Origin of the sequence: Rhizobium sp. AN68 (assembly GCF_030758035.1) — a bacterium.
Taxonomy (GTDB): Bacteria; Pseudomonadota; Alphaproteobacteria; order Rhizobiales; family Rhizobiaceae; genus Agrobacterium; species Agrobacterium tumefaciens.
The window spans coordinates 746,843-800,755 of record NZ_JARWMI010000003.1 but is presented as its reverse complement, the minus strand read 5'-3'; the positions used below and the strand labels follow the sequence as shown (position 1 = coordinate 800,755).

63 protein-coding genes, 1 pseudogene and 1 riboswitch (2 of these 65 only partly in view) are annotated in these 53,913 nt (G+C 59.7%); of the genes and pseudogenes, 24 read left to right on the top strand and 40 right to left on the bottom strand.

The window, feature by feature from the left end; genetic code table 11:
- The 4 genes in view from RBH71_RS16935 to RBH71_RS16920 are tightly spaced (at most 19 nt apart) and all read right to left on the bottom strand, a layout consistent with a single transcriptional unit that may run on beyond the window.
- Positions 1–1,363, bottom strand: partial view of a Na+/H+ antiporter subunit D gene (locus RBH71_RS16935; RefSeq protein ID WP_003512023.1) — the 5' portion only. It extends 215 nt beyond the left edge of the window; 1,363 of the gene's 1,578 nt are visible here — the first part of the coding sequence; it begins with the start codon at positions 1,361–1,363; the stop codon falls past the left edge of the window.
- A 19-nt stretch (positions 1,364–1,382) separates the two neighbouring features.
- Positions 1,383–1,760, bottom strand: a complete 378-nt coding sequence (locus tag RBH71_RS16930) for a Na+/H+ antiporter subunit C (protein WP_003512021.1) — start codon at positions 1,758–1,760, stop codon at positions 1,383–1,385.
- Positions 1,760–2,179: a Na(+)/H(+) antiporter subunit B gene (locus RBH71_RS16925; protein ID WP_003512013.1), complete on the bottom strand. Its 420-nt coding sequence runs from the start codon at positions 2,177–2,179 to the stop codon at positions 1,760–1,762. The genes RBH71_RS16930 and RBH71_RS16925 overlap by 1 nt, the downstream gene beginning before the upstream one ends.
- Complete coding sequence (locus RBH71_RS16920; protein WP_003512011.1) at positions 2,176–4,545, bottom strand: putative monovalent cation/H+ antiporter subunit A; 2,370 nt, start codon at positions 4,543–4,545, stop codon at positions 2,176–2,178. Before RBH71_RS16920 ends, RBH71_RS16925 begins: the two co-directional genes overlap by 4 nt.
- 205 nt (positions 4,546–4,750) lie before the next feature.
- On the opposite strand from RBH71_RS16920, the gene msrB reads away from it, so the two are divergent.
- Positions 4,751–5,158, top strand: a complete 408-nt coding sequence (gene msrB / locus RBH71_RS16915) for a peptide-methionine (R)-S-oxide reductase MsrB (RefSeq protein WP_003512009.1) — start codon at positions 4,751–4,753, stop codon at positions 5,156–5,158.
- A gap of 116 nt (positions 5,159–5,274) precedes the next feature.
- Positions 5,275–5,901 (top strand): LysE family translocator, encoded by a 627-nt coding sequence (locus RBH71_RS16910; RefSeq protein WP_003512008.1) that lies wholly within the window; start codon positions 5,275–5,277, stop codon positions 5,899–5,901.
- Between the two features lie 19 nt (positions 5,902–5,920).
- On the opposite strand, the gene RBH71_RS16905 is transcribed toward RBH71_RS16910, so the two are convergent.
- The 5 genes from RBH71_RS16905 to RBH71_RS16885 all read right to left on the bottom strand — a co-directional run bounded on the left by RBH71_RS16905 (position 5,921) and on the right by RBH71_RS16885 (position 8,465).
- Positions 5,921–6,418: a GNAT family N-acetyltransferase gene (locus RBH71_RS16905; protein WP_003512007.1), complete on the bottom strand. Its 498-nt coding sequence runs from the start codon at positions 6,416–6,418 to the stop codon at positions 5,921–5,923.
- Between the two features lie 107 nt (positions 6,419–6,525).
- Positions 6,526–7,194 carry a PAQR family membrane homeostasis protein TrhA gene (gene trhA / locus RBH71_RS16900; protein WP_003512005.1) on the bottom strand — a complete coding sequence of 223 codons (669 nt, stop codon included), beginning with the start codon at positions 7,192–7,194 and terminating at the stop codon, positions 6,526–6,528.
- A 188-nt stretch (positions 7,195–7,382) separates the two neighbouring features.
- Positions 7,383–7,703: a TraR/DksA family transcriptional regulator gene (locus RBH71_RS16895; RefSeq protein WP_003512004.1), complete on the bottom strand. Its 321-nt coding sequence runs from the start codon at positions 7,701–7,703 to the stop codon at positions 7,383–7,385.
- Between the two features lie 61 nt (positions 7,704–7,764).
- Positions 7,765–8,175, bottom strand: coding sequence for a universal stress protein (locus tag RBH71_RS16890; RefSeq protein ID WP_003512003.1), 411 nt, complete (start codon positions 8,173–8,175; stop codon positions 7,765–7,767).
- 41 nt (positions 8,176–8,216) lie between these two features.
- Positions 8,217–8,465 carry a hypothetical protein gene (locus RBH71_RS16885; protein ID WP_141566650.1) on the bottom strand — a complete coding sequence of 83 codons (249 nt, stop codon included), beginning with the start codon at positions 8,463–8,465 and terminating at the stop codon, positions 8,217–8,219.
- On the opposite strand from RBH71_RS16885, the gene RBH71_RS16880 reads away from it, so the two are divergent.
- Together RBH71_RS16880 and RBH71_RS16875 are read left to right on the top strand one after the other, a co-directional pair.
- The gene (locus RBH71_RS16880) at positions 8,448–9,308 is read left to right on the top strand and encodes a VOC family protein (protein ID WP_003512002.1); all 861 of its coding nucleotides are present in this window, start codon (positions 8,448–8,450) and stop codon (positions 9,306–9,308) included. The two genes, RBH71_RS16885 and RBH71_RS16880, sit on opposite strands and share 18 nt — an antisense overlap.
- Before the next feature lie 83 nt (positions 9,309–9,391).
- Complete coding sequence (locus tag RBH71_RS16875) at positions 9,392–10,576, top strand: AI-2E family transporter (RefSeq protein ID WP_323687423.1); 1,185 nt, start codon at positions 9,392–9,394, stop codon at positions 10,574–10,576.
- Between the two features lie 7 nt (positions 10,577–10,583).
- On the opposite strand, the gene RBH71_RS16870 is transcribed toward RBH71_RS16875, so the two are convergent.
- The 4 genes from RBH71_RS16870 to RBH71_RS16855 all read right to left on the bottom strand — a co-directional run bounded on the left by RBH71_RS16870 (position 10,584) and on the right by RBH71_RS16855 (position 13,970).
- Positions 10,584–11,660: a bifunctional transcriptional activator/DNA repair enzyme AdaA gene (locus RBH71_RS16870; RefSeq protein WP_003512000.1), complete on the bottom strand. Its 1,077-nt coding sequence runs from the start codon at positions 11,658–11,660 to the stop codon at positions 10,584–10,586.
- A 116-nt stretch (positions 11,661–11,776) separates the two neighbouring features.
- On the bottom strand, positions 11,777–12,502 hold the full coding sequence (locus RBH71_RS16865) for a polysaccharide deacetylase family protein (protein ID WP_019564112.1): 726 nt from the start codon (positions 12,500–12,502) through the stop codon (positions 11,777–11,779).
- A 52-nt stretch (positions 12,503–12,554) separates the two neighbouring features.
- Positions 12,555–13,463, bottom strand: a complete 909-nt coding sequence (locus RBH71_RS16860) for a dihydrodipicolinate synthase family protein (RefSeq protein WP_003511998.1) — start codon at positions 13,461–13,463, stop codon at positions 12,555–12,557.
- 105 nt (positions 13,464–13,568) lie between these two features.
- A complete protein-coding gene (locus RBH71_RS16855) occupies positions 13,569–13,970 on the bottom strand; it encodes a DUF930 domain-containing protein (RefSeq protein ID WP_003511997.1) in 402 nt (133 codons plus the stop codon).
- Between the two features lie 223 nt (positions 13,971–14,193).
- Here RBH71_RS16855 and RBH71_RS16850 point away from each other — a divergent pair, with 223 nt between their 5' ends.
- From RBH71_RS16850 to RBH71_RS16830, 5 genes are all read left to right on the top strand, one after another.
- Positions 14,194–16,293: a S9 family peptidase gene (locus RBH71_RS16850; RefSeq protein WP_003511995.1), complete on the top strand. Its 2,100-nt coding sequence runs from the start codon at positions 14,194–14,196 to the stop codon at positions 16,291–16,293.
- 495 nt (positions 16,294–16,788) lie between these two features.
- Positions 16,789–17,799 (top strand): ABC transporter substrate-binding protein, encoded by a 1,011-nt coding sequence (locus RBH71_RS16845; protein WP_003511993.1) that lies wholly within the window; start codon positions 16,789–16,791, stop codon positions 17,797–17,799.
- Positions 17,800–18,050: 251 nt separating this feature from the next.
- On the top strand, positions 18,051–18,959 hold the full coding sequence (locus RBH71_RS16840) for an ABC transporter permease (RefSeq protein ID WP_003511991.1): 909 nt from the start codon (positions 18,051–18,053) through the stop codon (positions 18,957–18,959).
- Complete coding sequence (locus tag RBH71_RS16835; protein WP_003511989.1) at positions 18,952–20,058, top strand: quaternary amine ABC transporter ATP-binding protein; 1,107 nt, start codon at positions 18,952–18,954, stop codon at positions 20,056–20,058. Before RBH71_RS16840 ends, RBH71_RS16835 begins: the two co-directional genes overlap by 8 nt.
- A 365-nt stretch (positions 20,059–20,423) precedes the next feature.
- Positions 20,424–20,705: a hypothetical protein gene (locus RBH71_RS16830; RefSeq protein ID WP_003511987.1), complete on the top strand. Its 282-nt coding sequence runs from the start codon at positions 20,424–20,426 to the stop codon at positions 20,703–20,705.
- A 10-nt stretch (positions 20,706–20,715) separates the two neighbouring features.
- Here the strand turns inward: RBH71_RS16830 and dmeF are convergent, their stop codons facing one another.
- Both dmeF and dmeR read right to left on the bottom strand, forming a co-directional pair.
- Positions 20,716–21,726, bottom strand: coding sequence for a CDF family Co(II)/Ni(II) efflux transporter DmeF (gene dmeF, locus RBH71_RS16825; RefSeq protein WP_003511985.1), 1,011 nt, complete (start codon positions 21,724–21,726; stop codon positions 20,716–20,718).
- 81 nt (positions 21,727–21,807) lie between these two features.
- A complete protein-coding gene (dmeR, locus tag RBH71_RS16820; protein WP_003511982.1) occupies positions 21,808–22,080 on the bottom strand; it encodes a Ni(II)/Co(II)-sensing transcriptional repressor DmeR in 273 nt (90 codons plus the stop codon).
- A 127-nt stretch (positions 22,081–22,207) separates the two neighbouring features.
- Here dmeR and RBH71_RS16815 point away from each other — a divergent pair, with 127 nt between their 5' ends.
- From RBH71_RS16815 to RBH71_RS16800, 4 genes are all read left to right on the top strand, one after another.
- Complete coding sequence (locus tag RBH71_RS16815) at positions 22,208–22,561, top strand: hypothetical protein (protein ID WP_003511979.1); 354 nt, start codon at positions 22,208–22,210, stop codon at positions 22,559–22,561.
- Positions 22,562–22,657: 96 nt separating this feature from the next.
- Positions 22,658–23,071: a MerR family transcriptional regulator gene (locus RBH71_RS16810; protein ID WP_003511977.1), complete on the top strand. Its 414-nt coding sequence runs from the start codon at positions 22,658–22,660 to the stop codon at positions 23,069–23,071.
- 205 nt (positions 23,072–23,276) lie between these two features.
- Positions 23,277–23,765, top strand: a complete 489-nt coding sequence (locus tag RBH71_RS16805; protein WP_003511975.1) for a GNAT family N-acetyltransferase — start codon at positions 23,277–23,279, stop codon at positions 23,763–23,765.
- Between the two features lie 21 nt (positions 23,766–23,786).
- Positions 23,787–24,353: a type 1 glutamine amidotransferase family protein gene (locus tag RBH71_RS16800; RefSeq protein WP_003511972.1), complete on the top strand. Its 567-nt coding sequence runs from the start codon at positions 23,787–23,789 to the stop codon at positions 24,351–24,353.
- Positions 24,354–24,456: 103 nt separating this feature from the next.
- On the opposite strand, the gene RBH71_RS16795 is transcribed toward RBH71_RS16800, so the two are convergent.
- From RBH71_RS16795 to RBH71_RS16770, 6 genes are all read right to left on the bottom strand, one after another.
- A complete protein-coding gene (locus RBH71_RS16795) occupies positions 24,457–24,771 on the bottom strand; it encodes a hypothetical protein (protein WP_003511970.1) in 315 nt (104 codons plus the stop codon).
- Between the two features lie 4 nt (positions 24,772–24,775).
- Positions 24,776–25,492, bottom strand: coding sequence for a CbtA family protein (locus tag RBH71_RS16790; protein ID WP_003511968.1), 717 nt, complete (start codon positions 25,490–25,492; stop codon positions 24,776–24,778).
- Between the two features lie 11 nt (positions 25,493–25,503).
- Entirely contained in the window at positions 25,504–25,686 is a 183-nt protein-coding gene (locus RBH71_RS16785; RefSeq protein WP_003494386.1) for a CbtB domain-containing protein, read from the bottom strand.
- Positions 25,687–25,851: 165 nt separating this feature from the next.
- Positions 25,852–26,077: riboswitch (cobalamin riboswitch) on the bottom strand.
- Positions 26,078–26,168: 91 nt separating this feature from the next.
- Positions 26,169–27,089, bottom strand: a complete 921-nt coding sequence (locus tag RBH71_RS16780; RefSeq protein ID WP_003511962.1) for a c-type cytochrome — start codon at positions 27,087–27,089, stop codon at positions 26,169–26,171.
- 86 nt (positions 27,090–27,175) lie between these two features.
- Positions 27,176–27,610 carry a c-type cytochrome gene (locus RBH71_RS16775; RefSeq protein WP_003511961.1) on the bottom strand — a complete coding sequence of 145 codons (435 nt, stop codon included), beginning with the start codon at positions 27,608–27,610 and terminating at the stop codon, positions 27,176–27,178.
- A 115-nt stretch (positions 27,611–27,725) separates the two neighbouring features.
- Positions 27,726–28,355 (bottom strand): LysE family translocator, encoded by a 630-nt coding sequence (locus tag RBH71_RS16770; protein WP_003511960.1) that lies wholly within the window; start codon positions 28,353–28,355, stop codon positions 27,726–27,728.
- 133 nt (positions 28,356–28,488) lie between these two features.
- Here RBH71_RS16770 and RBH71_RS16765 point away from each other — a divergent pair, with 133 nt between their 5' ends.
- The gene (locus tag RBH71_RS16765) at positions 28,489–29,214 is read left to right on the top strand and encodes a helix-turn-helix transcriptional regulator (protein ID WP_003511959.1); all 726 of its coding nucleotides are present in this window, start codon (positions 28,489–28,491) and stop codon (positions 29,212–29,214) included.
- Between the two features lie 104 nt (positions 29,215–29,318).
- Here RBH71_RS16765 and RBH71_RS16760 read toward each other — a convergent pair whose 3' ends face one another.
- Together RBH71_RS16760 and RBH71_RS16755 are read right to left on the bottom strand one after the other, a co-directional pair.
- Positions 29,319–30,188 (bottom strand): metallophosphoesterase, encoded by an 870-nt coding sequence (locus tag RBH71_RS16760; protein ID WP_003511957.1) that lies wholly within the window; start codon positions 30,186–30,188, stop codon positions 29,319–29,321.
- Between the two features lie 132 nt (positions 30,189–30,320).
- Positions 30,321–30,923, bottom strand: coding sequence for a superoxide dismutase (locus tag RBH71_RS16755; protein ID WP_003511955.1), 603 nt, complete (start codon positions 30,921–30,923; stop codon positions 30,321–30,323).
- Between the two features lie 220 nt (positions 30,924–31,143).
- Between RBH71_RS16755 and RBH71_RS16750 the strand changes: the two genes are divergently transcribed.
- The gene (locus tag RBH71_RS16750; RefSeq protein ID WP_112357392.1) at positions 31,144–31,488 is read left to right on the top strand and encodes a hypothetical protein; all 345 of its coding nucleotides are present in this window, start codon (positions 31,144–31,146) and stop codon (positions 31,486–31,488) included.
- Positions 31,489–31,492: 4 nt separating this feature from the next.
- Here RBH71_RS16750 and RBH71_RS16745 read toward each other — a convergent pair whose 3' ends face one another.
- The gene (locus RBH71_RS16745) at positions 31,493–32,035 is read right to left on the bottom strand and encodes a GNAT family N-acetyltransferase (RefSeq protein WP_003511952.1); all 543 of its coding nucleotides are present in this window, start codon (positions 32,033–32,035) and stop codon (positions 31,493–31,495) included.
- Between the two features lie 95 nt (positions 32,036–32,130).
- On the opposite strand from RBH71_RS16745, the gene RBH71_RS16740 reads away from it, so the two are divergent.
- Positions 32,131–33,018 (top strand): LysR family transcriptional regulator, encoded by an 888-nt coding sequence (locus tag RBH71_RS16740; protein ID WP_003511950.1) that lies wholly within the window; start codon positions 32,131–32,133, stop codon positions 33,016–33,018.
- A gap of 173 nt (positions 33,019–33,191) precedes the next feature.
- Here RBH71_RS16740 and RBH71_RS16735 read toward each other — a convergent pair whose 3' ends face one another.
- Both RBH71_RS16735 and RBH71_RS16730 read right to left on the bottom strand, forming a co-directional pair.
- A complete protein-coding gene (locus RBH71_RS16735) occupies positions 33,192–35,540 on the bottom strand; it encodes a methyl-accepting chemotaxis protein (RefSeq protein ID WP_003511949.1) in 2,349 nt (782 codons plus the stop codon).
- 260 nt (positions 35,541–35,800) lie between these two features.
- A complete protein-coding gene (locus RBH71_RS16730) occupies positions 35,801–36,682 on the bottom strand; it encodes a branched-chain amino acid aminotransferase (protein ID WP_003511946.1) in 882 nt (293 codons plus the stop codon).
- Between the two features lie 394 nt (positions 36,683–37,076).
- Here RBH71_RS16730 and tam point away from each other — a divergent pair, with 394 nt between their 5' ends.
- Entirely contained in the window at positions 37,077–37,847 is a 771-nt protein-coding gene (tam, locus tag RBH71_RS16725; RefSeq protein WP_003511945.1) for a trans-aconitate 2-methyltransferase, read from the top strand.
- A 108-nt stretch (positions 37,848–37,955) separates the two neighbouring features.
- On the opposite strand, the gene RBH71_RS16720 is transcribed toward tam, so the two are convergent.
- A complete protein-coding gene (locus RBH71_RS16720) occupies positions 37,956–38,324 on the bottom strand; it encodes a VOC family protein (protein WP_003511943.1) in 369 nt (122 codons plus the stop codon).
- A 33-nt stretch (positions 38,325–38,357) separates the two neighbouring features.
- Positions 38,358–39,083 (bottom strand): YafY family protein, encoded by a 726-nt coding sequence (locus RBH71_RS16715; RefSeq protein WP_323687422.1) that lies wholly within the window; start codon positions 39,081–39,083, stop codon positions 38,358–38,360.
- Between the two features lie 186 nt (positions 39,084–39,269).
- Between RBH71_RS16715 and RBH71_RS16710 the strand changes: the two genes are divergently transcribed.
- Positions 39,270–40,097 (top strand): aldo/keto reductase, encoded by an 828-nt coding sequence (locus tag RBH71_RS16710; protein ID WP_003511935.1) that lies wholly within the window; start codon positions 39,270–39,272, stop codon positions 40,095–40,097.
- A gap of 22 nt (positions 40,098–40,119) precedes the next feature.
- Here the strand turns inward: RBH71_RS16710 and RBH71_RS16705 are convergent, their stop codons facing one another.
- The 3 genes from RBH71_RS16705 to RBH71_RS16695 form a co-directional block, all read right to left on the bottom strand.
- Positions 40,120–40,731 (bottom strand): LysE family translocator, encoded by a 612-nt coding sequence (locus tag RBH71_RS16705; RefSeq protein WP_003511933.1) that lies wholly within the window; start codon positions 40,729–40,731, stop codon positions 40,120–40,122.
- Between the two features lie 125 nt (positions 40,732–40,856).
- The gene (locus RBH71_RS16700; protein WP_003511932.1) at positions 40,857–41,663 is read right to left on the bottom strand and encodes an AraC family transcriptional regulator; all 807 of its coding nucleotides are present in this window, start codon (positions 41,661–41,663) and stop codon (positions 40,857–40,859) included.
- Between the two features lie 70 nt (positions 41,664–41,733).
- On the bottom strand, positions 41,734–42,492 hold the full coding sequence (locus RBH71_RS16695) for an SDR family oxidoreductase (RefSeq protein WP_003511930.1): 759 nt from the start codon (positions 42,490–42,492) through the stop codon (positions 41,734–41,736).
- A gap of 103 nt (positions 42,493–42,595) precedes the next feature.
- Between RBH71_RS16695 and RBH71_RS16690 the strand changes: the two genes are divergently transcribed.
- Positions 42,596–43,027 carry a winged helix-turn-helix transcriptional regulator gene (locus tag RBH71_RS16690; RefSeq protein WP_003511927.1) on the top strand — a complete coding sequence of 144 codons (432 nt, stop codon included), beginning with the start codon at positions 42,596–42,598 and terminating at the stop codon, positions 43,025–43,027.
- A gap of 9 nt (positions 43,028–43,036) precedes the next feature.
- On the opposite strand, the gene RBH71_RS16685 is transcribed toward RBH71_RS16690, so the two are convergent.
- Positions 43,037–43,429 (bottom strand): hypothetical protein, encoded by a 393-nt coding sequence (locus tag RBH71_RS16685; protein WP_003511926.1) that lies wholly within the window; start codon positions 43,427–43,429, stop codon positions 43,037–43,039.
- Positions 43,430–43,740: 311 nt separating this feature from the next.
- Here RBH71_RS16685 and RBH71_RS16680 point away from each other — a divergent pair, with 311 nt between their 5' ends.
- Positions 43,741–45,303, top strand: coding sequence for a helicase HerA-like C-terminal domain-containing protein (locus RBH71_RS16680; protein WP_003511925.1), 1,563 nt, complete (start codon positions 43,741–43,743; stop codon positions 45,301–45,303).
- Between the two features lie 59 nt (positions 45,304–45,362).
- On the opposite strand, the gene RBH71_RS16675 is transcribed toward RBH71_RS16680, so the two are convergent.
- Together RBH71_RS16675 and RBH71_RS16670 are read right to left on the bottom strand one after the other, a co-directional pair.
- On the bottom strand, positions 45,363–45,713 hold the full coding sequence (locus RBH71_RS16675) for an Atu4866 domain-containing protein (protein ID WP_003511924.1): 351 nt from the start codon (positions 45,711–45,713) through the stop codon (positions 45,363–45,365).
- Between the two features lie 14 nt (positions 45,714–45,727).
- Entirely contained in the window at positions 45,728–46,450 is a 723-nt protein-coding gene (locus RBH71_RS16670; protein WP_003511923.1) for an SDR family oxidoreductase, read from the bottom strand.
- A 122-nt stretch (positions 46,451–46,572) separates the two neighbouring features.
- Between RBH71_RS16670 and RBH71_RS16665 the strand changes: the two genes are divergently transcribed.
- Positions 46,573–47,469 (top strand): LysR family transcriptional regulator, encoded by an 897-nt coding sequence (locus tag RBH71_RS16665; protein WP_003511921.1) that lies wholly within the window; start codon positions 46,573–46,575, stop codon positions 47,467–47,469.
- A gap of 46 nt (positions 47,470–47,515) precedes the next feature.
- On the opposite strand, the gene RBH71_RS16660 is transcribed toward RBH71_RS16665, so the two are convergent.
- The 3 genes and pseudogenes from RBH71_RS16660 to RBH71_RS16650 form a co-directional block, all read right to left on the bottom strand.
- Complete coding sequence (locus tag RBH71_RS16660) at positions 47,516–48,298, bottom strand: VOC family protein (protein ID WP_003511920.1); 783 nt, start codon at positions 48,296–48,298, stop codon at positions 47,516–47,518.
- A 100-nt stretch (positions 48,299–48,398) separates the two neighbouring features.
- Positions 48,399–48,887 (bottom strand): DUF1579 domain-containing protein, encoded by a 489-nt coding sequence (locus RBH71_RS16655; protein ID WP_003511919.1) that lies wholly within the window; start codon positions 48,885–48,887, stop codon positions 48,399–48,401.
- 26 nt (positions 48,888–48,913) lie between these two features.
- Positions 48,914–49,643: pseudogene (locus RBH71_RS16650) on the bottom strand (DUF899 domain-containing protein).
- A 150-nt stretch (positions 49,644–49,793) separates the two neighbouring features.
- On the opposite strand from RBH71_RS16650, the gene RBH71_RS16645 reads away from it, so the two are divergent.
- The 3 genes from RBH71_RS16645 to RBH71_RS16635 all read left to right on the top strand — a co-directional run bounded on the left by RBH71_RS16645 (position 49,794) and on the right by RBH71_RS16635 (position 52,651).
- Positions 49,794–50,240 carry a MarR family winged helix-turn-helix transcriptional regulator gene (locus tag RBH71_RS16645; protein WP_019564141.1) on the top strand — a complete coding sequence of 149 codons (447 nt, stop codon included), beginning with the start codon at positions 49,794–49,796 and terminating at the stop codon, positions 50,238–50,240.
- Between the two features lie 100 nt (positions 50,241–50,340).
- The gene (locus RBH71_RS16640; protein ID WP_003511914.1) at positions 50,341–50,763 is read left to right on the top strand and encodes a YciI family protein; all 423 of its coding nucleotides are present in this window, start codon (positions 50,341–50,343) and stop codon (positions 50,761–50,763) included.
- Between the two features lie 373 nt (positions 50,764–51,136).
- Positions 51,137–52,651 carry an ABC-F family ATP-binding cassette domain-containing protein gene (locus tag RBH71_RS16635; RefSeq protein WP_003511912.1) on the top strand — a complete coding sequence of 505 codons (1,515 nt, stop codon included), beginning with the start codon at positions 51,137–51,139 and terminating at the stop codon, positions 52,649–52,651.
- A 42-nt stretch (positions 52,652–52,693) separates the two neighbouring features.
- Here the strand turns inward: RBH71_RS16635 and RBH71_RS16630 are convergent, their stop codons facing one another.
- From RBH71_RS16630 to RBH71_RS16620, 3 genes are all read right to left on the bottom strand, one after another.
- A complete protein-coding gene (locus RBH71_RS16630; protein ID WP_013635658.1) occupies positions 52,694–53,455 on the bottom strand; it encodes an RES family NAD+ phosphorylase in 762 nt (253 codons plus the stop codon).
- A complete protein-coding gene (locus RBH71_RS16625) occupies positions 53,415–53,798 on the bottom strand; it encodes an MbcA/ParS/Xre antitoxin family protein (RefSeq protein ID WP_003511907.1) in 384 nt (127 codons plus the stop codon). Before RBH71_RS16625 ends, RBH71_RS16630 begins: the two co-directional genes overlap by 41 nt.
- Before the next feature lie 96 nt (positions 53,799–53,894).
- Positions 53,895–53,913 carry the 3' end of an organic hydroperoxide resistance protein gene (locus RBH71_RS16620; protein WP_003511906.1) on the bottom strand. The gene runs 404 nt beyond the window's last position, so only the last 19 of its 423 coding nucleotides appear in the window; the start codon falls outside the window, past its right edge; it ends in the stop codon at positions 53,895–53,897.

The window sequence follows — 53,913 nt, the reverse complement described above, 5'->3', positions numbered from 1 at the left end:
GCCAGAAACATAAGAGGAAGACACGCCCGAAGGCGATGGTGGCGATGAAGCCGGACAGGAGAAGGGCGGCGGCAAGCCACCAGGCGCCGATATCGATCGCCGATTTGACGAGAACCACCTTCGGCCAGAAGCCGGAAAACGGCGGCAGGCCGGAACCGGCGAAAAACAAGGCGAGCGCGAGGCCCGAAAACCACGGCGCCTGCCGATAAAGGCCACCGAGCGAAGTCAGGGTAAAACTGCCGCCAAGGCGGGCGGCGTGGCCGGCGGCGAGATAAAGCGCCGTCATCAGCACCATGGAGTGCAGCGCGTAAAAGATCGCGCCGGCAACGCCGGAGGGCGTGCCGATGGCGATGCCCGCCATCATGTAACCGATGCCCGATATGACGATGTAACCGAGCATGCGGCGGATATCGTTCTGTGCCAACGCACCCATGGCGCCGAGCACCATTGTCAGCGCCGCAGAGATGGCGATGACGATACTCAGCTCCTCCCGCTCGACCGGAAACAGCATGACCATGACGCGCAGCAGCGCGTAGATGCCGACTTTGGTAAGCAGGCCGCCGAACAGGGCGGAAACGACGATGCGCGGCGTGTGATAGGAGGCGGGCAGCCAGAAATTCACGGGAAAGGCCGCCGCCTTCATGGCGAAGGCGAGAGCAAACAGGCTGGCAAGCGTCATCAGCGGAGCCGTGCCGCGCAGCTGCGTCGCCTTCAGCGCGATATCGGCCATATTGAGCGTGCCGAAGATGGCATAGAGATAACCGACCGTGATCAGGAACAGCGTCGTGCCGATGAGGTTGAGGATGGCGTATTTCAGCGCGCCATCGATCTGCTCGCGCGTGGAGCCCAGCACGATGAGGCCGAAGGACGAGATCAGCAGCACCTCGAACCAGACATAGAGGTTGAAGAGGTCGCCGGTCAGGAACGCACCGGTGACACCCGCCATCAACAGCATCAGGAACGGATAAAAACCGTATCGCCTGCCGCTGGCATCGATATCGGCGCTGGCATGGATGGCACCGGCCAGCGCTACGATGGCGGCGGCGAGCGACAGCAGCGTGCCGGTCAGATCAGCCGTAAAGGCAATGCCGAAGGGTGGCAGCCAGCGGCCCATGACCATGGTGAACGGCCCTTGGGTCACGACCTTCCACAGAAGCGCAGCATCGAGCAATACCAGCAGAACAAGTGCCGTGATTGCAATGGGCGCATGCAGACGCATGGTGTGGCGCAGCATCATCAGCACCGCACCTGCGCCTATTGAGAGCGCGACGGGAAGGATGATCAGCCAGTCGGATAGCGGCACGGGTGCCGTGACAAGCGCTGCGGAAAGATCTGATATTGCGGAAGTGGTGGATGAAGCCATGTGTCTGTGCCCCGCCCGCTCAATAACCGAGCGGCGGCAAAGGCTCGCCTGCCGGTTCTGCGGTGCGCATTTCGTCGGTGTCGTCGGTCTGCAATTCCTGGAACGCGCGCCAGGTCAGCACCAGCAGGAAACAGAAGAAGGAAAAGGAAATGACGATTGCCGTGAGGATAAGCGCCTGCGGCAGCGGATTGGCGGCGCCCGCCGGCAGGGCGTCCATGCCGGGCGGAATGATCGGCGGCACTTCGCGCGTCAGCCTTCCCGCCGTGAACAGCAGGAGGTTGACTGCGTTGCCGAGAATGGCGATGCCGAGCAGCATGCGGATGCTGTGACGCGAGAGCATGAGATAGATCGCCACCGAAAAGAAGATGCCGACGAGAATGGAGAAAACAGCTTCCATCAGTCGCTATCCCTTTCTTCCAGAGCCAGCGCAATGGAGGTGATGGCACCGACCACGACGAGATAAACGCCGATATCGAAGGACATGACGGTGGAGAGTGGCACTTCCACACCGAGCAGGCTCGGATAGACCCACAGCCCGGTCATGAAGGGCACGCCGGCTGCAATCGAGACGAGACCAGACAACATCGCCAACAGCAGCCCCGCGCCGGCAATGGACAGCGGATGGTACACGATGGCGCGCCGGACTGCGGCCACACCATAAGCGATGCCGTAGATCGCCAGCGCCGAGACCGCGATCAACCCGCCGATGAAACCGCCGCCCGGCTCGTTATGGCCGCGCAGCAATACAAAGATGGAAAACAACACCATGAGGCTGGTGACTACGGGGGCGACGGTGCGCAGGATAAGCGTGTTCAAGCCCGCGCTCCCTTCTTCTTCGCTATTTTTGCTGGTCCCTTGATGGCAGCAGCCGGGCGGATGCGGATGAGCGCGAGAATGGCCAGGCCTGTTATCATCACCACCGCAATCTCGCCCAGCGTATCCGTGCCGCGGAAATCGACGATGATGACATTCACCACATTCGCCCCGTGGGCGATGACCTTGGAATAGGTGTTGTAGAAATCGGTGAGGCGATTATCGAACGACGCTTCCGTCGCCCGCATCAGGAACAGGGCAAAGCCGGTTCCGCAGGCAATGGCGATGGTGCTGTCCAGAAGCTTCTGGCCAGGGCCGCGGTGGTCTGACGGCGACAGACGAAGCCTTGTCATGACCAGCGTCAGAATGACCACGGAGAGGGTTTCGACCATGAATTGCGTAAACGACAGATCGGGCGCGCCGAACAGCAGGAAGATGACCGCCACCGCAAACCCCTGAATGCCGAGCGCGATGATGGCCGTAAGCCGGCTGGACGCCGTGAGCACCGCGACAAGGCCCGCAACCGCAATGGCAATGAAGGTCAGCTCATGGATTTTCATGTCGTGCGGCCACGCCGGCATGGACGGCATTTCGCCATAGAGAAACAGCGGCGCAAGCAGCACGACGGCGATGACGGCGAAAGTGGCGGTGACGTAAAATTCCAGCCTGCCGGGCTGGATAAGCCTGACAACGTGGAACGAGATTTTGACCAGCGTTTCGATGAAAACATCGAAGCCCCTGTCCGGCCCTGCACCCAGCGCCTTGAAGGTGCGCACCATCAGGCCGCGAACGGCGGAAAGTTGCATGTAGAGGACGATGCCGAGCGCGATCGTCAGCAGCGACAGGCCGAGCGGCACGCCGATATGGGGAATGAGCGAGATTTCCACCGGGCGCGCCTCACCCGCGATCGCGCTTGCCATCGGCGTCGAAATGTAAAAATGCGAAAGGCCAGCGAAGAGAGCGATGGTCAGCCCCTTTATCGCCAGCAGCGCCGGGCCGAGCCACAGCAGCAGTGGTCCCTCATGAGCGTGTTTCGGGGTTTTCACGGGCTTGCCGAGGAAAGGTTTCAGCGCCACGGCAAAAGCGACGGCAAACATCAGCGCATTGCCGAGAATGGCGATGCCGGTGAACAGCACGGCACGCGGATTGCCATGCGCCAGCGCATAATAAATCTCCTCCTTGGCGAGAAAGCCGAAAAAGGGCGGCAGGCCGGCCATGGAGATGGCTGCGGCAAGTGCTGCCGCAAAGGTGATCGGCATGGCTTTTCGCAAGCCGCCGAGCTTCGTCACATCGCGGGTTCCGGTCTCGTGGTCGATGATGCCGGCAACCATGAACAGTGCGCCCTTGAAAAGCGAATGCGCCACCAGATAAAGCACAGCCGCCTCGATCGCGTGGTCCGAGCCGAAGCCGGTCAGCATCACCAGCAGACCGAGCGAGGACATGGTGGTATAGGCCAGCATAAGCTTCAGGTCGGTCTGGCGCACGGCCAGCAGTGCGCCGGTCAGCATGGTCAACCCGCCGAAGAACGGCAGCAGGATCTGCCAGGCAGCGGTATCGCCGAGAACGGGGTTGAGGCGCATCAGAAGATAGACGCCGGCCTTCACCATGGTTGCCGAGTGCAGATAGGCCGAAACCGGTGTCGGTGCCTCCATCGCGTTGGGAAGCCAGAAATGGAACGGGAACTGCGCCGATTTGGTGAACGCGCCGCCGAGAACCAGCAGCAGCGCAGCCAGATAGAACGGGCTGTCGCGCAATATATCGCCGCCACGCACCAGCATGGACAATTGCGTCATGCCGCTCATGTCCCAGATGAAGATCAACCCGGCGAGCAGCAGCAGACCGCCGCCGCCCGTTACCACCAGCGCCTGTAAGGCGGCACGGCGTGCGGCCGGGCGCGCATGGTCGAATCCGATCAGCAGGAACGAGGTTATCGAGGTCAGTTCCCAGTAAACGAACAGCATCAACAGGCTGTCCGAAACCACGACGCCCAGCATCGCGCCCATGAACAGAAGCAGGAAAGACAGGAAGCGGCCCTGCTGCGGATGCCCCTTCATGTAACCGCCGGCATAAAGCACGATCAGCAGACCAATACCGGTGATCAGAAGTGCAAAGGTCAGCGACAGGCCGTCAATGAACCACGAAAAGCTGAGGTTGAAACTTGGAACCCAGACGTAACCGCCCGTGACCACGCCGCCAGCCGCCACCTGCGGCAGCATCAGTGCGAAGTGTACAAAAGCCAGCGCGGGCGCGATCGCCAATATCCAGACGGCATTGTGACCTAATCTTTTCACCAGCATCGGTGCGGCAAGCGCTGCCAGAAACGGCAAAAACAGCGACAGGAATGTCAGCTGCGTGACATCTGATGTCATTCACATCTCCCAGGGCTTCCCCTACCCCTGTACGCCCATGAATGGCGTTCTTTTCAAATCGTATTTTTCAGTTAAGGCATAGACACCGCCATCTCAACCCAAATCGACTCTCATACCTGCCCATAACGTACTCGTTATGACAGCTGCCCTCTTTCAATCTGCAGCGCCGATGCCTATTTCTGGCAGGAACAGAAAGGATCATTCCATGAGCGATCTGACATCCCCGAAAGTGAACAAGAGCGATGCCGACTGGCGCGAGCAGCTGACGCCGGAGCAATATCGCATCCTGCGTGAACACGGCACCGAGCGCCCATTTACCGGTCCCTACTGGGACACGTTCCAGAAAGGCCTCTATCGCTGCGCCGCCTGCGACGAACCGCTGTTCCTGTCCGATACCAAATTCGATGCAGGTTGCGGCTGGCCGAGCTATTTCGAACCGGTGAAACCGGGTGCGGTGACGGAACATCGCGATGCGACGCTTGGCATGGTGCGCACCGAAATCCGCTGCGCCAATTGCGGCGGCCACCTCGGCCACGTCTTCCCGGACGGCCCACCGCCCACCGGCCTGCGTTATTGCATCAACGGCCATTCGATGGTGTTCGAACCGATCTGATGAGAGACATCTAACGGCCGGTTGCCTGCCGGCCGTTTTTGCGAACAAAATGACCGTCTCGACAGCCGGACCGGAGAGTGAGATTATCGCGATCTCACTCCTTCCGGATCACCGTCATGGCGCTCGAAACCATCCTCATATTCATTCCCGCCTGCTTTGCCCTGAACATGGCGTTCGGGCCCAACAATCTCCTGTCGATGACGGTTGGTGCGCGATACGGCATGGCAACGGCAGTGATGGCCGCGAGCGGCCGGCTGGTTGCGTTTGCGGGCATGATCGCGATCGCCGCTTTGGGCCTCGGCGCACTTTTGATGGCTTCCGAAATGATGTTTTCGCTGATCAAATGGATCGGCGTTCTCTACCTGATGTGGATCGGCTTCAAGCTCATCCGCTCAAGGGCGGATGTCGCCGCTCACGATATCTCCTCGGGCAACGGAAATATTCTCAAGACCTATCTGCGGCAGGAGTTTTTTGTCGCCTCCGGCAATCCGAAGGCCATCCTGATCTTCACGGCCTTTTTCCCGCAGTTCATCCAGCAGGACGCCTATTGGCAGAGCTTCGCCACGCTCGGCACAATTTTCCTGCTGCTCGAGGTGATGGCGATCACCGTTTATGCCTTTGTCGGTTCGCGACTGTCCGGTCTTATGCGCAATGCGCGCGCCCTGAAGCGCGTCAACCGGATCAGCGGCTCGATGATGATGGCTTTCGGTGTCATGCTGGCCTTCGCCCGGCGCCCTGCCTGAGAGAAATCCCGGCCGCATACTAGTTCAGTTTAAGCTCCATGCAGGTCAGGTCCAGCCAGCGGCCAAACTTGGTGCCCACTTCCGAAAACCGGCCGGCAACGGTGAAACCGAGGCTTTCGTGCAGGCGGATGGAGGCGGCGTTTTCCGATTCGATCGCGGCGATCAGCACATGCACATCGTTGCCGGAGGCGTGGTCGATGAGCGCCTGCATCAGCCGCTTGCCGATGCCGTGGCCGCGCGCGTCCTTGTGGACATAAACCGAATGTTCGCGGGTGTGGCGATAGCCGTCGAAGGCGCGCCAGTCGCCATAGGAAGCATAGCCGGCAACCTTGCCGTCAAGAATCGCGACGATCACAGGAAAGCCGCGTGACTTGCGGGCGGAAAACCATTCCTTGCGGTTTTCCAGATCGACCAGCACTTCGTTCCAGATCGCCGTCGTGTTCAGGACCGCGTCGTTGTAAATCTCCATGATGCCGGAAAGATCGTCCACGGTGGCATCGCGCAGTTCCAAACTCATTATCGTTCGCCCTCATTCTTGTCTGCATCGCGCGCCCAACGTTCCGGGGCACGACCTTCAGCCGAGCATTAGGCGATGACGCGGATGGCTGTCCAGTGCTCTCTAGCTCAGGAAGACATGGGAACGAGGCTGAAGGAAGTGACCACGGCAAAATAGTGGACAACGGCGGCGGCAACGACGAAACCGTGCCAGATGGCGTTCTGGAATCGCAGCTTTTCCCAGACATGGAAGACCACGCCGAGCGAATAGATGACACCGCCAGCGACAATCAGCCAGAGCGTGACGGGGGCCAGATGCGTTGAGAGCGGCTGCACAACCATGATGCCGCTCCAGCCCATGGCGAGATAAAGGCCTATGGCGACCCGGTCGTAACGGCCGGGAAACAGGCATTTGAGCAAGATGCCGCAGATGGCGGCAAGCCAGATCAGCCCCAGCATGGTGGCAATCAGCGGCTCGTGGATACCGCGCATCAAGAACGGCGTGTAGGTGGCGGCGATCAGTATGAAGATCGCCGAGTGGTCCAGCCGGCGCAGGAACCATTTTACGTTGGAATGCGGCCAGATATTATAGGTGAAGGACACGGAAAGGCAGGCGACAAGGCCGAGTCCGTAAATCCAGGCGGCCGCGATGGCGCTGAGGCTGCCCCAGACGGTCGCGTAAAAAATCAGCGCCGTGGCGCCCACCAGCGCAAAAACGATACCCACGCCGTGGACGATACCATCGGCGACAATCTCGTGAAAATCATACTGGCGACCAAACCGCCACACGTTACTCATAGTCCATTCCCGTTTGCCTGCTTGTGGCCAAGCATGACGGCAATATTAGACAGGAACAAGACAGCAGCCGGTTAACGGCGATCAAATTGCGTTCCGGGCTGTTGCGAAAGGAGAGGTTGAGCGGTGGCCTCGCCGTTTCCCTCATTCCTGCGCTTGTCACAGGAATGAGGAGGGAAAAAGGAGCGCCCTCACAAGGCCGCAGCGCATTCCTGGCAGAACGGCGTATAGGGCACGGCTTTCAGGCGGTCTTCCGAAATTTTCTTGCCGCATTTGACGCAGGTGCCGTAGGTACCGTTCGCGATGCGGTCGAGTGCGGCGTCGATGGCGCGCAACTCGTCCTGGCCCACCTGCCCTATTTCATCCAGCACCTCGTCATTGCTGCGTTCAGCGGCGCGGTCGTCATCATCGGGGTTGCGCGGTTCTTCGAAATCCGCCTCGATTTTGTGCAGGCGGCTGTAAAGCTCGCGCTGGCGGTCGCGCAGGATTTTCTCGTAACTTTCGACATTCATGGTCTTCTCCTCCAGCCGGTGCGGGCGAAAATCGCCCGCTACCCCAAGATTTCAACTCACTTTACCTGTCAATCAGCACCGAGCACTTGGCATGGCGCACCACGCGGTCGGCGGTGGCGCCGATGAAATAATTGGTAAAATCAGGCATATGCGATGCGATGATGATGAGATCGGCCTTGTGCTCTTCGGCAGCGGCAATGATTTCACGCGCCGGCGCGCCGCTTCTGATTTCGTGCTTGCCCTTGAAGCCGGCCTTCGCCTGAATATCCGCAAGTTTCGTCTTGGCATCCTTGATGGCATTTTCGATGAGGTCTACCGGCAGGTCGATCGCCATATAGCCGGGCAGTTCCTCAACCACATTGATGAGGACGATCTCGCCATCGGCATCCAGCAGCGCCCTGGCCTTGGCGAGAATCTTCTCTCCCTTGTCGATGGCGCTGAGGTCTACCGGTACGATGATTTTCTTGTACATGGCTATCTCCTTTGGCGTAATCTGCCGTTCACGTGTCGGGCTCATATTTCCCTGCCGATGCGCCCTTCGCCTTGATTGAAGTCAAAGCCGCGTCGGAGCAGCAACAGGGGCATTGTCAACGAATAGTGGACGGTCAATCGCCAGATGGCGATCTTTGCTGAACGACAAAACCCGCCCATATTCACCACAAATGAACGCCGCAAAGCGGCGTCGGCTGATGCAGATGCGCAAATCCGCGTCGTCAGCACGCCGGATTCAATATGGAGATTATGATGAGTGAAATCAAACAATTCGCCCTGACGCGGCCGGCTTATGTCGGTCAGGCTCATCTTGTCGTTCACGATCTGCCGCGCATTTCGGAATTCTACCAGAAAATCATCGGCCTCTCCGTCATCGAGAAAAGCCCGAGCGGCGAGGTTCTTGGTGTCAACGGCCAGCCGCTGCTGACACTTTCCACCTCCGGCACGGTTGAACGCGCGCCGCGCAATGCCGCAGGCTTGTTCCACACCGCCTTCCTGATGCCGCGCCGCGAGGATCTGGCCCATTGGCTAGCCCATGCCGCGCACAACAATATCCAGCTTCAGGGCGCATCCGACCATCTGGTGAGTGAAGCGATCTATCTGGCCGACCCCGAAGGCAACGGCATCGAGGTCTATCGCGACCGGTCGCCGTCGGAATGGACCTACCAGCAGGACGGCACGGTGGAGATGGCCACGCTCCGCCTCGACCTACAGGCGCTGTATGACAGTGCGCCGAAAACGGCGTTCGAGGCCGCTGCCGATGGAACGGCCATCGGCCACATGCATCTGCAGGTCGGCAATATTCCGCAGGCAGATGAGTTTTATCAGGATGTACTGGGGTTGAAGATCATGGCGCGTTATCCGGGTGCCAGCTTCTTCGGCTCGGGCGCTTATCATCACCATGTGGCCGCCAATATCTGGAACAGCCGCGGCGCCACGGCCCGCAAGGACAACATGACCGGCCTTTCGGGCTACTCGCTGAAGTTCAACGACAGTGCGGCGCTCGCTACTGCAATGGCCGCTCTCGACCGGCTGGAAATAGCTACGGAACGGCAGAGCGACGGTATTGTTCTCAAAGATCCGTGGGGCATAGGCCTGAAGCTTTCCGCGTAAAGACCACGGGGCGGCAGAAATTTTTGCCGCTCCGGAACCGCCTCATTTTTCGAACGTTTGATGTCTTATTGGGGGACAGTTCGATGAATGAGAATGCCAGGCCGGAAAAAACCGGCATCTTGGGCAAAATCGGGCGGCGCGCCGCAAACGCTCCGTCGACGAAGGCCGACCCTTTCGAGGGTCTGGCGTCTGGGTCGCACCGTGACGACGCGCGCAGCCAGCAACCGCTTGGCCGAGAAGCGCTCGATGTGGCCGTTGCATGGTCGGTTATCGGCATTTTTCTCGTCGTCATGATGGCGGTCATTCATGAATTGTCTCTGATCCTCATACCGGTGGTGCTGGCGATTGTCGTGGGCATGATCCTCGGCATCGCGGCGGAAAAGCTCAGTTCCTATGGCATTCCCGGTGCCGGTGTGGCGGTCATTCTCTCCGGCCTTGTCGCGGCCGTGATGTTTTTCGTGATCAATTCGCTGATCGACCCGTTGTCGCAGCTCGCCTCCGAAGGACCAGCGCTGATCGAACGCAGTATGGACCGCTTCCTGCCCTATCTTCAAAGCATCCGATGGCTGAACATTTCGGCAGCGACCTTCAGCATGGGGTCGATTTCAATGGAGTCGCTGATTTCGCGCAGCGGCGAGATAATTTCCCTGCTCGGTTCCAACGTCACCCCCGCAGTCGTTCAGGGCATGATCTTCCTCGCCGCGCTTCTGATGTTCCTCTACAGCCGCCTGCGGCTGCGCAAGGCGATCATCATGGCCTTTCCGGCCCGGCACCAGCGGCTGAGGGCCATTCGGATCATCGCTTCGGTGGAAGAAGTGCTCGGCACCTATTTTGCCACGGCAGCGCTGATCTATGCGGCGCTGGGCGTGACGATGGTGGCGATCGCCTATTTCGGCGGGCTGGCCATGCCGCTTCTGTGGGGGCTCTTCGCCTTCCTCTCCAGCTTCGTGCCGTTTCTCGGCATCACCGCCATGACGGTGTCGCTGGCGGTGGCAGGCATCATCACGCATGACAACATGGTGCTGGCATTGCTGCCATCCGCGATCTTCTTCACCATTCACCTGTTGATGGAAAACCTGGCCTTTCCGGCAGTGGTGGGCCGCAACATGGAGATCAACCCCTTCCTCGTCTTCGTGATGATCATCTTCTGGACGTGGATGTGGGGTGCTGCGGGCGCCATGCTGGCACTGCCGCTGTCGCTGATCGCCATGACAGTAACGCGCGAGCTGTTTCCTTCACGCCGCATCGTTCCAAACCTGCCGGCCTGAAGGCCGGTCAGGAGGCGAGAGGAATGCGGAGCTTATCGGCCATGCGCCGCTCGTGCTCGATCAACCATTTCTTCCGCCACAGACCACCGCCATACCCGGTCAGGCTGCCATCTGCGCCCAGCACCCGGTGGCAGGGAACGACGATGGCAATCTGGTTAGCGCCATTGGCGCGGGCGACGGCACGCACGGCGGATGGCCGTTGCATCGACGTCGCAAGCGAAGAATAGCTGACGATCTCTCCCGCCGGTATCTCCCGCAATGCGTGCCAGACATCGCGCTCGAAGGGTGTGCCGTGTCCGGCAAGCCGGGTTTCGAAGTCAGCCGAGTGCCCGGCGAAATAGGCCGCGAGTTCTGCTGCGATCTGGCCGGTGACCGGCGTCCTGCCCAGCACCATATCCGCGCCGGTGCGGGCCTTCAGCCGCTTCAATTCGGCCGGAAGCGCTGGACGGTCGGCAAATTCTAGAAGATGCAGGGCGTGATCATCGGCAACGACCAGCATCGGGCCGATCGGCGTGTCGATCCAGTCGCCCTTCAGGAACCCCTTGCCCTTCATGGCGGCGGGAGAGGTGCCGAAGAACTGGTTGATGGCCGAGCGGAAACCGCTGCCGGATTCATATCCGGCATCGATCTGCGCGCCGATCACGGCTTCTCCTGATGCAAGGCTTGTCGCCGCATCTCCCAGCCGCCGCAGCCTTGCGATTTCCAGAAAACTCATGCCGAAACGGCGTTTGAAGGTGCGGCGCACGGTGGAAGGGTCATGGCCCATCGCCACCACATCCTCCTCACGCCAGCGCCGCGCCGGTTCGCTTTCCAGCGCCGTCAGAAGGGTGGTGACGGTTTCATCCGCCGTGCCATAGGAAAGCATCGGCTTGCAGCGCTTGCAGGGGCGGAAGCCAGCTTCCAGACATTCGGCGATGGTTTCGCGAAACCGGCAGTTTTCGATCTTCGGCTTTCGCGCCGTACAGGTAAAGCGACAGAAAATCTTCGTCGAGGTCACGCACACATAGGCCACGCCCTCATAGGCGGGGTCCTTGTTCACAAGGGCGGAATATAGGGTTTCGGTGTCGGGGCGTTTGAACAGCATGGGAGGATGCTAGCGTAAATTTGAGCGGTATGCCGCCGAAAAACGGGCTTGGATGTGGGATGCTCATTTCCCTCGTTCCCGTGCTTGTTACAGGAATGAGGAGAGAGTCGCCCCGCTCAATTACCCGGCGGCGTAAACGACGGATCGTCCAGCCTTGTGAACACCACGCCGCGCGCCTTCAGCGCCAGAAGTCCCCTCACCACGCCCTCACCCGCTTCGTGGGTAGGCTGATTGATGTGGGAGATGATGACGTCGCCGTCCCTGGCCGAAGCGATGTGCTTTGCCGTGGCGGCCGCGCCCAGAAGCGAGCCGCCATCGCCATTGACGGAATAACCCGCCACCCGCATGCCGAGCCTGTTGATGGTGGCCATGGACGAGGTGGTATATTTCGCCGTCGCACCGCGAAACCATTGCGGTTGAAGACCGGTCATGGCGACAATTGCCTGCCTGCCGCCCTCGACCTCCTGCTCGACTGCCGCTTCCGAACCGGCAGCGGCAATGCCGTAGATGGCAACGGGCTTATCCACCGCTGGCACATGGTTTTCGCCGTGGTTTTCGATCTCGAACAGATCCGGATGCGCCATCATTACGGCAAGCGCTTCGCTGTTGTGCTTCAGCCAGCGGGCAGTGACGAAGATCGTCGCCGGTATCTTTTCCTGCACCAGCGTATCGAGAATGCGATGGTCGGTCTTGCCCATGCAGGCGTCCAGAGTCATCGCCACCCGCACCCTGCCGTCATGCCTCGGCGTCATTTTCAGCGTCGGCTCGACGAGACCCGTCCCCGCGAAGGCGGCAGTGGAGAGCGACAGGAAGAGAGCGGCAAAGGGCAGGCTACGCAGCATTTTTCAGTTTCCGAAGGGTAAGATGTGGCAATCCGCCTGCAAAACGCCCGAATTATGGCGCGGCTTCCAGCGTGGACAGAGCGTTCAGCACCTCTTCCACCCGCTGGCGCTCTGCGCTGGTGAGCGACAGGATTGGCCGGGGCGGCTCGCATGCCGTTACCGACAAAGCATTGGCGGCGGCGTAGATCACGCGGATACTGCCGAATTCCTTGAAGAGCGCCCAGAGCGGCTGGAAGGCCAGATCGAGCCTGCGCGTCTCCTCCGCATCCCCGGCCTGAGCGGCGCGCATCAACCGCAATGCCGGAACCGGCAGCAGGCCCGCAACGACGCTGTACCAGGCATCGCCGCCGGCAAGCGTTGCTTCCGCACATCCCCAGTCGCCGCTGTAACCGATGGCGAAATCATCCGTCAGTTTCGGCCGCAGCCGCGCAAGCTCTCCCGCATAGTCGGAATCGGCCGGCAGCGGCATCTTTATGGCACGGATATTCGGGATATAGGCGAGCCTGACCAGAAGCTCATCGCTGAAGGAGAATCGCGTCGTCGTCGGGTTGTTGTAGATGGCGAGCGGCAAATCGGTTGCGCCGGCGACGGCGGCGAAATGGTGATAGGCCTCTTCCTGAGTCAGCGGCGTATAGGAAACGGGCGCCAGAAGCAGCGCATCGGCACCGGCAGCTTCGGCATCCTTCGCCAGCGCCACGGCCTCATCGGTACGCAATGCGCCGACGCCTGCCATCAGCGTGCGCCTGCCCTTGAGGACGGCATGGGCTGCCTCGACCGCGCGCCGCCTCTCGGCACGCGACAGATACATATAGGTTCCGGTGCTGCCGAGAATGCCGATGGAATCGACCTCCGCCGCATCCAGCCGCTCGACGAGGGCGGAAAAGGCTTGGCTATCCACCTGCCCGGCCTCGTCAGCGGGCGTGATCGGAAAAGCCGAAAGTCCCTTGAATTGCTTCGCCATGTTCTCGCCCCTCAATTCGATCGAAGGACAGCGTTACAGACCCATTGGCAGGGCGGCAAGAAAAGCGGGGGTTAAACCGGCGACCGCGGACGAAGAATTCCCCGATCAGTCATAAAGATACAACTTCTTCCACTGCTCTTCGGGAATCTTGTCGCCGACACGGTAATCGAAGGACTGGATGGAGAGGCTGTCGCTTTTCAGCTGGCACTTGTATTTGAGCTTGTACCATTCACCGGCGCTTCTGAAGACTGCACCCGACGCCTTGATCGAATTCTTGCCAACCTCGGGATCACCGAAGGTATAGGCAATGACCTTATCCGGCTTCATGCCCTTCTGCTCCGTCGCGATCCGCTCCATCGCCTCTATGTCGCAACGCTGCTCCAGACGCTCCTCGGGGGCGAGCACGTTCAGCTGCCGCATGACGTTGGCGTCTATTGCGAAAGCGGGTGTAGATGCCTGCAAGGCAAGGAAAAACGCAGAAAGAGCAGCGGGAAGAAACTTTCGCATGGGATCCTGTCAGTTTTCGTTTGTTCTTATCGATGCACGGCAGGCCGGTGGCAGGCGCGTATCATCGCTGATTTGCCGGATATTGCCAAAATGTGATCGAAAACTGACGAAATTGTGCCCAAGCCTCATTTCACCTGTGGAGATCTGAAACTTGATCGGTGGTGAGGGGCACTCTACATCTTGGGTGCCGCCCACGCATTTTTCATACGAAAGCGAGTTTCCCTTGCCGATTTTCAAGAACCTGCCCGCCGCCCCGACCGCCGAAAAACGGCCTGTCCAGGATACGCATCACGGCATCACCCGCACCGATGACTACGCATGGTTCCGGGCCGATAACTGGCAGGCCATGTTCAAGGACCCTACCCTGCTCGACCCCGCCATCCGCGCCCATCTGGAGGCCGAGAACGCCTATATGGAAGCCGCAATGGGCGACACCAAGGCGCTTCAGGAAAAGCTGTTCGAGGAGATGAAAGGCCGTATCAAGCAGGATGATTCCTCTGTTCCGGTCAATGATGGACCTTATGCCTATGGCACGCTGTTCGTGACCGGCGGCGAGCAGCCGCATTATTTCCGCACCCCGCGTGATGGCGGCGAAAAGCACGTGCTGCTCGATGGCGACAGGGAAGCTGAAGGCAAGGATTATTTCCGTCTTGCCGGCCTCGACCAGTCTTCCGATCACAGTCACGGCATCTGGGGTTATGACGACAAGGGTTCGGAATATTTCACGCTGCGCATCCGTAATCTCGAAACCGGTGAAGACCTTGCCGATGTCGTGGAAAATACCGGCGGCGGCGGGGCATGGGCGCCTGACGGCAAGAGCTTCTTCTATACGCTACAGGACGAAAACCACCGCCCCTCGAAGGTCTTCCACCACATCATCGGCGAGCCGCAGTCGGCCGACCGGCTGGTCTATGAGGAAAGGGACCCCGGCTTCTTCATGGGCGTTGGCGCGTCCGTGCTCGACGACTTCATCTTCATCGACATTCACGACCATGAGACCAGCGAATACCGCATTCTTTCCACCAAGGACCTGATGGCCGAGCCTGTCGTGGTTGCGGAGCGCGAGGAAGGTATCGAATATTCGATGTGCGAAGGCGGCGATGTCTTCTACATCCTCACCAATGACGGCGATGCCAAGGATTTCCGCATCATGGAAGCGCCGGTGACCGCGCCGGGCAAGGAAAACTGGAAGGAGGTCGTGCCGCACGAGCCGGGTCGCCTCATTCTCTCCGTCGATGCCTATGCCCGCCATCTGATCTGGCTGGAGCGCCGCGACGGCCTGCCGCGCATCGTTATCCGCGATCGCCGCACGGGCGAGGAACATTCCATCGCCTTTGCCGAGGAAGCCTATTCGCTTGGCCTGCATGGCGCTGCAGAATACGACACCGATGTCATCCGCTTCTCCTACTCCTCGATGACGACGCCAAGCCAGTTGTTCGACTACAATATGGTGACGCGCGACCGCACGCTGCTGAAAACGCAGGAAGTGCCTTCCGGCCATAATCCCGACGATTACATTACCCGCCGCATCATGGCGCCTGCCCATGACGGCGAGTTGGTGCCGGTCTCGCTGCTTTACCGCAAGGATGTAGCGCTCGACGGTTCGGCCCCCTGCCTGCTTTATGGCTACGGCGCCTATGGCATCACCATCCCCGCTTCCTTCTCCACCACAACGCTGTCTTTGGCAGACCGTGGCTTCATCTATGCCATCGCCCACATTCGCGGCGGCAAGGACAAGGGTTTCGAGTGGTATGAAACCGGCAAGATGAAAGACAAACAGAACACGTTTAAGGATTTCATCGCGGCTGCCGATCATCTGGTCAAGGAAGGCTTTACCTCCTACGACCGCATCATCGCGGAAGGCGGTTCGGCAGGGGGAATGCTGATGGGCGCCGTCGCCAACATGGCCCCGGAAAAATTTGCCGGCATCATCGCTGCGGTTCCCTTCGTGGACGTGCTGACGACCATGCTTGATGACACGCTGCCGCTAACCCCGCCGGAATGGCCGGAATGGGGCAATCCGCTGGAATCGGAAGAGGAATATCAGTGGATCGCCGCCTACAGCCCCTATGACAATGTCGGGGAAAAGCCCTATCCGCCGCTGCTTGCGCTTTCCGGCCTCACCGACCCGCGCGTGACCTATTGGGAACCGACCAAATGGGTGGCGAAACTGCGCGAAAAGACGACGGGGGAAGCCCCGATCCTGCTCAAGACCAACATGGCGGCTGGCCATGGAGGCAAGTCGGGCCGTTTCCAGCGGCTGGAAGAAATTGCCTTCGAATATGCCTTCGCACTGAAGGTCGCGGGCAAGGACGCCGTCTGACACGCTGCATGCAGAAACGGGCGGCGATCCAATCGTCGCCCGATCTTATTTTGGACGAAAATACCTGCAAAAATCTCGTTATTGAATATTTTTTCCACAAATTATCATACTCATCTTTTATTTAAATAACATCTTTATCGACATTGAATTTTTATTTTCAGTTGCTGCAACTCATAATATATCTTCCGCCAACGCAAATAATTCCCATGTATTACGTCACTTGAAAAAATGTTCCGGAAATCGAACGCATGGCTGCGTTGCGCCATTTCGCATTGCAATATCACTTTTCGGCCGTATTATCCGGGCCGTTGACATATTCATGCGCCTTTTCGCCGCCTTTCTCGCGGCAATCCTGCAGCACGTCTTGCGGATAATCTTATCGCCGGATTTTTTCGGCTTTTTCATGCGCCATGTCAGTTCGCCCTTGGCAATCCGGGCTTTGCAGTGCTCCCGCTTTGCCAACTGAAAACACTGCATCAGACTTGGAGGTCTCCCATGAAGAAACTCCTGGCCTCGACCATTCTCGTAACGGGCTTTACCATCGCTGCCGGTGCAGCAAATTCCGCCAACGCCGCAGAAACATGCGGCAGCGTCACCATCGCCGAAATGAACTGGGCATCCGCCGGTGTTGCGGCTTACGTCGACAAGTTCATCATGGAAAACGGCTATGATTGCACGGTCAACGTCATCAGCGGCGACACCACTCCCACATTCACCTCCATGAATGAAAAGGGCCAGCCGGATATGGCGCCCGAAATGTGGGTGAATACCCTTGGCGCCCCCTATGAGGACGCCGTCAAGAAGGGCAACCTGATCCAGGAAAGCAAAATCCTGAGTGAAGGTGGCGTTGAAGGCTGGTGGATTCCCAAATATCTCGCCAACGAACACCCCGATATCAAGACAGTTGAAGACGCACTCAAGCATCCCGAGCTTTTCCCGGCGCCGGAAGACGCCAGCAAGGGTGCCGTGTTTGGCTGCCCGCCGGGCTGGGGCTGCCAGCCAACGACCGCCAACCTGTTCAAGGCACGCAAGGCCGACGAGAAGGGCTTCGCCCTGATCGATACCGGCTCCGCAGCAGGCCTCGATGGCTCGATCTCCAATGCCTATGAGAAAAAGCAGGGCTGGCTCGGCTATTACTGGTCCCCGACGGCCATTCTTGGCAAGTACGACATGGTGAAACTGGACGATGGCGTGGCACTCGACCGCGAGGCCTACGACAATTGCATCGCCAAGCCTGATTGCGCCGATCCCAAGCCAAACGCCTATCCGGTTGCAGAGGTATTCACTGTTGTCACCAAGGACTTCGCCGAGAAGGCCGGTCCTTCCATCGACTATATCCGCAAGCGGCAGTGGGACAACGAGACCGTCGCCAAGGTTCTGGCCTGGATGGATGAAAACCAGGGCACCAACGAAGACGGCGCGGAATATTTCCTCGAGAACAACGAGGATATCTGGACGAAGTGGGTTTCGCCGGAGGTGGCGGAGAAGATCAAGGCTTCGATGTGATTGGTTGATGAGAGTGGGAAGCTTCGGTTGTCATCCGTGGCTTACCCCCTCTGCCCTGCAAGGCATCTCCCCCCAAGGAGGGAGATCGGCTGGGCTCACCCTTCTCACAAATCCGCAACCTGTTTGATGGGCGAGACTTTGCCTCGGATCGATCTCCCCCCTTGTGGGGAGATGTCCGGCAGGACGGAGGGGTGCCCCGCGCTCCAGCCTCGACCACCCATCCCCCAAAACCCAAAGGGAAAACAACAATAATGGCCCTCTGTAACTATCTGCCGGATATGCTGTGCAAGTTTCCGGCCATCGATAACGGCACGATGCGTGTGGCACGCAAGACCATCGATGACGGTTTTCGCGATATCGTGCGCAATTACGGCGATGCGATCGATGTGATCGTGCATCCGCTGCAGCTCTTTCTCAACTCCTCGGAGCGGCTGTTCATCCAGACCCCGTGGATCGTCACCATGCTGGTCATTCTGGCGATCGTGCATCTGGCCGGGCGCAGCTTCAAGATCACCGGTGGCACGGCCATCTCCCTGCTCATGATCGGCGCAGTCGGCCTCTGGCGCGACGCCATGACGACGCTTTCCATCGTCGCCATCGCCACGCTGATCGCCATCGTCATCGGCCTGCCGCTCGGCATTTTGATGGGACGCTCCGAACGGTTGCAGCGTATCATCAATCCCGTGCTCGACGTGATGCAGACCCTGCCAAGCTTCGTTTATCTCATCCCCGTGGTGGTGATTTTCGGCATCGGCAAGGTACCGGGCCTGATCGCAGTGGTGATCTACGCCATTCCACCCGTCATCCGCCTGACCAGCCTCGGCATCCGCCTGGTAGACCGGGAAGTGCTGGAAGCCGCCGATGCCTTCGGCTCCTCCAACGGCCAGAAGCTGTTCAATGTGCAGCTGCCGCTGGCGTTGCCCACCATCATGACCGGCATCAACCAGACCATCATGATGGCGCTCGCCATGGTTGTCGTCGCCTCCATGGTCGGTGTCGGCGGGCTCGGCAAGAATGTGCTGCAGGCCATCAACAACCAGTTTTTCACGGTGGGCTTCCTGAACGGTTTCGCTCTGGTCGCCATCGCCATCATGTTCGACCGGGCAAGCCAGGCTTTCGGCAAGCGCCTGCAGAAATACCGCGAGGTCTCCCATGGCTAAAAGCATCGAAATCAGGAATCTTTACAAGATCTTCGGCAAGCATCCCGAGAAGTACCTCGAAGCGGTGCGATCAGGCATGGACAAGGTCGAGCTGAACGACAAACACAACCATGTGCTCGGTCTCAACAACATCAACATCACCATGCCGGGCGGCAAGATCACCGTGGTCATGGGGCTTTCCGGTTCCGGCAAGTCGACGCTGATCCGCCACATCAACCGGCTGATCGACCCGACCGCAGGTGAGGTTCTCTACGACGGCGAGGACATTTGCGGCATGAGCACTTCGGCGCTGCGGAAATTCCGCCGTCACAAAACGGCGATGGTGTTCCAAAAATTCGGCCTCCTGCCGCATCGCACCGTGCTGGAAAACAGCGTCTACGGCCTCGATATTCAGGGCATGCCACGAAAGGACAGCGAAGAGAAAGGCCGTTACTGGCTGGAGCGTGTCGGTCTTGCCGGCTATGAGGATTATTATCCGAACCAGCTTTCCGGCGGCATGCAGCAGCGCGTCGGCCTTGCCCGCGCGCTTGCCAACGATGCCGATATTCTCCTGATGGACGAGGCGTATTCGGCTCTCGATCCGCTGATCCGTGTCGATATGCAGACGATGCTGCTCGACCTTCAGCAGGAGCTGAAAAAGACCGTGGTGTTCATCACTCACGATCTGGATGAGGCTTTGCGGCTCGGCGACCACATTGCCATCCTGAAAGACGGCGAAGTGGTGCAGCAGGGCGACGGCCAGAGCATCATCCTTTCTCCTGCGGATGGTTACGTCACCGACTTCGTGCGCGACGTCAACCGCAGCCGCGTGCTTCAGGCGACCACCGTGATGGAACCGCTGACGGCGAAACCCGAGGGCATGTCGGTGCCGGAAAACGCGACTCTGGAAACCATCGCCCGCGATATGTCGGAGGCGAACGAAACCAGCGCCCATGTGGTGGATGAAGACGGCAAGCCAGTCGGCGCCATCGGCCTCGACACGCTGGTGGCGGCGATGGTCACGCCGGCACCTCAGGAGGCAGATCTCAGGTTGGCAGTCGTGGAGGAAGCGGAAAAAATCCCGGAACCGGCGGCGCCTGTGGAGAAGGAAACCGCGTAATCCGGCACCAACAGGATTTGCCTTTCTTTCAGAGGACCGAAAAAGCCCCAGCCCCGCTGCGCAAAAGACATCGGAGTTGCCTGGCCGCGTCCAAACTCTTTCGTCATACCGGCCTAGAGCCGGCATGACGGGAGTTGGGGTGTTTGGCGCCAGAGTTTGAGCGGCACAACAGGGTCGCCATGGCGAGCACGACGCGAAGTGTGGGCAAGGCCGGCAATGCCCGCCTTCCCATCCAACCATGCAAAAACGAAGCACCCCTTTGCCACGTGTCAAGCCGGGAACGACATTGCAATGCAGCAAGCGCAAGCTTCGGGCAAGCCGCCGCCGTTAACGATTTGTTAACTTTTGAACGCGGAATCACTGGCATGCAGATCGAAAGCAATATTGGCGGATACAATTATCAGGCTCGTGTCCGCGACATCGAAAAACCCGGCAGCGCGCAGAGCGCGCCCGAGGAACAGGCCGTTAAACGCGGCCCCGGCAACCCTACCGTTTCCAGCACCGTTCTTTCCCGTTCGCTGGCAAACGTGCTGTGGGCCGTCGGCAATGGCAGCGCGCCGGCCCACACGCAGGCTGCGACCTCCGCCGAAGACAAGGCAGAAGCGCAGGCCGAATGGGTGCGCAGCGCCTATTCCGAATACGAATAGGTGATTCCGATCAGGCCCTTGCCGGGCTGACCTCCACCGTTACATGTGAGAGTTCATGTATGGCTGCAAGCTTCTGCTTGTAGAAAGCCGGTGCCTTCGGCACCTGCGAGTGGATGGCGACAATGGCGGCGTGATGCCCCGGCCCCACCTGCCAGACGTGCAGGTCGGTGATGCGATCTTCTTCCGTTTCCACGCTTTCACGGATTTCCTGCGGCAAGTCCTCCGTCAGCGGAACCGCATCCACCAGCGTCGTTGCCGTGGAGCGAATGAGTCCCCATGACCAGCGGGCAATCACCACACCGCCGACAATACCCATCAACGGATCGAGGAAGGACCAGCCGTTCCACTTGCCGAGCAGCAGCGCGACAATGGCGAGAACGGAAGTCAGCGCATCGGCGAGTACATGCAGATAGGCTGCGCGCAGATTATTGTCCCTGCCGCCCTTCGCACCGTGCTCGCCGTGATGCGCGTGCGAGCCGTGATCGTGATGGGCGTGGCTGCCATGGCCGTGATGGGCATGCGAACCATGGCCATGGCCATGGCCGTGATCGTGATCGTGGTCATCCTTCAACAGCACGGCGCTGACGAGATTGACGGCAAGACCGATGACGGCGACGAGGATCGCCTGATTGAAGTCGATCTGAACAGGATTGAAAAGCCGCATCGCACTTTCGACGGCGATGAGCAGCGCCACCACCGCCAGAACGATGGCGCTGGCAAAACCGGCGAGATCACCGAACTTGCCGGTGCCGAAGGTGAAGCGCGGATTGCGCGCCTCACGCCGGGCATAGAGATAGGCCAGCGCCGAGATGAGCATTGCGCCCGCATGGGTGGACATGTGCCAGCCATCCGCCGTCAGCGCCATGGAACCGAACCAGTGGCCGGCGACGATCTCCGCCACCATCATGACTGTGGTCAGCGCAATCACCATCCACACGCGCTTTTCATTGCGCTCATGGTTCCGGCCTAGGAAAACATGGTCGTGGCCGGACGCTGCGGAAAATTCGGATGTCGTCGTCATGTCGCTAATCCTGTTCGATCCTGGAATATTCTGTTTCACGCATGTCTTTTCCCAAAGCCGCGGACACTTTTGGGAGAGAGGTTAGCGGATGTAGGTCTTCAGCACCTGGGCCAGCTCTTCCGCCGCACGCGCCCGCTCGTCTTCATTTTCGGCGTGCACGACGTGCTCATGCAGATGTTCCTGCATCACCTCCCCCGTCAGGCCGGAAAGCGCACCGCGCACCGAGGCCAGCAATTGCAGCACCTCGCCGCAGGGCTTGGAATCGTCCAGGGCACGCTCCACCGCCTCCATCTGCCCCTTGAGGCGACGGATGCGAACGAGAAGCTTCTCCTTGTTGCGGATCGTATGGGACATGAGTACCTCATATACTATAGGGGGGTATACTATATTGCGATGTTTTTTGGTTCAAGCCCTGCGCGACGCAATCTTCGCGAATGTTTCGACCCCTAAAAATACCCCATGAAACTTAGGGGACTCAGTCATGACGACTATCGCAGCAACAACCAGCAGCTATTACGCAACTCCGGTCCGGACCCTTGAGCCGACAAAGACTAGGGAAACAAATGCAACCACCGAGGCCCTGCTGGAACTGACACGGGCGGCACACCGCGCGATTTCCAGCGCCGAGAGCGTTGCCGTTTCCGCCGCACCTGCCGCCGCCAGCGTTTCCGCCGGACTTGCCGCAGCACTTTGGAACCTGGACAGCGGCGCACAGGCCAGAACCGAACCGGCGGTAGATATCGCCGCATCAGCGCAGCCTGACGCCGCCTCCAGCATCGAGACAGAAGTTCTCAAAGCCCTGGCGCAGGCACTCGGCGTGGATGCCGCCGCCTGACACCCATTGAACGGCAGGCTGAAAAGCTATATCTCTAGAGACTAGAGCATCCGGTTCGTTCTTGTCCCGGCTGCTCTTGAGGATATGGAGAAGGCAATGCTGTCCATCGGTGAATTGTCCAAACGTACCGGCGTGAAGGTTCCGACGATCCGCTATTATGAGCAGATGGGCCTCATCCGCGAGGCAGACCGCTCGGAAGGCAACCAGCGCCGTTACGAAAAATCCGATCTCGAAAGGCTGGCTTTCATCCGCCATGCCCGCGATATCGGGCTCAATATAGACGCCATCAGAGAATTGATCGCGCTCAGCCAGCACCGGCAAATGCCGTGCGAGGGTGCGGATCGCATTGCCGCCGAACACCTCGCCCATGTGCGCGAAAAAATCACCAGCCTCAAAAAGCTCGAGCATGAGCTGGAACGTATCGTCTCCCATTGCCATGGTCATTCGATCGAGGATTGTTATGTCATCCGCGCACTTTCCGACCATGGCATGTGCGAAGGGGAGCATTGAGGCTAAACAGCAGGCTTGACAGATTTCAGATTCGAGCGCATTGCATGGACATGATCAACGAACGCGCACCCATCTCCTGCTCGTACTTTTGGGCCTACCTGTAAAGGGCGGCTCGACAGATCATTTTGTCAACAAGCCGCCGTCAGGCGGCTTTGTTGTTTTTCAAGCGTCCTGACGGCACCGATAAAACCGAAGGACCAGAAAAATGACCGAAGATAGTTCCCTTACACTGGAAAGACCGCCCGTCGTCATCATTCGTGGCGCACGCAAGACCGATTTGCCTGAGCTCAATGAGATGATCACCCTGCTTGCCACCTTTCATGGCGATGCGGCGGCGATTACGCCGGCGAAACTGGAACGCGACCTGTTCGGCCCGCTTCCCTGGGTGCATGGGCTGGTGGCGGAAGCCGACGGCGCATTGATCGGTTACGCCCTGATGCTGCCGCTCTACAGGGCGCAGGAAGGCCGCCGCGGGCTTGAGCTGCACCATCTTTTCGTGCGTGACGGTCACCGCGGCCATGGCACCGGCCAGCACCTGGTTTCCCGCGCCCGCGATATCGCCAAGCGCCTCGGTTGCGACTATCTTTCCGTCAGCGCCACGACCGGCAATGTCGCCGCGCATCGTTTCTACGAAAGCATGGATTTCGCGCCGCGCCCGGTCACCGGCATGCGCTACATGCAGTCTATCGCCTGATTGCAACCTTTGGAGACGGCCATGACACGGATTGCCATTGCGCTTGCGCAGGATTTTGCGGACTGGGAACCGGCGCTGCTTGCCGCCGCCGCGCGCGGCTATCTCGGCGTCGAGATCGTTTACGCAACCCCGGACGGCCGGCCCGTGGTTTCAATGGGCGGGCTCAACGTTACGCCCGACACATCCTATGACGCGCTTGATCCTGCTAACATCGATGCGCTCGTCATTCCCGGCGGCCTCAGCTGGGAAAAGGGAACGGCTGTCGATCTTGGCGGGCTGGTACAGCGGTTTCGCGAGAAGGGCCGACTGGTTGCCGGCATCTGCGCGGCTGCCAGCGCGCTTGCAGGCACGGGCGCCCTTGATGACGTCGCCCATACCGGAAATTCGCTCGCCTCTCACAAGACCTATCCGTCCTATCGCGGCGAAGCGCTCTATCGCGACCAGCCGAAGGCGGTCAGCGATGGCGGCATCGTAACCGCAGCCGGCAGTGCACCCGTCAGTTTCGCGGTGGAAATTCTGAAACACCTCGGCCTCTTTGGTCCGGAAGCCGAGGCGGAACTTCAGGTTTTCGCGGCGGAGCACCGGTGAGGCTCACCTTGGTGTCGAGAGTTTTGCGGATCCTCCCACCTCATTCCTGTGCTTGTCACAGGAATGAGGTGGTGGGGAAGTTAAGCCGCGAGACCATCACAAATCACCCCTGATCAAGCACCCGGCAGACACGGAGCGCGACATCCCCGCCCTCCCCCGCAATCGCACGGCGGATATCGCGGCTGTTGAGATGCAGACTGCGACCGGCCGGCAAAGCCGAGCGTTTTATCTTGGCAAGGGCTGCGGCCGTAAAGGCAGCCTCATTCTCATGAAAATAGGCGAGCGCCGCTTCCCGTTCCGGGCTGACGCCAAGGACTGCCTTGAAAGCAAGGCGATGCACGGCGCAGAAAGCGCCGTGACCGGGAACGGCAAAACGCAGCGCATCGAGTTCCTCACTCCATTCGGCTGCGCCCTGCATGGTTTCAAGCCTGCTGGAAGCGCTTCAGGAAAAACGCGCTCAATGTTCCGAGCAAGGCCCAGAAGACAAAGCTGGTCACGGTGGCGGCGACGATGAACTGTCGTTCCAGCGGCAGCGGTGCCAGCGCATGTTCACCTTCCGGCGGCAGGGGCGCGCCCACCACATGTGGAGCAACGATCAACACCATTGCGAGCACGATTGCCCAGGGTTCGCGGCGGAATGCGATCAGCGCAATGCCGCCTGCGGTCGCCGCAACCGTCGAAAGCCACCAGATTTGACGCGCCTCAAGCGCGGCCGCCGGGCTGCCCGGCAGTTCCGGCGGCAGGCCGATCATCGGCGCAAGCATGACGGCGGCAAAACCGGCCACACCCCACAAAAGGCCTTCGCGCCAGCCGGCATCGGTGCCGCGCAGCGAGATGAGGCCGGTCAGCACCAGCGCATAACCGATGGCAGTCAGCACGTTGGCGGCGACCGTATAGGCGGTGCGCTCGAAGCCGTCGGCCGGAGACCAGGCTTCCTCGTTATGTTCGTGCGCGGGAACGGCAGCGCCGGTCGTGGCCGGAGCATCGTGGCTGTGGGGCGCTTCGCCACCGGCATTTTCATAGGCTTCCGCCTTCAGGATCAGCGGCGTGGTGCCGAAAGCCTGCATGGCCGAAACGGCGAAGCCGCCAACGATGCCGACGAGGACGGCGGTAAAAACGATATTGCGAAAGAACGACATGCTTCCCCCCCTCAATGGCAAGGGAAAGCATTGGCATGACGTGTGTCATGCGCGGCGTTGTGAACGGCTTCCACATGCGAAAAGCCGACAAAACCGACGACGAACAGGCCAAGCACGATCGCCGTCAGCGATTGCGCGAAGCTGCCCGTTTTTGCTGAAACGGCGGCATTTGCCGTATTCTGGTTGATGGACATGGTGACCCCTCTTACGGCGCGACCCCGCGCCTTTAGACGCGGCGGAACGGCAAACGCCGTGCAGCCGCATGCGATACACTTCACCACGGGGATACGAGACTGACACAGGGCGGCACGTTCAAGCACCACCACCCTGAAATTCCGCTCTTCCGGACACCCCGCCGGCATGGACATTTCCGTGATGGCAGGTCTCCTGGCTTACGGGTCAAAACCTGAAACACCTTCCCGGCATTGCCCTCGCCCATATCCGGCGAGATGCTTACCAGTGGCATTTCGTTTCAGGCTCTCCGCTCACAGTTGCGGGGGCAGCCACGAATGAGGATGTCTCCCTATCGTGTTCCCTTTTCACCTTCCGGAACGCCCGGAAGGAACCATCACAGGATCGTTATCCGATGGGTGTGGGTGGGAGTCAATGGCAGGCCGGCGTGAGAATTGCGCGCCGCGGCTGGATGCCGGATCAAGTCCGGCATGACGGCAAAGGGCTACCGTGCCGGGATGGCCTTCAGATAGGCGGCGATCGCATTGCGGTCTTCGGCCGTCAGATGCGCCATGTTCTGCTGCACCTTGACCATGGAGCCGCCGACGCTGTCGAATTCCGGGGTGAAGCCGGTTTCCAGATAGTTGGCAATATCGGCCGCCTCCCAGCTTCCGACACTCTGCGAGCCGGGGGTAATATCGGGAATGCGGCCCTCGCCTTCGGGATTTGGACCACCGGCCAGCCATTTGCCATCGAGAAAACCGCCAAGCGCATTGCGCGGCGTGTGACATTCGCCGCAATGGCCCGGGCCTTCCACCAGATATTGGCCGCGCAGCAATTCGGCATTGGCATCGGCAAGCTCGACGCGGGGTGGCGCGGATGTATCGAAATAGAGGAATTTCCAGCCGCCCAATGCCATGCGCATGTTGAAGGGGAACGGCAGTTCATGATCCGGCGCGTCATTCTGGCTGGCGGGCAGAACCCGCAAATAACCGAAGAGGTCGTTGATGTCCTTCTGCGTCATGCGGGCATAGGAGGCGTAAGGGAAGGACGGATAGAGATGTTCGCCGTTCTTGCCGACGCCGCGCGTCATCGCATCGCCGAATTCCGAAAGCGTCCAGCCGCCAATGCCATGCTGCGGATCGGAGGAAATATTGGGCACATGGAAGGTGCCGAAGGGGCTTTTCAACGCTTGCCCGCCCGAAAGCGTCAAAAGCGCATCGCCCTTGGCATCTGGTGCCGCATGGCAACTTGCGCAGCCGCCCGCCCAGAACAGCGTTTCGCCATTGGCAAGGTCCGGCTCGCCAAGGCTCACCCAGTGGCTGGGTGCCTGACGCACAGGCGCGGTGACCCAGGCGAAAATGCCGAAACCGGCAATGGCCGCCACCGCGATCCCGCCCGCGAGCTTCGTCCAAATGGAGGCCATGACCCCTCTCCCCATTATCACCTGATGAGATCAGGCATCATTCCCGCTGAAAAAAACGCCGCCGGGAAGCGGCGTTCTTAATAGGATCACTTCTTCAGACGGTAGGTCTGGTGGCACGCACCACAATCGGCACCGAGGGTCTGCATGGCGGCGGTGACGCCTGCCTGATCGGCGGGAAGGCTGGCGAGGACCTTGTCCGCATCGGCACCGAGCTTGGCGGCCTTGGACTTGAAGTCATCGAAATTTTCCCAGATCGCGGGTGCCGCAGAACTGCCGGTCTCGCTGCCCGGGGGAAACTGGTCGGGGAAAGCCTTGGCGTTGGTGCTGATGGTCGTCACGGCAGCCTTTACGGCTTCGGCGTCATAAGGCTTCTGGCCCTTGGAGATGGCAGCAAGCGCCCCCATGGAGCCGCCGATCTGCTTCATCATGCCTTCACGTTTTTCGACTTCGCCGGCAGCGTAGACCGCTCCGGCGCAAAGACAGCCGAAAAGCATGGCCGCCGCGATGGTTTTCAGTTTCATACACTCTCTCCTTGATTCCGGCAGATGCCGAACGCGCGATAACGGCGCGAGGATGCCCTTTCCGCATGGCGAAAAGAAGTCACATTGCAGTGAATTTCCCCAAGAAAACAGAAGTCTAGGAGAGTGCTTCCCAAAGCGTAACCAGGGCTGCGGCAATCAGCATGAAACCGGCGGCGCGGCCGATGAAAATCGTCGCGGCAGGCGAGGAAACGAGCCATGCCCGGCTTTTATCCGCCGTCAGCGCCAGAGCGCCATAGACCGTGAACTGCGTGATGGCCACCATCGCGCCCATTACCAGACCCTGCATCCAGATTGGACCATAGTCGGGTTTGAGGAATTGCGGATAGATCGCCATCATGAAGAGATAGGCTTTCGGATTGGAAAGGCAGGTGAGAACGGCCCGCCAGAACGCCTTTCTGACAGAGGCGCTCGCCTGCGCCTCATCGCCATTGACGGTGATGGCGCTGCGCATCAGGCCGACGCCGATCCAGACCATGTAAGCGGCGCCGGCGACCAGCAGCGGCAGGAACAGCGACGGCATCCAGGCGGCAAGCATGCCGACGCCCAATGCACCGTAAAGTGAATGCACCATGCCGCCGGCGCTCATGCCACTTGCGGCGGAAAGCCCGGTTCTTTTGCCACCCGTCAACGCACTTGCCAGCACGAACAGCATATCCATTCCCGGCAGGATGATGATGCCGAACAGGACCAGAAAGAAAAGCCAGAGATTTTCGGCGTAACTCATGTCAGTATCTCCCAAAACAATTTTCGACACATTCGGGAAAACTCATGTTTCTCAATGTGTTTTGCTGCTTATAGGAAAAGCCAACTGACAGCGTTGTGTCAGTTGCGTTGGGAAACCACCGGGAAAAACGGCAATGCGCAAGGCATCGAGACTGTTCGAGATCATCCAGATCCTGCGGGTGGCGCGCAGGCCGATCACCGCGCAGACCATTGCCGAGGCACTGGAAGTCACGGTGCGCTCGGTCTATCGCGATATTTCGGCCCTTCAGACCATGCGCGTGCCGATCGAAGGCGAACGCGGCGTCGGTTACATCCTGCGTCCCGGCTTCAACCTGCCGCCGCTGATGTTTTCCATCGAGGAGACGGAGGCGATCGTGCTTGCGCTCGCCATGGTCGCGCGCACGGGCGATATCGAATTGCGGCAGGCGGCCAAAAAGGTCAGCGACAAGATTGCGGCATCCCTGCCCGAACCCCTGTCGAAAACCCTGTCGGCCAATGCCCTGCACGCCTGGGGCAGCATCGCGCCCTCACCCGCCGGCGTCGATCTTGCCATGGTCAGGCGGGCGGTGCGCGACGAGGAGCGGTTGGACATAACCTATGGCGATGAAACCGGCACCGAGACCCGGCGACAGATCCGGCCCATCGCCACGATCTATTATTCGGAGACGACCAATATCGTCGCCTGGTGCGAACTCAGGCAAGCGATCCGCAATTTCCGCTCCGACCGCGTTCTGACCTGCAAGACAACCGGCAGCTTTTTCAAGATGGAAGGCGAAAGGTTGCGGCAATTGTGGATGAGCGGCTGGCAGAGCAATCAGCTGGGGACTTCGGAACGAACGACGAATCAAGCCGGCGCGTAAAGCAACTGATTTAGCGCGTCTTTCAATCTTCGTTGTGTGTCGGTGCCCCCGTCTCAACCGCCATTCCTGTGACAGTGATGACGGTTGAGAGGGTGGTACTGACTTCAAAGCACGGCAGCGTTATGCCGCAAGTGCTCCAGCACCCTATCGTCTTCCCGCCCGAAACCGCGGATGACGATTCGGTCGGCAAACACATCGGCAATGGCGAAGGTGTTCTGGTCTGGCGTATCCACCATGCCCTTGAAGTTGACGAAGTGAGTGTTGCCCTGCACCCCGTAATTGCCCTCATGATTATGGCCGCTGAACCATGCGAGGACCGAAGGGTGTACATCCAGAAGATCGAGGATGCGGGGCGCGTCCCACATATTATGGGCGTTGTCCGGATAGACCGGATAGTGGCAGAGAATGACCACTTTTTCACCCGCCGCATCCGCCTTTTGCAGAACGGTCCGCAGCCATTCGAACTGTTCGTCGCTGAGCGACGCATTCCAGTCCTGCGCATTGATCGCACCCACCTCTTGCAGGCGCCTCAGACGCTCTTGCGCCAGCGTGCGGCGCGGATCGCCCGGCGGCGGGGCAAACAGGCTGACCTCGTTGCCGTCAAGCACCACGAAACGTATCTCACCGATGGTGAAATCGTGCCAGGGCGACGCCATGCCGAGGCGGGCATGGATGGCGGACAAGTGTTCGGCGGCAACGGCGAAATCGTGATTTCCCGGCAGCATCACCGAAGGGTGGCGAAGCTGCTCGTAGACGCCAAGGATCGCATCGAAATTTTCAAAACCGCGATCAATGATATCGCCCAGCGTTACCACGAAGGCCAGTTCCTCGCGATTGAAGGCGTCGATCGCTTCGCCAAGCTTTTTCGGGCTTTCGGCATAATACCGGCCCATATCCGGGCGGGGTTCGGCATCGGCATATTGGGGATCGGCAACGATGCCGAATGAGAAGAGCGGTGTGGTTTTTTCAGTCATGATGCGCCGCGATAAACCGGGCGGATGACAGGCTTGTGACAAATGGGAGCGACACGCTGGATTGTCGACCTCAAAAGCAGAACACCCGGCCTTTGGGGGGCCGGGTGCTCAGAAAATTACAATCCGCAAAACTTACTTGGAAGCGGCTTCGTAACGCTCCAGGACATAGTCCCAGTTGATGAGGTTGTCGACGAAGGCTTCGAGGTACTTCGGACGCAGGTTGCGGTAGTCGATGTAGTAGGAGTGTTCCCATACGTCGACGCCGAGGATCGGTTCTGCGCCATGAACCAGCGGGTTTTCGCCGTTCGGGGTCTTGGAGATTTCGAGCTTGCCGTTCTTGACGGAAACCCATGCCCAGCCGGAGCCGAACTGCGTGGTGCCGGCAGCGATGAAATCAGCCTTGAACTTGTCGTAACCGCCGAGATCGGAGGCGAATGCCTGTTCCAGCTTGCCCGGCAGCTTGTTGCCGCCGCCGTCCTTCTTCAGCCACTTCCAGAAATGGACGTGGTTGTAATGCTGGGCAGCATTGTTGAAGAGACCAGCATTGGTGCCAAAGGACTTCTTCACGACTTCCTCAAGCGAAAGGTCGGAAAGACCGGCTTCCGCCGCCAGCTTGTTGCCGTTGTCGACATATGCCTTGTGGTGCTTGTCGTGATGGAACTCGAGCGTCTCGCGCGACATGTATGGTGCAAGCGCGTCGTAGTCGTAGGGGAGTTCAGGAAGTTCGAAGGCCATGGTTTTTACTCCTTTTTGCAGCGGGTTACCGCTCCTAGAAACCGTGTGAGCGGACCATAGGAGCGAACCTCTGTTTGGGCAACCTGTGAAATATCAAAATGTTCCGACAAAAGAGAAAATTCCTCTCAAGCCAGCCGCCACCACATTTGTTTCACAACCCTGGCGTACTGTTTTCCACCCTATCGGTTCGCTTTTGATGAAATTGCAGGAAGGAAATTCCATGACCCGCTCCATGATCCATTGCGCGCTGCTTCTCGCCGCCTTCTCCTCGCTGGCGCTTCCGGCCGTCGCATCGTCTGACGATGCCTGGAAGGAATTCGTGGCGGATGTGCAGACGGCGTGCCTTGGCGCCGGCAAAGACATGATCGAGGACGCCAAGGTGGTGGTCGATCCGGTGGGCAGCGAGAATTATGGCCTCGCCGTCCTCACCGGCAAGGCCAAGGGCGCGGATGCGACGATCAGCCATATCTGCGTTTACGACAAGAAGACCAAGGCCGTCGAACTCGGCAGCGAGCTTGCCGGCGATACGCTGAAGGTTGAAATCCCCGGCTCCACCAAGCCCTGAGGTTTCAGAAACGGGGCGTGGTGTCGCCATCGCCCAGCGCGCGCTGCATCAGCACCGTGTCCAGCCACTGGCCGTGTTTCCAGCCGATGGACTTGAATGTGCCGACATGCTCGAAACCGGCGGCGCGGTGCACACCGATGGAGGCGGCGTTGGCGCTATCGCCGATGACCGCAATCATCTGCCGAAAGCCGCGCGAAGTCGCATCCTCGATCAGCGCATCGAGCAGCTTGCGGCCAATTCCCATGCCCTTCATGGCCGGATCGATATAAACGGAATTCTCCACAGCAGCACCATAGGCCGGGCGCGGACGATAGGCGCCGGCATAGGCATATCCGGCTACCTTTCCGTCGATTTCGGCGACGAGATAGGAGTAATTGCCTTCCACCAGCAGACGGCGGCGCTCAAGCATCATATCCACGCTTGGCGGATCGATCTCGAAGCTGGCGCGGCCATGCAGCACGGCATCCCGGTAGATTTCGGTAATGGCTGGAATATCCGCCTCCTCGCAGGGGCGGATGGTAAGGCTGGAAATTGTTGGAAGGGTCATTCTCGTGTCCTGTGGTCATTCACGGCATTATTGTGCATTGCGGCTCAGTCAAAATAAAGATTATCTGTCTTATACAAACGATAAGGTTTTCTTTGATGATGGACCTCGATCTGCGGCAGGTGCGCAGCTTCATGGATGTCGCCGATCTCGGCAGCTTTTCCGCCGCAGCCGATAAGGCGGGGCTGACGCAGCCAGCCATCAGCCTGCACATCCGGCAGCTGGAAAAGCAGCTCGGTGTGCGGCTGATCGAACGGGTCGGCAGGCGCGCGCAGCCGACGGCGGCGGGCCGGGACTTTCTCATCCATGCAAGACGGATTGCGGAAGAAGTGGCGCATGCCATCGATACCGTAGCCCCTCATCGCAGCGGCGTGACGGGACGCTTGCGCATCGGCACGGGCGCCACCGCCTGCATCTATCTTCTGCCGCCAGTGCTGGGCAAAATCCGCCAGGTGATGCCGGGGATAGACATCGTCGTGCAGACCGGCAATACCCACGATATACTGAGGCTTCTCGAAGCCAATACGATCGATGCGGCGGTGGTGGCCCTGCCGGCCAGCGGCCGCAGCCTCGATATCAGCGACATCCATCTCGATGAACTGGTTGCGGTTTTCCCGCTTGGCACCATCAGCGACGCAACAATCCTGAATGCCGAGACGCTTTCGACACAGCCATTGCTGCTTTACGAAGGCGGCAATACGCGCAAGCTCGTGGATCAATGGTTTTCGGCAAGCGGCCGCACCGTGCAACCCGCCATGGAACTGGGCAGCGTCGAGGCCATCAAGAAACTGGCCGGCGCGGGCCTTGGCCTTGCCATCGTGCCACGCATGGCGATGGAGCATGAAGATGCTCCATCGGGGCTTGAATGGCGCTCGCTCGAGCCGCCGCTCGAACGGCGGATCGCCCTTGCCCTCAGACGCGACAAGCACATGACCGCGCCACTAAGGGCGCTCGCTGCTGCATTGCCAAACCTGCAGAAACGATGAAGCCCGCGTCGATTTCGGACGCGGGCTTCGATCTGTTGGTGCTTGCGACTTTTTGTTTCGTCATGCCGGACTGGATCCGGCATCCAGCCACGGCGCGTCTGCGCCGTGAGAAGAGTCGTACGCGATCAGAGAACCGATCGCGCTGGACCCCGAAGCCAAAGGCAATCTCGTCCTCAGAACTCGGTCCAGTCATCACCCTTCACGGCCAGCGCGGCATTGCCACGCGAAGCAGTGACCGGGCGGGATCTGGACGGCTGGGAGACGGGTGCACGTGCGGGGCTCGCCTCTCGCATGTGCCTTGCCGTCTCGCGCAATGCGGAAGTCTGCTGACCGAGCTGGAACTGCGCCAACAAAGCCTGGAGATTGGCACATTCCTGCGCAAGACCCGCACCGGCCGCATTCATTTCCTCAACCATCGCGGCGTTCTGCTGCGTAGCCTGATCCATGTGGTTGACGGCGGTGTTGACCTCGGAGAGACCGGCGGACTGTTCCTGCGCCGCGGTGGCGATGGCGTCCATATGGGTGTTGACGGACAGTACGAGCTGCTCGATCTCGGAAAGTCCGACGCCAGTATCGGCGACAAGCTTCACGCCCTCACCCACCGCAACGGCTGACGTGTTGATGAGCTGCTTGATTTCCTTGGCGGCCTTGGCGGAACGCTGGGCCAGTTCGCGCACTTCCTGTGCAACGACTGCAAAACCCTTGCCCGCATCGCCCGCCCGCGCCGCCTCGACGCCCGCATTCAGCGCCAGAAGGTTGGTCTGGAAGGCGATTTCGTCAATAACACCGATGATCTGGCCGATCTGGCGCGAGGAATGCTCGATGCGTTCCATGGCGGAAACGGCATCGCGCACCACCTTGCCGGAAAGATCGGCCTTTGCCCTTGCCTCACGCACCGTGTCACGCGCATCGCCTGCCCGCTTGGAGGTGGCCGAAACATTGGCGGTGATCTCTTCCAGCGCGGCAGCGGTCTCTTCCAGAGAGGCAGCCTGCTGCTCCGTGCGGCGGGAAAGATCGTCGGATGCCGACGAAACCTCGTGAGCGCCGCCATTTACCGTCTGCACGGACTGGCCGACACTTGTCAGCGCTTCGCGCAGTTGAACGACGGAGCTGTTGAAATCGTGCCGCAGCGCCTCGAATTGCGGTGCGAACGGCGTGGCGATCTCGCAGACCATGTCGCCGGAAGCGAGACGGCGAAGACCGCCCGCCAGCGAACCCGTGGCCTGATTGAGCCGTTCTTCGGCTTCGGCCTCGGCGCGCTGCTGCAACTCGATGCGGTCGCGCTCGGCCCGCTCGCGGTTGGCCAGGGCTTCGGATTCCAGCTGCCTGTTGCGGATTGCCGCCTCGCGGAAGATTTCCACCGCGCGGGCCATCTCGCCGATCTCGTCGCCGCGTTTTGCGCCGGCGACATCGATCGAAAGATTGCCGCCCGAAAGCTCCATCATCGCGTTGGTCAGGCGGCTGATCGGCCGGGTGACGCGGCCGACGATGACGGCAAGCGAGAGGATACAGAGCGCCAGCGTCGCGATGAAGACGACGAGATAGATCATCGCATCGATGAAGGCGTCCTGTTTGGCCTGTGCGGCATTTGCGTCCAGAACATCCATGGCGGCAGAAGCGATTTTCGCAATCGTGCCGAGGTTTTCGGTGACGGTGGTGCGCCAGCTGTCCATGGTGAAGGCAGGCGTGCGACCATTCATGAGATCGTCGATGAGCTTGGCGCGCTGCGTGCTGAAATCGCCCTTGAAGTAAGTCTTGTCCGCCGTGGCGTAGATATCCTTGAGCGATTGCGGCGTCGATTCATGCGTAACCAGATCGCCGGTCGCTTTCCAGGCGAAAGCCGCACCGGCATCGAATGCGCCGAGTTGCTGCATCTCCTGCGCCGTCAGTGGACGGTTCTGGGCAACGGCAGCGTTGAGAATGACGGTGGCGCTGCCGCCAAGGGCACGGGCAGACCAGCCGTAAGAGCGCAACTGGATCAAACCGGTCTGACCCTGATCGAGAGAGCGAACAGTGCCTTCAAGCGCCGTCGAGCCCGCCTCGAGCGAGGCGAGGAAATCGCCGCCGAGCGCCATGACCGTCTTGTCGAGCCCGCCTTCGCGCCGGTCGAGCGGCAGCGAAACGTTGGCGTCAACCTTCTTTCGCAATTCGACGAACTGCGCGTAGACATCTTTCACGCGCTTCAGCGGTGCCTGAAGCTGCGTGTCTTCAAGCGACGAAGACTGCGTGAGGAATGCCGTCATGGCAGCATCCACCTTCTGGCGTGCGGCCTGCACGCTGGCGACGCTGCCCGTCGATTTCGACGGATCGAGCGTCAGTGCCGTGGCGCTGTCGCCGCGTTCACTGCGGAAATTCAAAAGAGCGTTGAAAAGAAGCTTGTCGAGCGAGACGAGTTGCGCAACCTCTGAAAAGGTGCCGGCGCGATTGGCCGACCGCCACAACTCGTTTCCGACCAAACCGGCCAGCGCGAGGCTGATGGTAAGAAAAAATCCTACAAGTACATTACGAATGCTGAAAGACATCTGGCGGCCCTCGTTAGCCGGAAGGGAAGATGCTGCAAACTACGTGTGGTTTGTCTAAAATTGGATTAAATTCCCCTCAGTTTTCGCGGGAAAATACTGCACTGCAAAAACAAAAGGCCACGGCAAGCCGAACGCCTGCCGTGGCCCTGATCGAAATACGTGTCAGCTTTGCCCACCAGACAGAAAATCACATTCGATTTTCGTCCGTAACGATGCGCAGATCAAAGAGAGTCAGAGGGTCCGGCAGGACGCACGGCGCTCTAGACGTCTGCGCCGAGACGTGCCCAATCCATGTAAAGATCGAGCGCCTTTCGGGCGACCGGACCTGCCTGCAATGCGCGGTCATCCAGTTTCACGACAGGGGAAACCTTGGAATAATTGCCCGAGCAGAAGATTTCATCCGCCCCGCGGAAATCCTCGACCGACAGGGTCGCTTCGCGCACTTCGAAACCGGCCTGGCGCAGAAGGCTCATCACCCGCGAACGGGTGATGCCGGCAAGGAAGGTGCGGTTCGGAACCGGGGTGAAGACGACGCCGTCCTTGACCATGAAGACGTTGGACGATGCCGATTCAGCGACATTGCCGTTCATGTCGCACATCAGGGCGTTGTCGAAACCGCGTGCACGGGCTTCCAGAATGGCGCGGCCGCTATTGGGGTAAAGGCTACCGGCCTTGGCATCCGTCATCGCGGTTTCCGGTGAAGGACGGCGCAGCGGCGAGACGGTGAGTGTCAGCGATGCGCCGGCATTCATCGGCGCTTCGAAAAGGCACAGCGCAAAACGGGTGGAATTGGCATCGGGCGCGACGACGCTGCCCGGCGAACCGTGTTCTGCCCAATACATCGGCTTGATGTAGATTTCGGTCTTGCCGTCGAATTTATTGATGCCTTCCAGCGCCAATGCCTCGATCTCTTCCGCCGTCATGGTCGGCTTCATGCCCATGTTGGTGGCCGAGCGGTTGACGCGCTGGCAATGCAGATCGAGATCGGGAGCCACGCCATCGAACCAGCGCGCGCCGTCAAACACCGTGGAGGCCAGCCACATGGCATGCGAGGTCGGGCCGATGAGCGGCGGATTGCCGGGCAGCCATTGACCATCAACATAGGTCCAGGTGGTTGATCGGGGTGCGGTATCGACGGTCATGACTGTCTCCTGTCTTGAGCATCTCCGCCTTTCTGCAAAAAGCGAAAGAGCTCCATCTTTTTTCGTCCTGCCACATTGCCGCACGCAAAACCGCTTCGCACTTTTGCTGGCAATGCTCTGAAATCGGCGGGAGTGAATGCCTCTGACCGGGTGAGGTCAAGTTTTAATTGCCGCCATGTCTTATTTTGATGGAAAATAACAAATGCATGCCCTGACAAAGACGTTTTGTGAGGCGAAACAAAAGGTTGATGAATAGATCCATCACAATAATTCATGCATTGGATGATGGCGGGGGGATTTCGCCCATGCGATGCTGGCAGTCTGACGGCGCTTGCAACGCCCCTTACCATTCTTGTTCGCCGATCCGAATGCAACACGTCAGCAGGAGAAAATCATGGCATGGTCCGCCCAGCAATATCTGAAATTTGAAGACGAGCGGACACGCCCGGCAAGGGATCTTCTGGCGCAGGTGCCGCTGGAGCGCGTGCTGAACGGTTACGATCTGGGCTGCGGCCCGGGCAATTCCACCGAGCTTTTGACCGATCGTTACGGCGTCAACGTCATCACCGGCATCGACAGCGACGACGACATGCTGGAAAAGGCGGCGGACCGGCTGCCCAACACCCGTTTCGGCAAGGCCGATCTCGGCAACTGGCGGCCCAGCCAGAAGGCGGACCTGCTTTATGCCAATGCAGTGTTCCAATGGGTGCCGGATCATCTTGCCGTTCTTTCGCAGCTGATGGACCAGCTGGAAAGCGGCGGCGTGCTTGCCGTGCAGATGCCTGACAATCTGCAGGAGCCGACACATCGCGCCATGGAGGAAACGGGAGCAGACGGCCCCTGGAAGGACAAGTTTGCGGATGGCAGATTACGCCGCAAACCCCTGCCCGCGCCATCAGCCTATTTCGATGCGCTGACACCGAAATCCGCGCGGGTGGATGTGTGGCACACCATCTACAACCACCCCATGAAGGATGCGGAAAGCATTGTGGAATGGGTGAAGGGCACGGGTCTGCGCCCCTATCTTGCCGCCGCCGGCGAGGAACACCGCGAGGCCTTCCTCAACGACTATACCAGGCGCATCGCAGCCGCCTATCCGCCCATGGCGGACGGCCGGCTGCTGTTGCGTTTTCCGCGCCTGTTCGTGGTGGCGGTGAAGAAGTAGCGTAGTTTTCGCCTCCCCTCATTCCTGTGCCTGTCACAGGGATGAGGAGAGCTTAGAGTACGACATGGCTACGACACTATTTAGCCAATCGGCCTCAACGCATTATCTCTAACCCGCGAAGGCGTAGACCCTCAGACGATGGCCGTCGGGGTCGGCCGCAGTGAATGTGTAGCCGAAGTCCATCGTGCCGGGCTGCTGCAAAATGGCGATGCCCTTTGTCTTCCAGTCGGCGAAGGCTTCATCCACCTGCGCATCACTTCCGACGCGGAAGGCAAGCTCGCCGCCACCGCCCGTTAACGATGCCTTCGGCTCCACCGTATGCCTCGACCAGAGGCCGAGCTTCATGCCGTTTTGAAGCACGAAAAGGGAGAATGTCGGAGAGGCTTCGACCGGCTCTGCGCCGAGAAGGGCTTTATAAAATTCCGTGCTGGCCGGCGGGTTGTCGACGTAGAGAATGGTGAAATCGGGGTGGGTCATGGCTGTTCTCCTTGAGTTGCGGATGAACAGGTTCTAGCCTCCCGTGCTGTCAGTTTTTGTCAGCATGATTTTGTTGCCGTCGCTTTTTTCCCGCTCGCGCCACTCCTTCAGCAGGGACTGGCGGCGGCGGGGATAACGCTTGTCTAGAGGGTTGAAGCTCTCGATGCGGTCGGCCCGGAAACTGCGGAAATCCTGCCGCGTCTCGCACCATGCCAGCACCACCCGCACCAGATCGAAAAAAGCGAGCGCGAAGGGCCAGATCACCCGCTCCGTCAATTCTCCCTTCTCGTCGCGATAGGTCATCACGACCTTGCTCTCCTTGCGAATAATATCCCGAATGGCGGCGAGATCGACGTGGATGGTGGCCATGGCCTGCCCGGGGCCGACAAGCAGGGTGGAATTATCGAGTTCCTCACGCAGGGCATCGGGCAAAACGGCGGCGATCTTGACGAGTGCGGCGCGGGCGGCCTGCGCCAAGCCCTCATCGGCACGGCCCGCGACCCATCGCGACCCGAGCACAAGCGCCTCGATCTCCTGCTGCGAAAACATCAGCGGCGGCAGCAAAAAACCGGGACGCAGCACATAACCCACACCCGCCTCGCCCTCGATGTCAGCACCCTGCGCCTGAAGCGTTGCTATATCGCGGTAAAGCGTGCGCAGGCTGACGCCGGTTTGAGCGGCCAGCGCCGTACCGCTGACCGGCATGCGGTGGGCGCGCAGGATCTGCAACAGATCAAGAAGCCGTTGTGAGCGCGACACGCGTGGTTCCTCCACATTCCGATCATGCCATCTACGACGTTTCACCATCGACTGGTAGCCTCGCGCACAGCGCCTCGCAATGGCGAGACGCTTGAAACCAATGGCGCTGACACCAGTTAATAAAAGACCGCTTCCCCATCCGGCAGTCCTTGCCGGCCATGTTTGCAATAAACAGGAGAGACATGCATGTATGACGTCAACGCGAATGGCGCGAACATTCCCGCCCTCGGTTTCGGCACCTTCCGCATTCCGGAAGAGGATATCAGGCGCATTTTGCCGGAGGCGCTGAAACTCGGTTTCCGCCATGTCGATACGGCGCAGATCTACAAGAATGAAGGTGCGGTTGGCGAAGTGATCGCGAAGTCCGGCATTTCCCGGCACGATATTTTCCTGACCACCAAGGTCTGGGTGGACCGCTACCACCACGCTGATTTTCTCGCCTCCGTCGATGAAAGCCTGCAAAAGCTGAAGACGGATTATGTCGATCTACTGCTGCTGCACTGGCCTAAAAGCGATGTGCCGCTGGCGGAAAGGATCGGCGCGCTGAACGACGTGCGCAAGGCCGGAAAGGTGCGCAATATCGGCATTTCCAACTTCAACGTGGCGCTGACGGAAGAGGCGGTCAAACTCTCCGACACGCCGCTTGCCACCAACCAGATCGAATACCACCCCTATCTGGACCAGACGAAGGTGATTGCGGCCGCGCGCAAACACGGGCTTTCGGTCACTGCCTATTATCTGATGGCGGATGGCAAGGTGCCTGATGATTCGGTTCTGAAGGATATTGGTGCAAGGCACGGCAAGACGGCCGCACAGGTGGCGCTGCGCTGGGCGGTGCAGCAGCCGGATGTCGTGGCGCTTTCCAAGACCGCAACCGAAAGCCGCCTCAAGGAGAATTTCGACATTTTCGATTTTGCGCTCTCGGAAGAGGAAATGCAGGCGATCCACGCGCTTGCCAAACCCGATGGCCGCATCGTCAACCCCGGTCACCTCGCGCCCGACTGGGACGATTGACTGCGTTGAGCCCGGTCCGGTCTCACCGCTGCGTCAACGCCAGTTTCGCCCCGAGCGCCACAAACGCGGCGGCGAAACTGCGTCTCAGCCAGGTGAGCACGGCCGGGCGCGCCACAACCTGCCGCCTGACCGAGGCGGCAAAACAGCCGTAAAGCGCAAAGACCAGAAACGTCATGGCCATGAAGATCAGCCCGAGATCGACCATGCGCCACGTCGGAGAAACCTCCTCCGGCGCGATGAATTGCGGCAGGAAAGCAAAAAAGAAGATCGACAGTTTCGGGTTCAGGAGATTGATGAGGACAGCCTCACCGATGACCAGCCCCGCCTTGCGGTGCTCCTGCTTGTCGTCGATCTTCAGCGAACCATCTTCCCGAAGCGTGTTCCACGCCATGTAGAGCAGGTAGGCGACACCCAGATATTTGATCACGCCGAAGGCAAGGGCGCTCGCGTGCAGAATGGCGGCAAGTCCGGTGATGGCGGCCAGCAGATGCGGCACGATGCCGAGCGTGCAGCCGAAAGCCGCGACGACGCTCGCCTTCGACCCTTGGGACAGGCCGGCGGCCAGCGTGTAAACCACGCCTGTTCCGGGAGAAGCGGCGATGATCAGGGATGTGATGAGGAATTCGGGCGTCATGGTTTCTGCAAGTCCTGTTGAATGGAGGACAGGAGCATGACTGTGTCCGGCGCGGGGGTCTTGGATGAAATTGCAGCGTTGAGGCTTGGAGGCTCGCGTCTGTAGCCCCATTACCCCAACCTGCCCTACGAAACGGCTGCCCTATACGCCGCAGGCGTCACTCCGAACTGCCGTACGAAAAACCTGTTCAAATGGCTCTGGTCGGAGAAACCGGCGAAAAACGCGACATCGGCGGGTGGAGCACCCTTGGCCAGCGCACCCCGTGCCAGATGCAGGCGTCGCTGCAAAAGGTAGCTGTGTGGCGTAAGCCCCGTGGCCCTGGCAAAAGAGCGCAGGAAGCGAAACTGACTGACGCCGGCCTCCTGGGCCAGATCGGCAAGACGGAACGGCCAGGCGGGATCGTCGTCGATCCTGCTTTTCGCGCGTCTTATGCTATCGGGCGCTGCCGTCTCGCGTGGTGTTGCCACCGTTTCCATTGCACCCACGAGCAGAATAAGCAGGGTCTCGTCGCAGCGAAGGGTGTCACCCGGGCGATCAGTTGCCGTTACGGCTGAAAAAAGCGCGCGGAACCGGTCTGCCAGAGGCCTTGTATCGACGGGATAGGCGAATTCGAAAAAGCCGTGATCCTTTTCGATGATATCGGCAATGGCGGCCTGCACGATATCAATGTCGAGATAGATCATCCGCCAGGCGCGCCCGCCCTCTCCCAGCGGAATGCCGTCATGCACCTCACCCGGATTGACGGTGATGACATGGCCGGCTTCAGCCTCCACCATGCCGCGCCCACTCAGCGATTTCTGCGCGCCGCGCTCCACAAGGCCGATGCCGAACTGGTCGTGCATGTGACGTGGAAAAGAGCGGTCGCTATCCGCAACCACGGCAGCAATACCGGGCATGGCGGTTTTCGGCATGAGGAATTGACGGCTGCCCATGAAAAGCTGGCGCTCCCTTTAAAGAGCGCCACGCTATCACAGGCGATGCGTGCGAGACAGGGTCGGGCCTTTACGGATGCATGCCGTTGACCATCGAAAACACCTGATCGAAATTGCCGTTCTGCGCGGCGAAACGCAGCGGCTTGCAGCGTTCCACAACCACTTCCTTCTCATCCGGGCGACCGCCAAGAATGTCCATCACTTCCGAAATGAAGGCCTCGAGCGGCATGGCTCTTTCGTCGCTTGCCTGGCCTTCCCCCATCAGCGTCGTCTGCACATAGGGCGGCACGATTTCGATGACCTCAACCGAGGTTTCTTTCAGTTGTTCGCGAAGTGCGACCGAATAGGCATGGATGGCCGATTTGGTGGCGCTGTAGGTTGGGGTGACTACCATGGGCACGAAGGCCAAGCCGGAGGATACCGTGAGCACTGTCGCTTCAGGCTGCTTGAGGAAATGCGGCAGCAGCGCCGCCGTCAGGCGAATGGGCGCCAGAAGGTTGGTGGCGATGGTTTCCTCTGCCGTGTCCAGATAGTCCGGGGCCGAGGCGATTTCCTCCGGCCGCATGATGCCGGCATTGTTGATGACGGCGTTGAGCGTCGGATGTGTCTTGATGAGATTGTCGGCGAAAGAGCGGATGCCTTCGGCGTCGGTCGCGTCCATGACCATCGCGGCCATGCCGGGATTGGCGGCCGTTACCTCATCCAGCACATTCTGGCGGCGGCCGGAAATGACGACCTTGTTGCCCAGCCGGTGAAACGCTTCCGCCAGCGCCCGGCCGATGCCGGAGCCGCCACCGGTGATGAGAATGGTGTTGCCTGTCGTTTTCATCGAAAAATCCTTTGCCTGTTGGATGACGGGAAATTAGCGGCTATACTCTCCATTCGTAAGTAGGCACCCAAAAGAATTATACTTACCCAAAGGAGAGTGTGAGATGAAACGGTATGCCGCCGATCCCATGATCGAGAACAGGCGCAAGTCTCCGCCGCCCACGGAAACCGATCCGGTCATCGAGGCGCTGGTTGAGGATATCATCGCGAAAGTGGCGGACAAATGGACGATGCTGATCCTTGAGGTGCTGGAAGAGCATGGCACGCTTCGCTTTACGCAGATCGGCAGGCTGGTCGGCACCATAAGCCAGAAGATGCTGACGAAAACGCTGAGGCAGATGGAAAGCGACGGACTGGTGCGCCGCACCGTGCACCCCGTCATTCCACCGCATGTGGATTATGGCCTCACGTCTCTCGGAGAGACCCTTGGCAGCGCCTTTTGCGGCGTGTGGATATGGGCGGAAACCCACCATGCGGAAATAGAAGAGGCGCGGCGCCGGTTCAATCAACAGCCGCCGCGCCCCGCTATCGAATAAAATGTCGCCTTACGCGAACTGGCTGAGGCCCGGAACCGAAGCGATCACCTGATCGACAGTCTCATCGCCCGCGTGCTGGCGAGCAACGGCGATGGTTTCCTTGGCGAGCGTGGTGATTTCGCTCATGCCGATGCCCTGGCTCATCAGTTGCTGGCCGAGACCCATGATGCCGCCGCCGCCGATCGCGCTCATCAATCCGCCCAGCAGACCGCCGCCACCAGCGCCCTCGCCATTATACTGTGCCACGAGATCGCTGGCACCCGGAATGGCTTCGATCATGCGGGCGATCGGACCATCTGCCGCCTCGCGCTGGAGAAAACCCAGAATCATGCCAACAGCCTTTTCGGCCAGCGCAGGGTCTATGCCCGCCTTTGCGGCGATCTGGTCAACGACTTCGTTCATTCTTGCCTCCTGTTGAAAAACGACGCCAACACCGAATAACTGACGTTAACGTCAACGTAAAACAATCTCATGCCGCATTCAAGCGGGCGGCAGGCGGGTGCGGCAACTTTCATGAAGCGGTTTTTCTTCATCGCCATCAAGCAGTTGTTGCGCCTTGAAACTGTCCTTATAAGATCATCACAACCATACTATGAAAAGGCCGCTTTGGCAGTAGCGGCCAGAGGGTGCCGTAAAAGTTCAATTCGGACATGACCATCTTCAAATCGATCGCGATTTAAGGGGCATGCATCAGTCGCAGGAGAAAATGGTCGATGTTGCAGGACGGACAGATCTATATCGGGACCAGCCGCAATCCGGACGACAGCCTGAACAAGGGTGAATATCTGGAGCTGAAATTCGGCAACCGCCACGGCCTGATCACCGGCGCAACGGGCACGGGCAAGACCGTGACCCTGCAGGTTCTTGCCGAAGGTTTCTCGCAAGCCGGCGTTCCCGTTTTCTGCGCCGATATCAAGGGCGACCTTTCCGGCATCGCCGCTCAGGGCGAAGCCAAGGACTGGGTGCAGAAACGTGCCGAACAGATCGGTTTCACGGATTTTTCCTATGGCAAATCGCCGGTGATCTTCTGGGATCTCTACGGTGAAAAAGGCCATCGCGTGCGCGCCACCATTGCCGAAATGGGCCCGCTGCTGCTGGCGCGACTGATGGATGCTTCGGAAGCCCAGGAAGGCGTGCTCAACATTGCCTTCAAGATCGCCGATCAGGGCGGGTTGCCGCTGCTCGATCTCAAAGACCTGCAATCGCTGCTGAACTACATGGGCGAGAATGCAAGTGCGCTGTCCAGCCAGTTCGGCCTGATTTCCAAGACCTCTGTCGGTTCGCTGCAACGCGGGCTGCTGGTTCTCGAACAGCAGGGTGCCGCAAACTTCTTCGGCGAGCCGGCGCTGAATATTGCCGACATCATGCGCGTCGGCACGGACGGGCGTGGCACGGTTTCGGTTCTCGCCGCCGACAAGCTGATGATGAACCCGCGCCTTTATGCCACCTTCCTGTTGTGGATGCTCTCGGAGCTCTTCGAGGAACTGCCGGAAGTGGGCGACCCGGAAAAGCCGCGTCTGGTGTTCTTTTTCGATGAGGCGCATCTGCTGTTTAACGATGCGCCAAGGGTGCTCGTCGAGCGCGTGGAGCAGGTGGTGCGGCTTATCCGCTCCAAGGGTGTGGGCGTCTACTTCGTGACGCAGAACCCGCTGGACGTGCCGGAAACCGTTCTTGCCCAGCTGGGCAACCGCGTGCAGCATGCGCTTCGCGCCTATACGCCGCGCGAGCAGAAGGCTGTGCGCACCGCAGCCGATACGTTCCGCCAGAACCCCGCCTTCAACACAGCCGACATCATCACCACGCTCGGTACGGGCGAGGCTCTGATTTCGACCCTGCATGACAAGGGCGCGCCCTCCATCGTCGAGCGCACCCTTGTGCGGCCGCCCTCGGGCCGCGTCGGGCCGCTCACCGATGCCGAGCGCAAATTGCTGATGGATACCGGCCCGCTTGCCGGTCAATACGACAGGGATGTGGACCGGGAATCGGCCTTTGAAATCCTCAACGCACGCGCCCAGAAGGCTGCGGAAGCCGAAGCCGCCAAGCGCGCGGAAGAGGAAAATGCCTCCAGCCAGTCCGACAGTGCCTCGGGACGCTGGCGCCTGCCCGGTTTCGGCGACGAGGAACCCACAAAGGCCTCCACCACCGGCACCCGCAAGACGAGCGGTTATCAGCGCGAAACCGTGATCGAGGCGGCAATGAAAAGTGCCGCCCGCTCGGTTGCCACATCCGTAGGCCGCGCCATCGTGCGCGGCATACTGGGAAGCCTGAAGCGTTAAAACAGATAATCCGCCCGGCCTCGATCAGCCGGACGGATTTTTTCTGTTAGCGTGACGGTTCACGGCTCGCGATAGAAAATCATGCCGCCGTGGTAGAGCACATCGTCGATGAACTCGCCATCGGCGGTAAAGCCAGTATCATCCCAATAGTCGATATGGTTGCCCCTCACCTCGTAACGCCCCTGATAGGCGCTTTTGCGTTGGCCGCGCGCCTCGTCGTAGCGGCCATCAGGCAAAAGCTCCTGACGGATATGGCCGTCGCCGGTGACCCACATGCCGATATAGGGGTGGCTTTCGGTCTGGGCCACCTTGTCCATATTCCCTTTCACGGCACGATCCTCCTGATGGTGGCCGGTATCGGCGGCGGCCGTTGCGAGTACAAGGGCAAGCGATGTCGAAACAATCTTCATTGTCCCGATCCTCCCTATGCGGCGGTCGGGCGGACGACGATTTCATTGACGTCCACATCGTCGGGTTGTTCGATGGCATAGCGGACTGCGCGGCCAATGGCGTCCGGCTTCAATGCTATGGCCCGGTAGCTTTGCATCAACTCCGCGGCGGCCGGATCGGTGATGGTGTGGGCGAGTTCGCTTTCCACCACGCCGGGATGAATGCAGGTGACCCGCAGGTCGCGGTTTTCCTGCCGCAGCCCGTCCGAAATCGCCCGCACCGCAAATTTCGTCGCGCAATAGACGGCAGCGGTGGGCGAAACGGCCAGTGCGCCGATGGAAGCGATGTTGACGATGTGGCCGGATGCGCGGGCGGTCATCTCAGGCAGAACGGCGGCGACGCCATAAAGCACGCCCTTGATGTTGACGTCGATCATGCGGTCCCATTCATCGACCTTGAGGGACGACATCAACGATAGCGGCATGATGCCGGCATTGTTGACGATGACGTCGATCCGTCCGAACGCCTTGCGTCCCGCCTCGGCAAAATCCTCGACACTCTGCCTTTCCGTGACATTAAGGGGATGGACGACAACCTCAGCGCCCGTTTGACGCAGTTCGTCGGCCAAAGCCTGCAAACGGTCCATGCGGCGCGCACCCAGAACCAGTTTCGCGCCTGCAGCGGCAAGTTCTCTGGCGATACCCTCACCTATCCCGCTCGACGCACCTGTTATGAGAATAACTTTGTTCAATGTCATGGCTTTCTCCTTGGCTTCACGGCCCGCTTTTTCGAGAGGAGGCCGTTGCAGGAAAGATAAAGCTTTGCCATTGTCGTGATAATTACCTCAATGATAACCTCCATGGATAGATTTACTAACCAATGAATGTTGATCTCAACGCGCTTTCCACCTTCTGCATGGTTGCCGAGGAACGCAATTTTCGGGCTACTGCGGACAGGCTCGGCGTAACACGGTCAGCCGTCAGCCAGACCATCCGCAGGCTTGAAGAAACGATGGGGATAGCGCTCGTTCAGCGCACAACGCGCAGCGTCAGCCTGACGGAAGCGGGGCAACAGCTTTACGCCGATGTTTCGCCATCCATCTCCAACCTCATGCAAGCGACACAGGCCGCCTCTTCCCTGAGTGGAACGCCTCGGGGGCAATTGCGGCTTGCTGTTTCCTCGATAGCGGAGCGCTTCTTGTCCGGGCCATTACTGGCGCGCTTTGCTGAAATCCATCCGGAAGTGCAACTCGATATTGTCGTGACGGACGAGGAATTCGATATCGTCGCCGAACACTACGATGCCGGCGTGCGTCTGGGGGAGCTGATCGCGCAGGATATGATTGCCGTTCCGGTTTCCGGGCCGCAGCGGCAGCTCGCCGTCTGTTCCCCGCAATATCGAGATCGCGTCACCTTACCGACGCAGCCGCGCGAACTGATCCATCACAAATGTATCGGCTGGCGGCCTCGTCCGGACGTGGCGCCATATCGGTGGGAATTTGCCGAAAACGGCCGGGAATTCGCGGTCGCTGTCCAGCCGGACTTCACCACCAACGACATGCAGTTGATGATAAAGCTGGCCTGTGCCGGCGCCGGCATCACATTCGGCATGGAAGAGACCTTCCGTCCCTACCTGGAGAGCGGCCAGCTTGTTTCCATGCTGGAGGACCATTCTCCGACTTTTGCGGGTTTTTATCTCTATTATCCGAATCGACGTCATCTTGCGCCGAAGCTCCGCGCCTTTATCGATCACGTTCGGCTACCGAGAAACCGGTAATCTGCCGGAGCAGCCTCCGGCAGATCGGTATATCAGCCCAGAAGGGTTACTTCTTCTGCGACAGCAGCGAGAAGAAAGCGCCCTGCGGGTCCTGGCAATTGACGATCCAGCTCTCGCCGGGAACCTCCATCGGGCCGTTGACGACCTTGCCGCCACCGGTACTGACCCGGGTGATGGCGTCATCGATGCCGTCGACGTTGAAATAATAACCCCAATAACAGGTGGGCGCACCCGCCATACATTTCATCATGCCGCCGACGACCTTGCCGTTATGGGCGAAGATGCGATACGGGCCCATTTCTGCGCCCATGTCAAAATCATGGTCCTTGGTCCAGCCGAAGACCTCACCGTAAAAGGCTATGGCGTCGTCGACATTGTTGGTGGCAAGTTCGTACCAGCCAACGTGACCCGGCAGGTTCTGCGTCTCCTGCGGAAAACCGCCGGTTTCCATCGGCAGCGGCGTCATGATGCACAGAACCGCACCGGAAGGATCAGCCACCACGGCGAAACGGCCGATCTCCGGGATATCCTGCGGCGGACGCCTGACCGAACCGCCCTTTTCCGCGAAAAGTTTTGCCGTGGCGTCCACATCGTCAACGCCGACATAACCGGTCCAGTTGGGAGGAATGCCCTGGCCCTTGTGTTCTTCGGTCAATTCCATGATGCCGCCCATGCCTTTGCCATCGGCTTCCAGCACCAGATAGGGCATTTCCGGCGAACCGAAATCCTTGGTCTGCCAGCCGGCGACATGACCATAGAAGCGGGCACCCTGCTCCATCTCAGGCGTCATCAGTTCAACCCATATGAATTTTCCGTGTGTATCGGACATTGAATCTCTCCGGGGTTATGGCGTCATTTTTCTGGCGATCGGCCGCCGCAGGACGCGGCAGCGCATTATTCGGCGTGATCGGGCAAATTCCGGCGGGGCGTCATGCCTTGCGCTGGAACTCCGATGTCATGAAGGTCTTGAAACTGCCATCCGGCTGCCGGACGCTGCCGGAAAAGCTGCGGTTATTGTCGTCATGCAGCACCAGCACGTCGCGATAGGTATCGATGCGGCCGGAACCGTCAAAGGCCGGTCCTTCCGCTTCGAGTGTCAGGGTCTTGCCGTCGTCTTCCAGCCAGCCCTTGTAGACCCAGAGATTGGTCATCATCGACCCCACCCAGGTGCCGACGAAATGGCCCTTGGCAGGGTCGAAACCCACGGTGATGACAGCCGTCATCTCCGTCCCGTCAGGCATCTTGCCGGTGCCGTGCCCGATGATCCACAGCCCCCCGATGGAGCTGACGGTTTCGGTGAACCGCTGGGCGGGATCATCGGGATCGTATCCCTCATGCCCGGAACTGGCGGTCATGACCCAGTCGCCGACGATCCTGCCCAGGAACGCGTGTTCCTTCTGCGGCTTGGCATTTTCCATTGTCGTCTCCTCCTCCTCGTCCTATTTCAGTGGCAGCAAGACGCGGCCTTGGGCTCGTCCTCGTACTGGTCGTGCCGGCGCACCCAATCCATTACACCCTCTTCATTACGGCCTTTTGGCACCAGATCGAGCAGCATCAATGTACCGAGCGTCTCTTCCATGCCGCGGGCATAGGCGGAATAGCTATGGTAAATCCTGCCGTCCTCGCCCTTGGCGAAAATGCTGACGCCGTGCAGGTCCTTCAGGTCGCCCATCGGCTCGATCTCGCGGTAATTGTAGGTGATCGCCCCGCTCTCGATATCCTCATCACGGAAGGAGGCCTGATAATCATAGTTGAAGTCGCTGCCGTTGGCCGAGACCCAAGGGAATTTCCAGCCCATGCGTTTTTTATAGGCCTCGATCTTTTCGAGCGGTGCGCGCGAGACCGCAACGAAACCCGCATCGCCGTGCTTCAGGTGAACCATCGCACCATCGACATGGTCGGCGAAAAAGGAACAGCCGGTGCAGCCCTCCTCCCCAGTCGGGCGCCAGCATGAAGTGGTATACGATGAGCTGGCTGCAATTGCCGAAGAGTTCCTTCAGCGATTTCGGGCCGGAAGGCGCGTCGAAAATATAATCTTTCGTCACCTCTTCCCAGGGCAATGCGCGGCGCGCCTCGTTCAGCCTGTCGCGCGCGCGGGTCAATTCCTTTTCCTTCACCAGCAGATCGCGGCGGGCCGCAAGCCACTCCTCATTCGAAACGACGGGATGAGACATGATCTTTCCTCCTTGGATCCGTCTTTCACCACGGCACCGCTCCGCTTCCATGGTGGGCGCCGCCTGTGGCTGCATTGAAAGCCAGGAAAACCATCAGCAAGGCGACAGGTTCCGCTTGACTAATTACGTTGATATCAACATATATAGTCCATGTCAAACACCAGTGTGATTCCTTTTTCGGCAACTCTTTTAGTGCGGGACTCCTGTCTTTGCCTGCATGCGCAACGTGCGGCGCGGGCGCTGGCGCGGCTGTTCGATAACGCATTGAAGCCCGTGGGCATCAACAACGGCCAATTTTCCCTGCTGATGTCGCTCAACCGGCCGGAGCCGCCGCCGATGGGGCCGGTCGCCAATCTTCTGGCGATGGACCGCACGACGCTGACGGCAGCGCTGAAGCCACTGGAGCGGCGTGGGCTGGTCAGTATCGAGCAAGACCCAAAGGACAAGCGCGGCAAGCGGCTGCGGCTGACGGTGGAAGGCATGGCCGTACTCACCGCCGCCTTCCCCATCTGGCAACAGACCCACGCCGAAATCGAGGCCCGCATCGGCAGCGGCGACCCCGACCGGCTGCGCCGCGACCTCATTGATCTTGGCTGACGGGAAAGCGGCATATAGCCACTTTTACCCGTAAAAATGTCATCTACCCGTCGCGCCGGACGGCGAAACTAACGAGGAAGACGCAACAAGGGAGGAAACCATGCGTGTTATCGTTTTCGTAAAGGCCACCCGCAGCAGCGAGGATGGCATAATGCCGACCACCGAACTGATGGAAGCCATGGGCAAGTTCAACGAGGAACTGGTCAATGCCGGCATCATGCTTTCCGGTGATGGCCTCCACCCTTCCTCCAAAGGCAAGAGAGTTGTTTTCGACGGTGACAGCCGTAGCGTGATCGACGGCCCCTTCCCGCACACCAACGAGCTGGTTGCCGGCTTTTGGCTCTGGAAGGTGAAGGACATGGATGAGGCCGTGGAGTGGGTGAAGCGTTGCCCCAACCCGATGCTGGAGCGCAGCGAAATCGAAATCCGCCCGATGTTCGAAATGGAGGATTTCGGCGACGCGGTGACACCTGAAATGGCCGAACATGTGGAAAAACTGCGCGAGCGCGTGGCAAAACAGTAAGGGCGCCGCGCTTGAGGGCTGGAGAATGCGGGTCGCCATATTCTCCGGCACCACCCTCCTCTTCAAAAGCCATTGCCTCGAACCCCTGCCACTGTTAATTGTTGGATGGTTGAACACGTATCAAGAAAGGAGGCTTCGCATGGATATTTCCTGCTTCTGGCGCAACCGCCAGATCTGCCACCTTTTTGCCCTGCAGACGCGTTTGCAGGGCTGACCGGAACACCAAAACTCTGGTTTGCCCGAAAGGCCGCGCAGAATGCAGCTTGTCTGCCGTTGCGCATGTTTTCACGACGGATCACCTCGAACCGATATCCCGTACTGCATTGTCGCAGACCACGGTTCGTCACAGATCCGTTTTGCCAGAGACAATTTCATGACCCTTATCACGCTTCGAAACCTCGGAATCATTCTGGGAAAGCCGCTTTTTTCCAATCTTGGCCTCACCGTGAATGCCGGAGACCGCATCGGCATCGTCGCTGCGAATGGCCACGGCAAATCCACCCTGCTGAATTGCCTTGCCGGTGAACTGGACGCTACCAGCGGTGATATCACCCGGCTGCGCGGGCTGACGCAGTCCATCGTCCACCAGCACCTGCCCTCCCCGCTTTTGGAAAAGACGATGCGGGACGCCGTGCTTTCCGCCCTGCCGGCGGATGAGATCGACAATGAGAGCTGGCGCGCCGACATTATTCTTGATGCCATGCTGGTGCCGGAACCCTATCGTCATCGCCATTTGAAAGAACTGAGCGGTGGCTGGCAGCGACTTGCCATGCTGGCGCGGGCGTGGATCACCGAGCCTGACGTTCTCCTGCTCGATGAGCCGACCAACCATCTCGACCTCGAAAAAATCAACGTGCTGGAAAGCTGGCTCGGTCAATTGCCGCGCGACACGGCGGTCGTCATCGTCAGCCATGACCGCGCCTTTCTCGACAATGTCACGAAGACCACGCTGTTCCTGCGGCCGGAAAATTCGGCGCTGTTCCGGCTGCCTTACGGCCATGCGCGCACGGCACTCGAAGAGGAGGATGCCGCCGATGAGCGGCGTTTCCAGCGCGACATGAAAACCGCGCAGCAATTGCGCCGGCAGGCCGCCAAGCTCAACAATATCGGCATCAATTCGGGCAGCGATCTTCTGACCGTCAAGACCAAGCAATTGCGACAGCGTGCCGAGAAACTGGAGGAGAATGCGCGCCCAGCACATAGCGAGCGCTCCGCCGGCAAGATCCAGCTCGCCAATCGCGGTACCCATGCCAAGGTTCTGGTCACTCTGGAGGATGTGCCGGTCTCGACGCCGGACGGGACATTGCTGTTTCGCACCGGCCGGCAATTTGTCCACCAGGGCGACCGCATCGTCATTCTCGGCCGCAACGGCGTCGGCAAGACGCGGCTGATCTCGCTTCTGAAAGCGGCGGTGATGGATGAAGGCCAAATACAGGACGGCATAAAGGCCACGCCTTCGCTGGTGGCCGGATACGTCGATCAGTCGCTTGCCGAAATCGACGACGACAGCACGCCATTTGCGCTCATGACCCGCCGCTTCGACATTGGCGACCAGCGCATACACGGCCTGCTTGCGGGTGCCGGTATCGACATGGAAATGCAGAAACGTCGGATCGCAACGCTTTCCGGCGGCCAGAAGGCGCGGCTCGCCATGCTGGCGCTGCGGTTGGCGGAACCGAATTTCTACCTGCTGGACGAGCCCACCAACCATCTTGATATAGATGGGCAGGAAGCGCTTGAGGCGGAAATCATCAACCGTTCGGCCAGTTGCGTCTTCGTCTCGCATGACAGGAGTTTCGTGCGGGCGGTCGGGACACGTTTCTGGCTGATCGACAAGCGCAGGCTGGTGGAAGTCGATGATCCCGAAGCGTTTTTCGCGTCGGCATGAGGCCCGTCAAACGGGCTGAGAATAAAACAAGCGAAACGCCCGTCAGCCCAGCAGGCTGGCGAGGCGTGGATCGCCGGAAAAATCCGCGACCGCAAACCCTGTTCTGCGCATCGGAAATTCGCACAGTGCCTGCACCCCGGTCTTCGACAGGCGGATGCGCCAGCTCATCCGTTCCACCGGCATTTTTTCGGCAAAGGCTTTCGGCGACAGCACCGCGATATTGAGGCCGCCTGCGGGATCGCGCACCGAGCGGTAGAGGATCGCCTCGATCTTTGCCAGACGCGCCTGCTCGGCCAGCGCCTGGCATGGCTCGTAATTCTGCAGGTCGGCCCACAGCGCCTCGTCCCGGTTCAATTCCGGTTGCGTCAGGTCCAGCGCCGCATCGGTGGCGATACGGGCGGCAAAGGCGGAATAGTCGGCGGGATTGGCAGGCAGCGGTGTGCCGGGAGATTCCGCATAAAACAGCAGCCGGTAGAAGGCCATTTCTGCAAGCGCGGTTTCCACCTTGGCTGCGGCGTAATAAACGCCTTCGGTAAAGCCAGCCCGGCGGAAACGCGAGCCATGGGGATAGGCCGCGCCATACCGGAAGGGCGTGGCAAGAAGATAATCGAGCCCGGCGCATTCCGGCGGAAAGGGCCGCTTGCTCGCCTCCAGAATATCTTCCAGCAGCGATTGCTCCTCCACCGTATCCACCAGCTTCATGGTGGAAACCTGATGCTGCGCTTCCACCAATCGCCAGTATTTTCCCGATGCGGCGCGCTTTTCAGACAGGAGCGCGTCGGGCGTCCAGATAGGAGAGGACATCGATCAATCCGGTAATGGTGGTGAGCCTCTCGGCAGGCACGGCGTTAAGCGCCGTATTGTGATTGCGCAGCCAGTTTTTGGCTACCGCCTCGTCGCCGCCGGCGATTGCATCCAGCGAACGGAAAACCCGGATCAGCAGCACCGCAAGCTCGAAAGACTTGGCGCCCGGCTCCAGCAGGAAATCGAGCCGCTTCATGCGCGACACCGTCGGGGCGGAAACACCGAGAATATCCGCAGTGCGGGCCGCATTAAGGCCCAGCCGCTCGGCAGCGGTCATAACGGCCTTGGTGACGACCCTGCCCTGCGAAGCAGGATCCATGGCGGTCTTGGCGTGAATATTCATGGCATATATCCTTTCCTTAGAAAGAATATAGCACTTTTCTTTCCATAAACAAGAAGGCCGGGGATTAACCCGGCCTTGCTGCTGGAACTTGCTGGGTCAGGCCACAGAGACCGGC

Bases quoted from the DNA above. Each gene is read 5' to 3' on its own strand.
- RBH71_RS16930 (WP_003512021.1), bottom strand. From the start codon at position 1,760: ATGGAAGCTGTTTTCTCCATTCTCGTCGGCATCTTCTTTTCGGTGGCG.
- RBH71_RS16920 (WP_003512011.1), bottom strand. From the start codon at position 4,545: ATGACATCAGATGTCACGCAGCTGACATTCCTGTCGCTGTTTTTGCCG.
- msrB (WP_003512009.1), top strand. From the start codon at position 4,751: ATGAGCGATCTGACATCCCCGAAAGTGAACAAGAGCGATGCCGACTGG.
- RBH71_RS16910 (WP_003512008.1), top strand. From the start codon at position 5,275: ATGGCGCTCGAAACCATCCTCATATTCATTCCCGCCTGCTTTGCCCTG.
- RBH71_RS16905 (WP_003512007.1), bottom strand. From the start codon at position 6,418: ATGAGTTTGGAACTGCGCGATGCCACCGTGGACGATCTTTCCGGCATC.
- trhA (WP_003512005.1), bottom strand. From the start codon at position 7,194: ATGAGTAACGTGTGGCGGTTTGGTCGCCAGTATGATTTTCACGAGATT.
- RBH71_RS16895 (WP_003512004.1), bottom strand. From the start codon at position 7,703: ATGAATGTCGAAAGTTACGAGAAAATCCTGCGCGACCGCCAGCGCGAG.
- RBH71_RS16890 (WP_003512003.1), bottom strand. From the start codon at position 8,175: ATGTACAAGAAAATCATCGTACCGGTAGACCTCAGCGCCATCGACAAG.
- RBH71_RS16880 (WP_003512002.1), top strand. From the start codon at position 8,448: ATGAGTGAAATCAAACAATTCGCCCTGACGCGGCCGGCTTATGTCGGT.
- RBH71_RS16875 (WP_323687423.1), top strand. From the start codon at position 9,392: ATGAATGAGAATGCCAGGCCGGAAAAAACCGGCATCTTGGGCAAAATC.
- RBH71_RS16870 (WP_003512000.1), bottom strand. From the start codon at position 11,660: ATGCTGTTCAAACGCCCCGACACCGAAACCCTATATTCCGCCCTTGTG.
- RBH71_RS16865 (WP_019564112.1), bottom strand. From the start codon at position 12,502: ATGCTGCGTAGCCTGCCCTTTGCCGCTCTCTTCCTGTCGCTCTCCACT.
- RBH71_RS16860 (WP_003511998.1), bottom strand. From the start codon at position 13,463: ATGGCGAAGCAATTCAAGGGACTTTCGGCTTTTCCGATCACGCCCGCT.
- RBH71_RS16855 (WP_003511997.1), bottom strand. From the start codon at position 13,970: ATGCGAAAGTTTCTTCCCGCTGCTCTTTCTGCGTTTTTCCTTGCCTTG.
- RBH71_RS16845 (WP_003511993.1), top strand. From the start codon at position 16,789: ATGAAGAAACTCCTGGCCTCGACCATTCTCGTAACGGGCTTTACCATC.
- RBH71_RS16840 (WP_003511991.1), top strand. From the start codon at position 18,051: ATGGCCCTCTGTAACTATCTGCCGGATATGCTGTGCAAGTTTCCGGCC.
- RBH71_RS16835 (WP_003511989.1), top strand. From the start codon at position 18,952: ATGGCTAAAAGCATCGAAATCAGGAATCTTTACAAGATCTTCGGCAAG.
- RBH71_RS16830 (WP_003511987.1), top strand. From the start codon at position 20,424: ATGCAGATCGAAAGCAATATTGGCGGATACAATTATCAGGCTCGTGTC.
- dmeF (WP_003511985.1), bottom strand. From the start codon at position 21,726: ATGACGACGACATCCGAATTTTCCGCAGCGTCCGGCCACGACCATGTT.
- dmeR (WP_003511982.1), bottom strand. From the start codon at position 22,080: ATGTCCCATACGATCCGCAACAAGGAGAAGCTTCTCGTTCGCATCCGT.
- RBH71_RS16815 (WP_003511979.1), top strand. From the start codon at position 22,208: ATGACGACTATCGCAGCAACAACCAGCAGCTATTACGCAACTCCGGTC.
- RBH71_RS16810 (WP_003511977.1), top strand. From the start codon at position 22,658: ATGCTGTCCATCGGTGAATTGTCCAAACGTACCGGCGTGAAGGTTCCG.
- RBH71_RS16805 (WP_003511975.1), top strand. From the start codon at position 23,277: ATGACCGAAGATAGTTCCCTTACACTGGAAAGACCGCCCGTCGTCATC.
- RBH71_RS16800 (WP_003511972.1), top strand. From the start codon at position 23,787: ATGACACGGATTGCCATTGCGCTTGCGCAGGATTTTGCGGACTGGGAA.
- RBH71_RS16795 (WP_003511970.1), bottom strand. From the start codon at position 24,771: ATGCAGGGCGCAGCCGAATGGAGTGAGGAACTCGATGCGCTGCGTTTT.
- RBH71_RS16790 (WP_003511968.1), bottom strand. From the start codon at position 25,492: ATGTCGTTCTTTCGCAATATCGTTTTTACCGCCGTCCTCGTCGGCATC.
- RBH71_RS16785 (WP_003494386.1), bottom strand. From the start codon at position 25,686: ATGTCCATCAACCAGAATACGGCAAATGCCGCCGTTTCAGCAAAAACG.
- RBH71_RS16780 (WP_003511962.1), bottom strand. From the start codon at position 27,089: ATGGCCTCCATTTGGACGAAGCTCGCGGGCGGGATCGCGGTGGCGGCC.
- RBH71_RS16775 (WP_003511961.1), bottom strand. From the start codon at position 27,610: ATGAAACTGAAAACCATCGCGGCGGCCATGCTTTTCGGCTGTCTTTGC.
- RBH71_RS16770 (WP_003511960.1), bottom strand. From the start codon at position 28,355: ATGAGTTACGCCGAAAATCTCTGGCTTTTCTTTCTGGTCCTGTTCGGC.
- RBH71_RS16765 (WP_003511959.1), top strand. From the start codon at position 28,489: ATGCGCAAGGCATCGAGACTGTTCGAGATCATCCAGATCCTGCGGGTG.
- RBH71_RS16760 (WP_003511957.1), bottom strand. From the start codon at position 30,188: ATGACTGAAAAAACCACACCGCTCTTCTCATTCGGCATCGTTGCCGAT.
- RBH71_RS16755 (WP_003511955.1), bottom strand. From the start codon at position 30,923: ATGGCCTTCGAACTTCCTGAACTCCCCTACGACTACGACGCGCTTGCA.
- RBH71_RS16750 (WP_112357392.1), top strand. From the start codon at position 31,144: ATGACCCGCTCCATGATCCATTGCGCGCTGCTTCTCGCCGCCTTCTCC.
- RBH71_RS16745 (WP_003511952.1), bottom strand. From the start codon at position 32,035: ATGACCCTTCCAACAATTTCCAGCCTTACCATCCGCCCCTGCGAGGAG.
- RBH71_RS16740 (WP_003511950.1), top strand. From the start codon at position 32,131: ATGATGGACCTCGATCTGCGGCAGGTGCGCAGCTTCATGGATGTCGCC.
- RBH71_RS16735 (WP_003511949.1), bottom strand. From the start codon at position 35,540: ATGTCTTTCAGCATTCGTAATGTACTTGTAGGATTTTTTCTTACCATC.
- RBH71_RS16730 (WP_003511946.1), bottom strand. From the start codon at position 36,682: ATGACCGTCGATACCGCACCCCGATCAACCACCTGGACCTATGTTGAT.
- tam (WP_003511945.1), top strand. From the start codon at position 37,077: ATGGCATGGTCCGCCCAGCAATATCTGAAATTTGAAGACGAGCGGACA.
- RBH71_RS16720 (WP_003511943.1), bottom strand. From the start codon at position 38,324: ATGACCCACCCCGATTTCACCATTCTCTACGTCGACAACCCGCCGGCC.
- RBH71_RS16710 (WP_003511935.1), top strand. From the start codon at position 39,270: ATGTATGACGTCAACGCGAATGGCGCGAACATTCCCGCCCTCGGTTTC.
- RBH71_RS16705 (WP_003511933.1), bottom strand. From the start codon at position 40,731: ATGACGCCCGAATTCCTCATCACATCCCTGATCATCGCCGCTTCTCCC.
- RBH71_RS16700 (WP_003511932.1), bottom strand. From the start codon at position 41,663: ATGGGCAGCCGTCAATTCCTCATGCCGAAAACCGCCATGCCCGGTATT.
- RBH71_RS16695 (WP_003511930.1), bottom strand. From the start codon at position 42,492: ATGAAAACGACAGGCAACACCATTCTCATCACCGGTGGCGGCTCCGGC.
- RBH71_RS16690 (WP_003511927.1), top strand. From the start codon at position 42,596: ATGAAACGGTATGCCGCCGATCCCATGATCGAGAACAGGCGCAAGTCT.
- RBH71_RS16685 (WP_003511926.1), bottom strand. From the start codon at position 43,429: ATGAACGAAGTCGTTGACCAGATCGCCGCAAAGGCGGGCATAGACCCT.
- RBH71_RS16680 (WP_003511925.1), top strand. From the start codon at position 43,741: ATGTTGCAGGACGGACAGATCTATATCGGGACCAGCCGCAATCCGGAC.
- RBH71_RS16675 (WP_003511924.1), bottom strand. From the start codon at position 45,713: ATGAAGATTGTTTCGACATCGCTTGCCCTTGTACTCGCAACGGCCGCC.
- RBH71_RS16670 (WP_003511923.1), bottom strand. From the start codon at position 46,450: ATGACATTGAACAAAGTTATTCTCATAACAGGTGCGTCGAGCGGGATA.
- RBH71_RS16665 (WP_003511921.1), top strand. From the start codon at position 46,573: ATGAATGTTGATCTCAACGCGCTTTCCACCTTCTGCATGGTTGCCGAG.
- RBH71_RS16660 (WP_003511920.1), bottom strand. From the start codon at position 48,298: ATGTCCGATACACACGGAAAATTCATATGGGTTGAACTGATGACGCCT.
- RBH71_RS16655 (WP_003511919.1), bottom strand. From the start codon at position 48,887: ATGGAAAATGCCAAGCCGCAGAAGGAACACGCGTTCCTGGGCAGGATC.
- RBH71_RS16645 (WP_019564141.1), top strand. From the start codon at position 49,794: ATGTCAAACACCAGTGTGATTCCTTTTTCGGCAACTCTTTTAGTGCGG.
- RBH71_RS16640 (WP_003511914.1), top strand. From the start codon at position 50,341: ATGCGTGTTATCGTTTTCGTAAAGGCCACCCGCAGCAGCGAGGATGGC.
- RBH71_RS16635 (WP_003511912.1), top strand. From the start codon at position 51,137: ATGACCCTTATCACGCTTCGAAACCTCGGAATCATTCTGGGAAAGCCG.
- RBH71_RS16630 (WP_013635658.1), bottom strand. From the start codon at position 53,455: ATGTCCTCTCCTATCTGGACGCCCGACGCGCTCCTGTCTGAAAAGCGC.
- RBH71_RS16625 (WP_003511907.1), bottom strand. From the start codon at position 53,798: ATGAATATTCACGCCAAGACCGCCATGGATCCTGCTTCGCAGGGCAGG.